Origin of the sequence: Pseudomonas helvetica (assembly GCF_039908645.1) — a bacterium.
Lineage (GTDB): Bacteria > Pseudomonadota > Gammaproteobacteria > Pseudomonadales > Pseudomonadaceae > Aquipseudomonas > Aquipseudomonas helvetica.
Window position 1 is genome coordinate 237,844 of sequence record NZ_CP150917.1, and the last position, 55,380, is coordinate 293,223.

Here is a 55,380-nt window from a genome sequence, read left to right on the forward strand (position 1 = left end):
AAGTGTTGCGGGCCGGCGTTGAAGCGGTGCCTGCGGCGCAACTGGAGTCGGGGCGCTCGATCGGTTTGTCGCACTGGCAATTGCTGCGTTACGTGATCCTGCCGCAAGCGGGGATCCTCAGCCTGCCATCGCTGTTCGCCAACTTCATTTTCCTGCTCAAGGAAACCACCGTGGTCTCGGCGGTGGCGGTGCCGGAGATTCTCTACACCACCAAGAGCTACATCGCGCTGTATTACAAAACCTACGAAATGCTCGCCGTGCTGACGCTGATCTGCGTGTTGCTGTTCTTGCCGTTGTCGCTGCTGCTCAGCCGCCTGGAAAGGAGGCTCCAGCATGGCCAGTTCGGGTCTTGAATTGCTTTGGGTGTCTTTGCCGCAGTTAGGCAAAGGCGCTGCGCAAACCTTGTCGATTTCGTTTTTGAGTATCGCCATCAGCACAGTGGGCGGGGTGCTCTACGGCGTGCTGTGCAGTCTGAATTCGAAGTGGTTGAACGCGTTGCTGCGAGTCTATCTGGAACTGTTCCGGGCAATCCCGGTGCTGGTCTGGCTGTATTTGCTGTTCTTCGGCCTGCCGATTTTTTTCGGCCTGAGCCTGCCGAGTTTCTGGTGTGCGGTGCTGGTGCTGTCGTTGTGGGGCGCCAGTGAAGTTGGCGAAGTGGTGCGCGGCGCCCTGCATTCCTTGCCCCGTGGCCAGCGTGAGGCGGGGCTGTCGATCGGGCTGTCCGGGCCGCAGCTGTTCGGTTACGTGTTGCTGCCCCAGGCACTGAAACGCATGACGCCACCGACCATCAACGTCTACACGCGGATCATCAAGACCAGCTCGCTGGCGGTGTTGATCGGCGTGGTCGACGTAATCAAGGTCGGCCAGCAGATCATCGAGCGTACCTACGAGTCGGTGCTGATCTACGGCGCGTTATTCCTGTTTTTCTTCTTTATCTGCTACCCGCTTTCGGCCGCTTCCCGCGTGCTGGAACGGCGCTGGACGCAAGCATGAATGCATTGATCGAATTCAAGGGTTTCAACAAGTTCTTCGGTGAGCATCAGGTCCTCAACGGGATCGACTTGAGCGTCAAAACCGGCGAGGTGATCGTCATTCTTGGCCCCAGCGGCTGCGGCAAAAGCACTTTGCTGCGTTGCCTAAACGGTCTGGAAGTTGCCCACAGCGGCGAGCTGCGTTTCGCCGGGCGCGAGTTACTGAACAAGACCACCGATTGGCGCGAAGTGCGCCAGCAGATCGGCATGGTGTTCCAGAGTTATCACCTGTTCCCGCACATGAGCGTGCTCGACAATCTCCTGCTCGGCCCGCTCAAGGTGCAAAAACGCCCAGCGCGTGAAGCTCGCGAACAAGCCTTGGCGCTGCTGGAACGGGTCGGTCTGGCGGACAAGCGCGAGGCATTCCCGCGCCAGCTTTCCGGTGGTCAGCAGCAACGCATCGCCATCATCCGCTCACTGTGCATGAACCCGCAGGTGATGCTGTTCGATGAAGTCACCGCGGCCCTTGATCCCGAGATGGTCAAGGAAGTGCTGGAAGTGATTCAGGGCCTGGCCCGCGACGGCATGACGCTGTTGATCGTGACCCACGAGATGGCTTTCGCCCGCGCGGTGGCGGACCGCATTGTGTTCATGGACGCCGGGCGCATCCTCGAACAAAACCCTCCCGAGATTTTCTTTACGAACCCGCAAACCGCACGAGCGCAGCAGTTCCTGGAGAAGTTCTCCTACGTCGAAGCACTGCCCAAAAAGACACTTGCAAAGGAACTGGAACCCTCATGAAAACTGCCAAGTCTTCACTGCTGCTACTCCCATTGTTCGGCCTCGCGCTGTTGGCCGGGTGCAATAAATCCGAAGCGCCTGCCAAACCTGCGGCCTCTACCGCCAGCGCGGCACCGGCGGCCAGCTACCTGGAGAAAATCAAGGCGCGGGACAAGCTGATCGTTGGTGTATTCACCGACAAACCGCCGTTCGGCTTCGTCGATGAAGCCGGACGCTACGTGGGGTTTGACACCGACATCGGCCGTCAATTTGCCAAGGACCTGCTGGGCGACGAGAACAAGGTCGAGTTCGTCGCGGTCGAGCCGGCGAGCCGGATTCCGTTCCTGCAAAGCGACAAGGTCGATCTGATCCTCGCCAACATGACCGTCACCCCGGAGCGTAAGGAAGCGGTGGAGTTCACCAACCCGAACCTCAAGGTTGCGGTTCAGGCGCTGGTGCCGCAGGCAAGTTCGGTCAAAAACCTCGATGACCTGGCGACCCGCACCACTATCGTGACCACTGGCACCACTGCCGATATATGGCTGACCAAGAACCACCCGGACTGGAAGCTGCTGAAGTTCGAGAAAAATTCCGAGTCCCTGCAAGCCTTGGCCAATGGTCGCGGCGATGCATATGCGCAAGACAACCTGGTGCTGTTCAGCTGGGCCAAACAGAACCCGGGCTACCGTGTGCTGACCGAAACCCTCGGTGCCGAGGCACCGATTGCGCCTGCGGTAAAGAAGGGCAACATCGAACTGCGTGACTGGGTCAACGCCGAGCTGGCGAAGCTGGGTGAAGACAAATACCTGCTCAAGCTTTACGACCAGTACGTGCGTAAAGAACTGAGCGATGACACCCACCCTGAAAGCGTGATTGTCGAAGGCGGGAAGTGGCAGGGCTGATTGTTTGAGCGTTCCCATGCTCTTGTGGCGAGGGAGCTTGCTCCCGCTCGGATGCGCAGCAGCCGCTTCTGACAAAACGCATTCTTAGGTTTAGGGCCGCTACGCGCCCCAGCGGGAGCAAGCTCCCTCGCCACAAGAGCATGGGAACGATCTGTGTAGGCTCAGTCCGGCCAGTTCCACGCAGGTTCGTCCAGCATCCCCTGGCCGACGATCCCCGTCTGGCCGAAATTTTTCTCCAGCACGATGGCGTTGCATTCGGGGGCTTGCTGCAATGCTGCGATCAAGCGGCTGGCGTGGGACACCACCCACACCTGGCACTGCTCCGAGGCGCGGATGATCAGTCGCGCCAATGCCGGCAGCAGGTCCGGGTGCAGGCTGGTTTCCGGTTCGTTGAGCACCATCAGCGTCGGCGGCCTTGGCGTCAGCAGGGCGGCGATCAGCAGCAAGTAACGCAAGGTCCCGTCCGACAGCTCGGCGGCGGATAGCGGTCGCAATAATCCTTCCTGATAAAACTCGATGGCAAACCGCGCGCCTTGCAGCGGCTGGATGTTCAGCCGGGCGCCGGGGAATGCATCGCTGATCGCCGCGTGCAGCGCCTCGGGATCACCGATTTCTATGATGGTTTGCAACGCTGCCGCCAGGTCGCGGCCATCGTGATGCAATACCGGCGTGCGCGTGCCCAGTTGTGGTTGACGAACCGGCGCCTCGGCGTCGCTGCGAAAGTGATCGTAAAAGCGCCAACGGCGAATGAACTCACGCAGCTGCAATACCTCGGGTGAGGCGTGCAGGCTGCCGACCTGATCGAACAGGCTGTCGAATGCCGGTGTGTGCTGGGCCAGCACCTCCCAATCGCGCTCGACCCGCGAGCGAATCACCGCCCCTGCACGATTCACCAGCAGACTCGCCGGGCGGTACAGCGGCCCCGACCAGATGCATTCACGCTTGATTTCCGGGTCCAGGGAAAATTCTGAGCGCGACGGTTCCGGCAGGCCCAGGGCGATTGCGTAACTGAAATCCTCACCGGCAAAGCCCAGGCGCAAGCGCTTGGGCGACCGGCGCACGCTGGCTTCGACCGCCACCTCACCGTTGCGCATGCGCCGGCTGATGTTTTCCGGGCCGGCCCAGAAGGTCGAATCCAGCCCACCCTCGCGCGCCAGTGCGTTGACCACGCCGCCCTGAGCGGTTTCGGCCAACAGCCGCAGAGCGCGGTAGAGGTTGGACTTGCCGCTGCCATTGGGCCCGGTGATGAGATTCAGGCGCCCGAGCGGGATCACCAATTTATTGATCGAGCGGTAATTGGCCACCGCGAGGGTTTTGAGCATCCGCGAGCTCCTGCTGTGTTGCCCGGCAGTGTGCCTTATTGTCGGCAGAACGATGATCCTCAAAAGTGTGCGGTTGTTGCTGTGCAACGCCGGTCCCGGACGGAAGTTCGTCGTTGGCCTGAGTTTCTTTGCCTTGCTGGCTGCGAGGCCTTCGGCAAGGCGCTGCACCCGCGCATAGACGAGCTGACGGCCGAGCTGCGCCGGAATTCCTTGTCGACCTGAATGGAGCGCGGGAACGATTATGCCTAAGAGGCTTTACGCCAGACACTCGCCAACCAAGGCTGCTGATCCCGCGGCAGCCCGGCCGGCCGGTAGTAATGCTCCAGCTCGACAAACCCCGCTTCAGTGAGCAGCTTTTGCCACGCCGCCAGATCGTGATACGCGCCAAAGCGCGGGCCATTCCAGCCTTCGCGGTTATCCCCGCGTGGATTCGAACTGAACAACACACCGCCCGGCTTCAACGTCCCGTGCAACTGTTTCAGCACCCGAGGCAACTCCTGAACCGGAACATGAAACAGCACCGCGTTGGCGAAGATCCCGTCGAAGCGTTCGGCCGGCAGATCGAGTTTCAAAAAGTCTTGCTGCCAGACCTCACAGCCGCTGTCCTCGCGGGCCATCTGGGCGAAACGTTCGGAGCCGTCGAGGCCAATGGCAATATGGCCCATGCGGGTGAAGGTTTGCAGGTCGCGGCCGGGGCCACAGCCGAAATCGAGCAGGGTGAACGGCGCCGAGCCCTGTATGTGCCGCAACAGCGCGTCGATGTTCTGGCTGACATCGTGGTCGCGTGTGCCTTCACGGAAACTCTCGGCCACCTGATCATAATGGCCCAGAGTGGTCGCGGTGATCTGTTTTAGGTCGTCGGGGGTGTGTTTCATGGCGGCTGCGCAGGCAAAGGGTGAGTTCGCCGAATATACCCCTTGAAGATGATCGTTCCCATGCCGATGATCGTTCAGCGCTTGTTCAATCCTCGAGCCAACCGATCCCCTCCCAACTGAATCACCGCCACCAGAATCACCAGCAACACAATCACCGTCAGCATGATCTGGCTATCAAAGCGCTGATACCCGTAGCGGTACGCAATGTCGCCCAGTCCACCAGCACCAATGGCGCCGGCCATGGCCGAGGAGTTGATCATCGTGACCAAAGTAATGGTGAAACCACCGACGATTCCCGGCAGCGCCTCGGGCAACAACACATGCCAGACGATATGCCAGCGTCGGCAACCCATGGCCTGGGCAGCCTCGATCAGGCCGTGGTCGACCTCGCGCAAGCTGACCTCGGCGATGCGCGCAAAGAATGGCGTGGCGGCGATGGTCAGCGGCACCACGGCGGCCCAGACACCGTAGGTGGTTCCGACGATCAAGCGGGTGAAGGGGATCAGCGCGACCATCAGAATCAGGAACGGGATCGAGCGGAACAGGTTGACGAAGGCCCCCAGCGCACGGTTCAGCGCAGGCGCTTCATAGATGCCGCCCTTGGAACTGGTGACCAGAATCACCGCCAGCGGAATACCCGCCAACAGCGCGATCAGCGATGACACGCCGACCATCAGAAACGTGTCGATAACGCCCTGCAGCAATCGATCAAACCACATAACCCAGCACCTCCACCTGTTGTGCCCAGTGACTGGCGCGCTGGTGCAACTCTTCGGCGCCCAAGGACGAACCGGTTACCGCCAATAACAATTGCCCTAGGGCGTGCCCCTGAATCCGTTCGACGCCGCCTTGCAGCAAGCGCACGCGACCGCCGAGCGCACTGAACAACGCCGCCAGATCAGGCTCATCAGTGCTGTTGCCGGTGAACTGCAAGCGCAGCACTACCGCCGATTCCGACGATTGCGCTTGCGCCTGCAAGCGGCTTTGCAGTTCTTCCGGCAAGCCATGTTGCAGAGGCGCCAGCAGGGTTTTGCTGACCTCGTGCTGCGGGTTGCCAAACACTTCCCAGACCGGTCCTTGCTCGACAATCCGCCCGTGTTCGAGCACCACCACCCGATCACAAATGTCGCGGATTACCGCCATTTCGTGGGTGATCAGAATGATCGTCAGCCCGAGACGCTGATTGATCTCGCGCAACAGGCCGAGGATCGATTGCGTGGTTTCCGGGTCGAGGGCCGAGGTGGCCTCATCGCAAAGCAGAATCTCCGGGTCGTGCACCAGCGCCCGGGCGATGCCGACACGCTGTTTTTGCCCACCCGAGAGCTGCGCCGGATAGGCCTGGTGTTTGCATTGCAGACCGACCAGTTCCAGCAGTTCACGGACCTTCTGTTCACGCTCGGCTTTCGGCACGCCGGCGACCTTGAGCGGCAGCTCGACGTTCTGCCACACGGTTTTCGCCGACATCAGGTTGAAGTGCTGGAAGATCATGCCGATCCGCCGCCGCAGCGCCACCAGACGGTCTTCATCGAACTCGCCGATGTCCACCTGATCGATCAGCACCCGACCGGTGCTCGGTTGTTCGAGGCGGTTGATGGTGCGGATCAGCGAGGACTTGCCGGCACCGCTGCGGCCGATGATGCCGAACACTTCACCGCGCTGGATCGCCAGGTCAATGCCGTGCAGCGCAGCGACCGGGCCTTGTTGGCCGTTGTAGGTTTTGCCCACGCTGATAAAGCGCACATGGGCACGGTTGAACTCAGGGTGCAGCTCGGTCTGTTCTGCACTGCTGGACGGCGGGATTTGCAGTCTAAGTTGGGCATTGGCGGCATTCATGGTCAGCCTTCCCAGCCAGCTTGGTAGAGCTTGCCGTGGGCTTTATCCAGCGCGGCGCGAACCACCGGCGAATGCTGGTAGATGTCGACGAACTTGATCAGGCGCGGGTCGGTTTTGCTTTTTGGCTGGATCACGAACTGGATCACGTATTCCTTGTGATCGAGGCCGTCGAACAGCAGCGCCGAGCCGGCATCGAAGGTCTTGGCCAGACGAATGTAGGCCGGGTAGCCCTGCACCAGATCGGCGTCGTCATACGCGCGCACCAGTTGCACGGCTTCAACCTGAAGGATTTTCAGCTTTTTCGGATTGGCGACGATGTCGTCTTCGGTCGCCTTGTAGCCCACACCCGGTTTGAGGCTGATCAACCCGGCCTTGGCCAGCAGTTGCAAGCCGCGACCGCTGTTGATCGGGTCGTTGGCGATGGCCACGCTAGCGCCCTCGGGAAGCTCGTCGAAGCTTTTGTATTTCTTCGAGTACAGGCCGACGTTGTTGATGATGCCCGGCGCAAACGGCACCAGATCAAACCCGGCAGCGGCCTTGGCGTTTTCCAGAAACGGAATGTGCTGGAAGTAGTTCACATCGATGTCGCCCGAGGCCAGGCTGACGTTCGGTGCAATCCAGTCGCTGAACTCCACCAGCTCGACCTTCAGGCCTTGTTTACCGGCCTCTTCGACCGCTGCTTCCAATGGGATGGCGAAGGCTGCGGTGGTGCCGATTTTCAGCGGTGTGTCGGTGGCGAAAGTCATGGAGCTGAAGAGGCCGAGGGCCAGGGCCAGTGCTTTGACTGGGAGGGTGAACAAGTTGTTTTTCATGGTGGGTTTCCAGTCAATTATTGAATGTGTGACTCATATTTGTGGCGAGGGAGCTTGCTCCCGCTGGGCCGCGCAGCGGTCCCAAAACCATTCAATGAGGCGTGCCTGTTAAAACTCGGCAGGAGGTTGCGCGACTGCTGCGCAGTCGAGCGGGAGCAAGCTCCCTCGCCACAACGGTTAGTGTCGGTAGGTGGATCCTGTGTGTTGCTCGGGCAAATGCGCCTCTGCGTGAAACAGCTTTTCGCGCAAGGTGCCTTCGTCATAAGCGGTCTTGTACGACCCGCGGCGTTGCAACTCGGGAATCACCAGGTCGATGAAATCGACGTAGCTTTCCGGGGTGACGATGCGGGTCAGGTTGAAGCCGTCCAGACCGGTTTCCGCGATCCAGGATTCCAGCTCATCGGCGACCTGTTCAGGCGAGCCGACCACGGTGATGTAGCGGCCGCCCAAGGCGTGTTGCTCCAGCAACTTGCGTCGGGTCCAGTCGTTGTTTTGCAGGTTTTTGGTGGCGGACTGGATGGCGTTGCTTTTCACGTACTGGATCGGTTCATCGAGTTCGTATTCGGAAAAGTCGATCCCGGTGGACGCCGAGAAATGCGCCACCCCGGCTTCGGCGCTGGCGTAGCTCAGGTATTCAGCGTGCTTGGCCCAGGCCAGCTCCTCGGTTGCACCGACGATTACGTTCAGCCCCATGAAGACCTTGATGTCCTCGGGGTTGCGCCCGGCAGCGGTGGCGCTGGCGCGGACCTTGTCCACCTGAACCTTGGTCGTGGCCTTGTTCTGGCCGCTGATGAACACGCACTCGGCGTGTTGCCCGGCGAACACCAGGCCGCGATCCGAACTGCCGGCCTGAAACAGCACCGGCGTGCGCTGCGGCGAGGGTTCGCAGAGGTGATAACCCTCGACCTGATAGAACTCGCCGTGGTGCTCGACCTTGTGCACTTTGCTCGGTTGGGCGTAGACCCGCTGCTCGCGGTCGTTGATCACCGCATCGCTTTCCCAACTGCCTTCCCAGAGTTTATACAGCACCTCAAGGTACTCATCGGCCTGGTCGTAACGTCGGTCATGTTCGATCTGTTCGTTCAGGCCCATGGCCTTGGCGGCGCTGTCGAGATAGCCGGTGACGATGTTCCAGCCGACCCGGCCACGGCTCAGGTGATCGAGGGTCGACAGGCGCCGGGCGAACAGGTACGGCGGCTCATACGTCAGGTTGGCGGTCAGGCCAAAGCCGAGGTTCCTGGTCACCGCGGCCATGGCCGACACCAGCAGCAGCGGGTCGTTGACCGGCAACTGGATCGACTCCTTGAGCGGCACATCGACCGAGTGCTGATAGACGTCATACACCCCGACGATGTCGGCGATGAACAGCCCGTCGAACAAGCCCCGCTCCAGCAACTGCGCGAGTTCGGTCCAGTACTCGACCGTCTTGTACTGGGTCGAGTTGTCCCGTGGATGAGTCCACAGGCCGTGGTTGATGTGCCCGATGCAGTTCATGTTGAAGGCATTGAGCAGGATCTTTTTTTTCTTTGTCAGAGGCGAGGGCATCAAATAGTCCCTCGCAGTGGCGGGTTTTCATCGTTGAGGTAGTAGTTGCCAATTGCGTGGTACTTCCAGCGCACCGGGTCGTGCAGGGTGTGCACGCGGGCGTTGCGCCAGTGACGATCCAACCCGTGCTCGGCGAGGGTGGCCTGGCTGCCGGACAGTTCGAACAGCGTGCTGCCGGCCGCCAGGGAGATTTCCGTGCTGATGGCGCGCGCTTCGGCCACGGCAATCGAGGCCGCCGCGATCGTTTCGGCGTTGGTGTCGGCCTGGGCGCGGTCGAGGAATTCTCCTGCACGCTCCAGCAGTGCTTCCGTCGCGTGCAGGCGAATGCTCAGGTGGCCAAAGCTTTTGATCGTCAGCGGGTCTTCGGTGGCGTTGTCATTGCCGGAGTCGATCCACGGGCGGGTTTTGCTTCGCACGAAATGCAGCGCGTCTTCATAGGCTGCGCGAGCAATGCCGGTGTCGATGGCCGCATGAAGAATCTGCGCCAGCGGGCCGACCGGGGTCGGACGTTCGAAGGCGCTTTGAAACGGGATCACGTCGTCTGCCGAGACGTAGACGTCTTCGAACACCACCGAGCCGCTGCCGGTGGTGCGCTGGCCGAAGCCGCTCCAGTCATCGATGACCGTCAGGCCCTGGCTGTCACGCGGGACGAAGGCCAGTTGCTGGACGCCGTTTTCATCGACCACCGTGGTCGGAATCCGTTGTGCGTAGATCGCCCCGGTGGAGTAGAACTTGCGGCCGTTGATGCGAAAACCGTTGCCATCGGGAGTCAGGCTGGTGACCCGGTGGAGAGCGGTTTTGGTCCCGAGTTCGGCCAGTGCATTGCCGAAGCGCTGACCGGCGAGGACTTCGGCGTACAGGCGTTTTTTCTGCTCGGATGTACCGTTTACGCGCAGCACTTCGAGGGCATAAAAGTGGTTCTGCGGGATCTGCCCCAGCGAACCGTCGGCCTGGGCGATCAGTGCGATGACTTTGGCCAGGGTGACGTTGGAAACCCCCGCACCGCCGTATTCCCTGGGCACGCTGATGCCCCACAGGCCGGAGCGCGAAAAGACTTCCAGTTCGGGGTAGGGCAGGCGTCGCTCACGGTCGCGCAGGGCGCTGTCGCGTTTGAAGTCTTCGGCCAGATCGCTGGCGACGACAAGGGCTTGCTCATCGCTGGTGATGACCGCGACGGGGTGAGAAAGAGTCATGTGTTTCTCCAGAGATCTGGTCAAAAGTGTTCTGGTCGTTCAGATCCAGGAATGCCGTGCGGGTAAAGTGCCGTTCAGGTGATAAGTGCCCACGGCGTGGTACTTCCAGCGCACCGGATCGTGCAGGGTGTGCACGCGGGCGTTGCGCCAGTGGCGATCGAGGTTGAACTCGGCGAGGGTGGCGCGGCTGCCGGCCAGCTCGAAGAGCTTTTCGCTGGCCAGCAGCGAGATTTCGGTGGTCAGCACCTTGGCCTCGGCGACGGCAATCGAGGCACGGGCTGCGGACTCGGCGGTGACCGGCGCGGCGCTGACTTGATCGAGCACGTTCCCGGCTTTGCGCAGTAGCGCTTCGGCAGCGTGCAGTTCGATTTTCAGTTTGCCGATGTCGGCAATCACGTAGAGGTCATCGCTGGCGCGTTCGACGTTGGCGTCGATCCACGGCCGTGCGCGTTCGCGAACGAAGCTGATGGCGTCATCGATGGCGCCGCGGGCAATGCCGGCGTCGATGGCGGCTTGAATCAGCTGTGACACGGCGCCCTGGATGTTCGGGCTGTCGTTGATCCGCCAGTTTTCCACCACCAGATCAGCATCGACCCGCACATTGTTCAGCAGCACGGTGCCACTGGCCGTGGTGCGCTGGCCGAAGCCCGACCAGTCGTCGACGATGCGCAGCCCCGGAGTGCCGCGACGGACGAAAGCGATGACTTGCTTGCCGTCGTCGTTGAGTGCCTTGACTGCGACCCAGTGCGCGAACAGCGCGCCCGTGGAGTAAAACTTCTGACCATTGATGACGTAGCCATCACCGTCGGCGGTGATGCGGGCCTTGAGCTCCAGGGTGTTTTTGGTGCCGCGTTCCGGGCCCGCGTTGCCGATTCGCCAACCGTCGAGCACGCTCTGGAACAGCTGCTTTTTCTGTCGTTCGTTGGCGGTGTGCTGGAGCAGGTTGAGAATCCCGAAGTGGTTCTGCGGGATTTGCCCGAGTGCCGGGTCGGCCGCGGAAATGATCGCGAAGACTTCAGCGATGGTGACGAATGAAACCTCGGGGCCGCCGAACGCTTTGCCGATGGCAATACTGCCCAGGCCACTGCGGGTGAACTGTTCGATTTCCGCCCAGGGCAACTTGCGCTGTTGATCGCGTCGCGCGGCTTGCAAGCGGGCGACCTGAGCAAGTTCACGGGCTGCTTCGAGGGCTTGTGCGTCGTTGCGCAAAACCTGCGCGGGCAACAACAGCGGGGGAATGTCCAGATCACTCTGAACGTTTGCATCTGCCAGATTAGACATCAGCGCCGCTCCTTGGCTGCACGCAATGCCCTGGCGATTTGCACCGGGGTGATTATGTTCCTGACCATACCTACCTCACATCTCATGGATAAGCCGCAGCGTGCGGCGAAATCAAAATCAAGAATGTCCGGTGGTCCGGTTCATATACCCTAATAGCGTATTAAAAATTAATGAACTAACTTTTAGGAATATGCATAGAAGGGTGTCATCAGCCCTGTGGTTGTTCGCATGGGCGGATGTAACGCAACCCTGTAGCAGCAGGCTGCGCCAGCTGCTACAGGGATCTCATCGGTCGCAGGGGGCAGGGGCCTTCAGCACTTCCTGGCCGGTACTTTCAGGTAGGTATTGGCGCAGCCGACTTTCAAGGTGCGTGCCGGCGCCCAGCGCGAGTTGTTACCGACGCGATCGAGGATGCAGTAGGTGACTTCCAGCCGGTTATCTTCACCGGCTTCAAGAATCACTGAGGGCGGCACCCAGACGTTGATCGGGTGGCCGACTTCGCCGGGTTTGATCTTGGGCAGGTCCATGCGCACATCGCCCCAGCGCAGGGTGATTTCATCATCAGCCGCCATGTTCAGATAAGGTTCGATGATCAGTGGCACGCCACGTTTGATCTGGTTCGGATTGACCCCGTGACGGCGAATCATCTCGGGAATACCCAATGGCTCCAGGTGCTGGTTTTCATCTGCGCACAGGGTGTGTGGCTGACCACCCGGGCAGTCGAGTTTGACCTGGACCTGTTTCACCGCGGACAGCGCCGGGCCTTGCCCGACTTGCATGAGCCGGTAGTGGATACGCGAGCTGCCGTTGCGGATAAAACTCTCGGGAATCCGCAGGTTGAGTGGCTGACCGACTTCTGCGCGGTTGAGCACCTTTGAGGCCACATAGCAGTTATCCCAGAACAGTTCGATCAGATCACCTTCGTCCATACCGGCATAAGGTGGTATTTCGATCAGCAGGTAAGCCGCGGAAGTGATGTTGATGGCAGAGCCGGGCGACTGCGTCAGGCCGGGAGCCGCCAGTTCAACTTTGTTCGACATACAAGTCATGTGTGTTCTCCTTGAAACATCGCAGCGAAGTCCATTTCGGAAGTGTCGAAGGCGTTAGGGTAGTAGGCGATTAACTATATTCAAGTACTGTGAAATGCCTGTTAGCGCCTAGATAAGGGAGTGGTCGACGGGGTGTCAATAGACGCAAGTTGAGAACGTGGGAATGCCAGGCTATTCAGATATTTCCTACCTCTAATTAGCGATCGATGGACATGCTGTTCGGCTTTTTCCTGGGTGCGCTCGATTTGTGAGCCAGTGTTTCCAGTGTTTTTCGGCATTGAATCAGTCTGAGTGTGTTGGAGGTTACGTGGCGGGAGGATGTTGCAGGAGGTATCTATATACCGCTTTCGACTGGGGTGATTAATTAATTACGGAAATCGGCGGGAGGCGGGTGAGACGAGTCAAGTGGTGTGATAAATGTCACTTCCTTCCGTGGAAGTTGACAGTGCTTACTCTATTTTTGATGGTGATTGTTAACTTCGGGAGTTGAGGAACTTGTTGAGGAATTGTCGGGTTCGTTCTTCTTTTGGATTGGCAAACAATGCCTTTGCTTCACCTTGTTCGACAATGACGCCCTTGTCGAAAAACACCACCCGGTTCGCCACATCACGAGCAAAACTCATTTCGTGGGTAACGATGACCATCGTGCGTTTTTCTTCGGCCAGACTGCGAATGGCCGCCAGCACTTCGCCGACCAGTTCCGGATCGAGCGCCGAGGTTGGTTCGTCGAAGAGAATCACTTCCGGCTCCATGGCCAGCGCCCGGGCGATTGCCACGCGCTGTTGCTGCCCACCGGACAGCCTGCGCGGATAGGCGTCTTCCTTGCCTGCCAGGCCGACCTTGGCCAGCAGTTTTCGACCCAGCGCCAATGCTTGGTCCTTTGGCATTTTCTTCACCACCAAAGGGCCTTCGATGACGTTTTCCAGGGCCGTGCGATGAGGGAACAGATTGAAGTTCTGAAACACGAAACCGACATGCTGGCGCAACCGGCGCACCAGGCTCTGCTGCTGGTTCAGCGGGCGGCTGCCATCGATCTCGATGTCGCCGACCTTGATCCGGCCGCTGGTGGGTTCTTCAAGAAAGTTCAGGCAACGCAGGAAGGTGGTCTTGCCCGAGCCGCTAGGGCCGATGATTGCCACCACCTCGCCTTCTTCAACCTTCAGATCGATGCCATTGAGCACCACTTGACCCTTGAACTGCTTTGTCAGTTTTTCCACGACAATCATGGGGTCAGGACTCCTGGTCGTGCCGATTGACCCGCTCTTCCAACTGGTTTTGCAGGTGCGAGAGCACCGTTGCAAGCACCCAGTAGATCAGTGCGGCGGCAAGATACATGGTAAAAATTTCGAAGGTACGGGCGGTGATCAGCTGTGCCTGACGGAACAGTTCCGGCACCTGAATGGTCGCCGCCAGCGCGGTGTCCTTGACCAGCGAAATGAAGCTGTTGCCCAGTGGCGGCAACGCCGTTCGCGCAGCTTGCGGCAGGATGGCCCGGCGCAGGGTTTGCGCGCGGGTCATGCCGATACTGGCAGCGGCTTCCCACTGGCCGCGTTCGATGGAACTGATCGCGGCACGGAGGATTTCGCAGGCGTAGGCAGCCATGTTCAGCGAGAAGCCGATCAAGGCCGCTGGCAGCGGATCAAGTTCGATACCCAATTGCGGCAAGCCGTAATAGATCACGAACAGTTGCACCAGCAACGGCGTGCCGCGAAAGAACGACACATAGATGCGGGCGATCCAGCTCACCAGCTTGAAGCGCGACAAGCGCATCAAGGCCAGGCTAAACCCCAGCAACAGACCAAAGAACATCCCGCCCAGGCTGAGGATGACCGTGAAATACGCGCCCTTGAGCAAAAAGGGCGCGGAGTCCAGTGCGAGTTGGAAAGCTTCTTCCATTATTGGGTGACGTCAGCGCTGAAGTATTTTTCCGAAAGCTTTTTCAGCGTACCGTCGGCACGCAGCTTGTCGATGGCCTTGTTCACCGCAGCCAGCAGCTCAGGCTCGCCTTTGCGCAGGGCAATGCCGGCTTCCTGACGGGAGAACGCTTCGCCAGCGGCGGTGGTGTCCTTGGCCTTCTTGGCGTATTCCAGCGCGGCGAGGCGGTCGATCAGAATGACGTCGGTGCGGCCAACGCGCAGGTCCTGGAACTTGGTCGGATCATCTTCGTAGGTGCGGACTTCAGCACCCGGCACATTGGCCTTTACCCACTGCTCATAGTTGGTGCCCAGGCCTACGCCGACTTTCTTGCCGGTCAGGTCGGCGGCGGTCTTGATGTTCAGCTCCGCAACCTTCTTCGTCAGCACCAGCGCCTGAATCCCGGAAACGGTGTAAGGCTCGGAGAAGTCATACTTCTTCTTGCGCTCTTCGGAGATGGTCACCTGGTTGATCACTGCGTCCAGGCGCTTGGACTCCAGCGCCGCGAGGATGCCGTCCCATTTGGTCGGTTGCAGTTTGACCTTCACGCCCAGCTCTTTGGCCAGGGCTTCGGAGAACTCCACTTCGAAGCCGGCCAGTTTGCCGTTGGCATCGACGAAACTGAACGGTGGATAAGTGCCTTCCAGGCCGACGTTGATCACGCCAGCTTCCTTGATTTTTTGCAGCTGCTCACCGGCCACTGCTTGCCCCAACAGGCCAGCACCGAGTACCAGGCCCAGCGAGCCCACCAGCAGATTTCGACGAAATGCGGAAAAATTCATGACAAGCCCCTGTGTTTTTTTATGAAGACGTTTTTTGGAGAAGCAGGCAAAACCGAGAATTGAACGGCTGCAACATCGTGCCCTAAAAGCAGCGTATGCGTCTCGCGGCAATTGCGCCTGCGGCGCGACTATATGACGAGGCTTTTAGATGTGAAAATAATATAAATTCAGCTTGTTATTCTTTATTGGAATATAAATGCTTCGTGTAATTCCTATGGTGAGGGAGCTTGCTCCCTCACCACAGAAGATCTTTTTCCGGCTGGCTCAAAACGCCGAGCTATAGGCAAACAACGCCGGCGCACCTCCGGTGTGCAGGAAGATGATCGGGCCGTCATTGAAGCGCTGCCGGCCGATACCGTCGAGCAAGCCGGCCATGGCCTTGCCGGTGTAGACCGGGTCGAGCAACAGCCCTTCCTGGCTGGCCAGCAACTTGACGGCAGCGAGGGTTCCAGCGTTCGGCTCGCCGTAACGCGGAGCGAAATACTCGTCCCACAATTGCACCTTGAAACTCGCCGGCAGGTTCACGCCCAGCAGTTCGGCAGTGCGCTCGGCCAGGCCCTGGACTTTCGGTCGCTGGTCTTCGTCGCTGCGCGAAACGGTGACGCCGATCACCGGCAAGTCCGGCAGTACTTCGCTCAGCGCCAACGCCAGACCGCTGTGAGTCCCGGCGCTGCCCGAAGCCAGCACCACGGCGGCGAACTCCAGGCCGCTGTCCTCGATTTGCCCGGCCAGCTCCAGTCCGGCTCGTACATAGCCCAGCGCGCCCAAGGCGTTGGAGCCGCCAATCGGCACCAGATAAGGTTTTTTGCCGTTACTGCGCAGACGCTCGGCCAGGGCTTGTAACTGTTGGTCGGCGTTATCGAGGTTCTCTACCAGCTCGACCTTGGCATCGAACAAGTCCAGCAGCAGGCGATTGCCGTTGCCCAGGTAATTACTGTCATCAGTGCCGATCGGATTCTCCAGCAAGGCGACGCAGCCCAGGCCCAGTTTGGCGGCAAGCGCTGCCGTCTGACGCACATGGTTGGACTGGATGGCGCCAGCGGTGATCAGCGTATCGGCACCTTGCGCGAGCGCGTCGGCGGCGAGGTATTCGAGTTTGCGCAGCTTGTTGCCGCCCATGGCCAACGGTGTCAGGTCGTCACGTTTGACGTAGACATCACGCCCTAGCCAGGTCGACAAGCGTTCGAGTTTTTCCAGCGCGGTAGCATTGGCAAGAAGGTCCAGACGATTAAAACGAGCCAGCTGTTGTTTGATCATGGGGCCGCACGGGTTGTGGGAGATGACTGGACTATAGGCAGGCCGATTTGCTCGGGCAACCGACAATGTCGCTTATGCCAAAAAGTGTTTAATACAGCACTATTCGTTCTTAATTCCGCTTTGAGCGCATACCGTAAAGTGAACTCCGTTCAGGCGGCCTTACTGTCCGGCCGCCGCACGTGAGGAGTTTTACCGTGAGCCAGCGTTCCAGCCATTGGCAATTACAGACCATCGTCAGCCAACTGCGCACTGCCCGCGACCAGTGGCGTGCGCAGAACGGTCGTATCAGCGGCGAGCAGGGCGGGCGTGAGCTGCCATCGCGTGCGGCGATGGCGGAGATTCTCGAAGCATTGTGCGGTGCGCTGTTCCCGATGCGCCTGGGCCCGGTGGATCTGCGTGAAGAGAGCGAAGACTTTTACGTCGGGCATACGCTGGATGTGGCGCTGAACGCGCTGCTGGCTCAGGCGCGGTTGGAGCTGCGCTATGTCGCGCGACAAAGCGCCCGGGTCGATACCGAAGTCGAGGCGCGGGCGATCAGCCTGATCCAGGATTTCGCCCTGGCCTTGCCAGGTCTGCGCAGCCTGTTGGATTCCGATGTACTGGCGGCGTATCACGGTGACCCGGCAGCACGCAGTGTCGATGAAGTGCTGCTGTGCTATCCGGGGATTCTGGCGGTGATTCACCATCGTCTGGCCCACCATTTGTACCGCGCCGGGCTGCCATTGCTGGCGCGGATCAGCGCGGAAATCGCGCACTCGGCCACCGGCATCGACATTCACCCGGGCGCGCAGATCGGCCGTAGCTTCTTCATCGACCACGGCACGGGCGTGGTGATCGGCGAAACCGCGATCATCGGCGAGCGGGTACGCATTTACCAGGCCGTGACCCTCGGCGCCAAACGCTTCCCGGCTGATGAAGACGGCCAGTTGCAGAAGGGCCATCCGCGCCATCCGATCGTTGAAGACGACGTGGTGATCTATGCCGGCGCGACCATCCTCGGACGGATCACCATCGGCAAGGGCTCGACCATCGGCGGTAACGTCTGGCTGACTCGCAGCGTACCGGCCGGATGCAATTTGACCCAGGCGAACTTGCAGCATGATGACGGGACGCAGAAGTAAGCCCTGAGGCTGATGATAGTTCCAGCCATTCCCTCCTTGAGCTGGCGTGAAGGCACTCATTTTTGTGGCGAGGGAGCTTGCTCCCGTCGGCCGGTCCGCGTTCGGGCGAAGCAGTCGTCAGCTTCTATGTTTTTAGGGCCGCTGCGCGTCCCAGCGGGAGCAAGCTCCCTCGCCACAGACGTACCGCCGAACCTCGCGATTAGTCCTCACAGCCTATCCATGTTTAACTTGAACGTTCATTCAAGTTAAACCGGTGGTTCGCTGCCCGCTCACAACAGGAGGCTAGCCTTTGCTGAGTCCGTTATTGACAGCCACGTTTTACCCCCTCGAGGTGCACGCTTCATGAGTGCATCGTTCACCCCTCCAAGCGGCCAGATCCGCATGAATCCGCCGGTGTTCTACTTCGCGGCGACCTTCATTTTACTGTTCGGCCTAGTGGTCATCGCCTTCCCGCAAGAGTCCGGCGCCTGGTTGCTGGCGGCGCAAAACTGGGCGGCCAACACGGTCGGCTGGTACTACATGCTGGCGATGACCCTGTATCTGGTCTTCGTGGTGGTCACCGCCTTGTCCGGCTACGGCAAGATCAAGCTCGGTGCCGACCACGACGAGCCCGAATTCAGTTACCTGTCCTGGGCCGGCATGTTGTTCGCCGCCGGGATCAGCATCACGCTGTTTTTCTTCTGCGTCTCTGAACCGCTGACGCACATGCTGCAACCGCCGCAGGGCGAGGCCGGCACGGCCGATGCGGCACGCCAGGCGATGCAGGTGCTGTTTCTGCATTGGGGCCTCCACGGCTGGGGCGTGTTCGCGTTTGTCGGCATGGCGCTGGCCTATTTCGCCTATCGGCATAACCTGCCGCTGGCCCTGCGCTCGGCGCTTTATCCGCTGATCGGCAAACGCATCAACGGCCCGATCGGTTACGCGGTGGATGGCTTCGGCATCATCGCCACGGTGTTCGGTCTGGGCGCTGACATGGGTTTCGGCGTGTTGCACCTCAACTCCGGCCTCGACTACTTGTTCGGCATTGCCCACACCCAGTGGATTCAGGTCGGCCTGATCACGCTGATGATGGGCGCGGCGATCATCGTTGCCGTCGCCGGCGTCGATAAAGGCGTGCGGGTGATGTCCGACATCAACATGCTGCTGGCCTGTGCGCTGTTGCTGTTCGTGTTGTTCGCCGGCCCTACCCAGCACCTGCTCAATACTCTGATCCAGAACCTCGGCGATTACCTCGGCGCCTTGCCGATGAAGAGTTTCGACCTTTATGCCTATGACAAACCCAGCGACTGGCTGGGCGGCTGGACGGTGTTCTACTGGGCCTGGTGGATCGCGTGGTCGCCGTTCGTGGGCCTGTTCATCGCACGTATTTCCCGTGGCCGGACCATCCGTGAATTCGTCTTCGGTGTGCTGTTGATTCCGCTCGGCTTCACCCTGGCGTGGATGTCGATCTTCGGTAACAGCGCCATCGACCAGGTACTCAACCACGGCATGAGTGCCCTTGGCCTGTCGGCCATCGAGAACCCGTCGATGACCCTCTACTTGCTGCTGGAAACCTACCCATGGAGTAAAACGGTGATCGCCGTTACGGTGTTCATCAGCTTCGTGTTCTTCGTCACCTCGGCCGACTCCGGCACCGTGGTGCTCTCGACGCTGTCGGCCAAGGGCGGTAACGCCGATGAAGACGGGCCGAAATGGTTGCGGGTGTTCTGGGGCGCGATGACCGCGCTGGTCACCAGTGCATTATTGTTTGCCGGCAGCATCGATTCGTTGAAGTCAGCGGTGGTACTGACCTCGTTGCCGTTCTCGCTGATTCTGTTGCTGATGATGTGGGGGCTGCACAAGGCGTTCTACCTCGAATCGCAGAAGCAGATCGCCCAGCTGCATTCCTTGGCTCCAGTCTCGGCATCGTCACGGCGCGGTAAGGGTGGCTGGCGTCAGCGTCTGAGTCAGGCTGTGCACTTTCCGTCGCGTGACGAGGTGTACCGTTTTCTCGATACGACGGTGCGTCCGGCGATTGAAGAAGTGACGGCGGTGTTCGCTGAAAAAGGCTTGAACGTAGTCACCCAACCGGACCCGGCCAACGACAGTGTCAGCCTGGAAATTGGTCACGGTGAGCAGCATCCGTTCATCTACCAGGCGCAAATGCGCGGTTACTTCACACCGTCCTTCGCCCGTGGCGGGATGGGCTCCAAAGAGCTCAACAACCGTCGCTACTACCGGGCTGAAGTGCACCTGAGCGAAGGCAGTCAGGATTACGATCTGGTGGGCTACACCAAGGAGCAAATCATCAACGACATCCTCGATCAGTACGAGCGACACATGCAGTTCCTGCATCTGGTGCGCTGATCGAGGCCGGTGGTGCTCAGGCGATGTTCAAGGTCATGAACAACACCAGAGCGGCCACCGGTACGCTGAACACCATGAAGCCCACCATCAATTCGGAGATTAGCGGTTGCCCGGCGGTGATCATGCCGATAGCGCCGTTGATCACCGTCAGCGCCAGCCACAGGACGACGAAACTGTAGGTCAGGGTCTGGCGGCTGAAGCCGAGCTTTTCACCGATGAACAGCATCAGCGCCAGCAAGACCAGGCCGAAGGTGATGATGATCGTGGTGTGCATGAAGTGTGCTCCTGAGTCGGTATTTGTCATACCGAGCATAGGCGGCGTTCAGCAGAATGGCGCTTAAACCAACCCACTGGCGGGCACCTCCAATGCCGGTGTCGATGTTCTGCCCGCACAACCGACACATGTCGCCACGAGTTCGGGTGTTTGCGATGGGCTAATATTTAACCGAGTGTGTATGGTGTGTATTGGGGTGTCCCTTTGCCGGGTAAAGTCGCAGCAGATGCTGACGACAAAGGGAACAATCAACAGCATTTTGAAACAGGCGGGCTTGAAATGAGCCTGGAGAATATCGATCAACGCCCCGATGGGGGCGGATTGGAAGGGCCTATCCCCATGAAATTCCCAGTCGTACTGCACAAGGATGCCGGCTCAGATTACGGCGTGATCATCCCCGACGTTGCGGGTTGTTTCTCAGCAGGTGGAACGGTGGCGCAGGCGCTCGAAAACGTTAAAGAAGCGCTGGCGTTGCATTACGAAGGACTGGTCGCTGATGGCGATCCATTGCCGCAGGTGCGCGAGATCGACGAGCACTTCGAAAACCCGGATTACGCGGGAGGTGTTTGGGCAGTGGTCGAGTTTGATGTGACGCCGTATTTCGGCAAGTCCGTGCGTTTCAATGCAACGTTGCCAGAGCAGTTGCTGGAGCGCATTGATCAGACGGTCAGACGCGATCAACGGTACAACTCAAGATCCGGGTTTCTGGCAGCAGCGGCCCTGCGCGAACTGTCGGCGTAAGGACAAAATCAAGAACTGTATGAAACGTTTCAGCATTTAGTCGAACTCCCCGTTTTGAATGCGTTGCCTGAGCGTATGCTGGGCAACGCTGACGACTTCGTCGCTCATAACAAGAGAGGGCTCGATGACTTACACCGCTGCTGCTGATCGTTACGACTCCATTCCTTACCGCCGCGTCGGTCGCAGCGGGCTGGTGCTGCCGGCACTGTCGCTGGGCTTGTGGCACAACTTCGGCGACAGCACGCCGATCGATACCCAGCGATCCTTGCTGCGTACTGCCTTCGACCTGGGTATCAATCACTTCGACCTGGCCAACAACTACGGCCCGCCGTACGGCAGTGCCGAGATCAATTTCGGCCGTTTGCTGCGCGAAGACTTCAAGTCTTACCGCGACGAGTTGATCATCTCCAGCAAGGCCGGTTGGGACATGTGGCCTGGCCCTTACGGCCAGGGCGGTGGCTCGCGCAAATACGTGCTGGCCAGCCTCGACCAGAGCCTGCAACGCTTGGGCGTCGACTATGTGGATATTTTCTACTCCCACCGCTTCGACCCGGACACTCCGCTGGAAGAAACCGCTAGTGCGCTGGCCACCGCCGTGCAGCAGGGCAAGGCGCTGTACATCGGTATCTCGTCGTATTCCGGGGCGAAAACCCGCGAAATGGCTGCACTGCTGAAAGAGTGGAAGGTCCCGCTGTTGATCCACCAGCCGGCCTATAACCTGCTCAACCGTTGGGTGGAAAAGGATCTGCTGGACGCCACCGATGAACTCGGCGCGGGTGTGATTGCCTTCACGCCGTTGGCTCAGGGGTTGTTGACCGACAAGTACCTCAACGGCGTACCCAAAGATGCACGGGTCAATCGTCCGGGCGGTGACTCGTTGCAAGCCTCGCACCTGTCCGATGCCAACATCGCCCTGGTGCGCGCCCTCAACGAAATCGCCAAGCGCCGTGGCCAAAGCCTGGCGCAAATGGCCCTGGCCTGGACACTGCGCGACCCGCGTGTGACCTCAGCGCTGATAGGTGCGAGCCGACCAGAGCAGATTATCGAGAACGTCGGGGCGTTGAAAAACTTGAGCTTCAGCGTTGAGGAACTGGCAGAGATTGACCGGTTTGCCCAGGAGGGCGGGATCAATTTGTGGGAGAAGCCTTCGACGGCGGAATAACCCCGTAATGATCATTCCCACGCCCCACGTGGGAATGATCATCTCAGCGGAAAAACGGCACATCCCCCAACACTGTCGCCCGGTGCATCACTCGCCGTGCCGGTCGGTAATCGTCCACCGCGAAATGCTGGGTCACGCGGTTATCCCAGAACGCCACGTCGTTTTCCTGCCAGCGCCAGCGAATGGTAAATTCCGGCCGGGTAGCATGGGCGAACAGCAGCTTCAGAATCGCTTCGCTTTCGGTTTCCGAGAGCTCATTGATCTTCGTCGTGAAGCCTTCATTGACGAACAACGACTTGCGCCCGCTCACCGGGTGCGTGCGGATCACCGGATGCGACAGCGGTGGATTTTTCTTGCGGGCGGCCTCCCACTGAACCAAGGCTTCAGGCGTGGTGCCAAAGCGCTCCAGCGGGAAGGATTTGACGAAATCGTGGGTCGCGGTCAGGCCTTGCAGCAGGTTTTGCAGAGGCGTCGACAGGGTTTCGTACGCCGCAATACCGCTGGCCCACAAGGTGTCGCCCCCAAACTCCGGCAACAGCTTGGCGCTGAGCACCGCGCCAAGGGCCGGGGTCGGCAGGAAGGTCACGTCGGTGTGCCACACGGCGTTGTCACGCACATCGGTATGAGCGGTGTCGAGGATCAACACTTCTGGCTGTTCCGGTACATTCGGGTAGATCGGGTGAATATGCAGGTCGCCGAAGTTCGTCGCGAAGCGTGCCTGCTGTTGCGGGTTGATCGGCTGCTCGCGGAAGAACAGCACTTGGTGCTTGAGCAGTGCCTGCTCGATCGCATCGCGCTGTTCGAGGTTCAGCGGCTGGGAGATATCGACGCCGCTGATCTGCGCGCCGAGGGCGGTGCTGAGTGGGGTGACGGTCAGGCTGCTCATGGCTTTCTCTTCAATTCGGGCGCCGAACTGTCGGCGTAGTCAGTGCTTAAAAAACGTCTCAATGCGCCTGGCCATGCCACGGCACCAGTTTGCGTTGCAGCGCTCGCAGGCCCATTTCCATGGCGAAGGCGATCAGCGCGATCACCAGAATCCCCAGCACCACCACATCGGTGACCAGAAATTGCGCGGCCGACTGCACCATGAAGCCCAGGCCGCTGGTGGCGGCGATCAACTCGGCAGCCACCAGCGTCGACCAACCCACGCCCAAGCCAATACGCACGCCGGTCAGAATGTCCGGCAACGCGCTCGGCAAAATCACATGGCGAATCAGCTGGGCCCGGGTCGCGCCTAACGACTGCGCCGCGCGCAACTTGGCCGGGTCGACGGTGCGCACACCGGTCGCGGTGGCGATGGCGATCGGGGCGAAGATCGCCAGATAGATCAGCAACACCTTGGACAGCTCACCAATGCCGCACCAGATCACGATCAACGGCAGATAGGCCAACGGTGGTATCGGCCGGTAGAACTCGATCAGCGGGTCGAGAACGCCGCGTGCGATGCGGTTGTGACCAATGGCGATACCGACCGGCACGGCGGTCAGGACTGCAAAGCCCAGGCCCAGACCAATCCGGCTGAGGCTTGCGCCCAGATGTTGCCAGAGGGTCGAGTCCATATAGCCCGTGGTCGCCAGCAACCAGCCTTTTTGCAGGACAGCCGCCGGCGGTGGCAGGAACAACGGCTCGATCAGACCACTGGCGGTAACAGCCCACCAAACCGCGAGCAAAGCGATCAGCGTCAGTACGCTGATCCAGCGTGTGCCGAGGCTGCGACGCAGCGGAATCAGCGTCGATGGGCTGGTGGGGCTGGCCGTCGTGGCCGGGATTTCATAACTGCTCATGCGCGCTCCTGCCGCTGGGCGGCGCTGCGTTGGGAGAACACACGGGCGAGTACGTGTTCGCGGGTTTCGATAAAGCGTGGGTCGGATTTGATCGCACGAGCCGATTCGCCAGCGGCGTAACGCTGACCGAAATCCAGCTGCAGGCGCTCGACGATTTGCCCAGGGTTGGGCGCCAACAGAATCAGATCCGTGGCCAGGAATACTGCTTCTTCAATGTCATGGGTAATCAGGAACACCGGTTTGGCGGTGCGTCGCCAGACTTGCAGCAACAGTTCCTGCATCTGTTCGCGGGTGAACGCGTCGAGGGCGCCGAAGGGTTCGTCCATCAGCAGCACGCGTGGGTCGGCAGCGAGTGCGCGGGCCAGGCCGACACGTTGTTTCTGACCACCTGAGAGCTGCCAGATGCGGCGCGCATCAAAGCCTGCGAGGTCGACCAGCGCGAGCATTTCCCGGGCGCGGACTTCGCGTTTATCACGCGGCACGCCGGCCAGTTCCAGACCGAAACCGACGTTGGCCAACACGTCCTGCCAGGGCAGCAGCGCGTCGTCCTGGAACACCACGCCACGCTCGGCGCTCGGACCTTTGACCGGCACGCCGTCAAGGGTGATGCGTCCGGCGCTGGGTTCGACAAACCCGGCAATCAGGTTCAACAGCGAGGTCTTGCCGCTGCCGGACGGGCCGAGGGCGACCAGCAATTGCTGGGGCCCAAGGCTTAAGGAAATATCCGCCAGCACCGGTTCCGGGTTACCAGGGTACTGTGCGCTGATGCGCTCCAGCTGAAGCAAGGCCATCGCGGTCAACTCCCGATCAATTAGTGATGTACTTGGCGCTGACGTAAGGGGCGTAGTCCGGCAGCACAGCCTCGACCTTGCCTTGTTCCTTGAGGAACGCCGCGGTGTCGGTGATGGCCTTGGTGGTCGGCGCGCCGAGGGTGATCACCTGATCAGCCGCCAGCGGGTAGACGTTGCCTTGCAGCAGCAACGGAATGTCGCTGGCCTTGGCACCGGAGAGTTTCACCAGTTTGTCGACATTGCCCTTATCCGCCAGCCAGGCTTGCGGGTCTTTGCGGTAGCGGGCGTAGGCGTCGAGGGTGACTTTGGCGAAGGCACTGACGATTTCCGGATGCTTCTCGGCGAAATCCTTGCGCACGATCCACGCATCGAAGGTCGGCGCGCCGAACTTGGCCAGTTCGCCGGAAGTGATCAGCACGTTGCCGTTTTCCTTGGCAACACCCAGCGCCGGGTCCCACACGTAGGTCGCGTCGATGTCGCCGCGTTTCCACGCGGCAATGATTGCCGGCGGCGCGAGGTTGAGGATCTGGACTTTCGACGGGTCGATGTTCCAGTGCTTGAGCGCGGCCAGCAGGCTGTAGTGACCGGTGGAAACGAATGGCACGGCGATTTTCTTGCCGATCAGGTCCTGCGGGGTCTTGATCCCGGAACCGTCACGGGCCACCAGTGCTTCGGCGGCGCCGATCTGAGTGGCGATGAGGAAGGTTTCGACCGGAACCTTGCGGGTGATTGCAGCCGTCAGCGGGCTGGAGCCGAGGTAGCCGATCTGCACGTCGCCCGAGGCGATGGCAGCGATGATGTCGGCACCGTTGTCGAACTTACGCCAGTCGATTTTGGCGTGGGTGGCGGTTTCGTAACTGCCGTCAGCCTGGGCGACTTTGGCTGGGTCGACGGTGGTCTGGTAGGCGACGGTGACATCAGCCGCTTGGGCGAAAAAGCTCGCTGCAGCCAGGGAAGCGGCCGCCAGGAGGCGTAGGGGGAAGTGCAGTTTCATCATGAAAGTCCTCATCAGGCGGCCGGGGTTTCGGCGAGTGATGAGACTAAATGATCTAAGAATTCGAAAATAAATAACTTTTTCGAATGAGCTTATGAGCGGAAAAACCTGACAGCGAGCTGTGTACAGCATTGTGGCGAGGGAGCTTGCTCCCGCTCGTCTGCGAAGCAGACGCAAAATCAGCGACGGGTTTTATCAGGTAAAACACCATCGCTGGAATTGGGAGTCCTTCGGACTCCAGCGGGAGCAAGCTCCCTCGCCACAGAGGTGTATATCTAGTTACTGATCGCCAGAATGCTCGCCTGGTACGACCCGACAAACACGTCGAAATCGCCGACTTCGTTCTGCTCAAGCTCAGTTTGCTGGGCCAGCGACGAGCGCGCCAGCTCTTCAAAGCGCGCCTGCTCTTCGGCAGGCAGCGGCTCGCTGCGGAAGAACTCGGCGTGGGCCTGACTCTGGCGCAGGGAGAACTGGGCGAAGCTTTCCTTGTGCTCGGTCATCGCTGCCAGTACTTGCGCGGAAGGGGTCAGGGAAGGGTTCTGGATTTTCGCCAGTTGTGCGTCGAGGGCTTTGCTGTGGGCGTCGCCGCCGTGGCTCTGATCGAGCAGCGCGGCCAGCGGGGCGATTTTTTCCAGCAGCTCCAAGGCCCACTCTTTCATGTCCACCGACTGACCATCGCGTTGCAATTGCAGGCCCGGACGACGACCTTCCTTGACCACGCTGAGGAAGTTCGAGGTGGCGTTGCCGCAGGTGGTGGCGGTCAGCAGCGGGCTGTCGTTCAGCGCGCAATACAGCAGGAATGCGTCGAGGAAACGTGCCTCTGGCAAGTCGATACCCATCGGCATGAACGGGTTGATGTCCAACAGGCGCACTTCAACGTACTGAATGCCACGGGCCATCAGCGCCTGGATCGGCCGCTCGCCGGTGTAGGTCACGCGTTTCGGGCGGATGTTGGAGTAGTACTCGTTTTCGATCTGCAGGATGTTGGTGTTGAGCTGAACCCACTCACCGTCCTGGTGCGTGCCGATTTCGACGTACGGCGGGTACGGCGTGGCCACTGCTTTGCGCAGGCTGTCGGTGTAGCTGTTCAGGTCGTTGTAGCACGGTGTCAGTCCGGCTTGCGCGTTGCTCTGGTAACCCAGGTCGCTCATGCGCAGGCTGGTGGCGTACGGCAGGTACAGGGTTTCGGCGTCAAATTGCTCCAGCTGATGGGAGCGACCGCGCAGGAAGCCGGCGTCCAGCGCTGGCGAAGAGCCGAACAGGTACATCAGCAGCCAGCTGTAGCGGCGGAAGTTGCGGATCAGCGCGATATAGGCCGCCGACTGATAGTCGCGGTCGGTGCCGACAAAGCCTTCAGCCTCTTTGAGCAGCGGCCAGAGCTTTTCCGGCAGGGAAAAGTTGTAGTGAATCCCGGCGATGCATTGCATGGTCTTGCCGTAACGCAGGGCCAGGCCTTTGCGGTAGACGTACTTGAGCTGACCGATGTTGGAGGTGCCGTAGTAGGCGATCGGGATATCTTCCTCGGCCGGCAGCGGGCACGGCATCGACGGACTCCACAGGTACTCGTTGCCGAGCTTGCTGTAGGCAAAACGGTGAATCTTGTCCAGGCTCGCCAGCGTGTCCGCAGGGTCCGGCAGTGCAGGCGTGATGAACTCCAGCAGCGACTCGGAATAGTCGGTGGTGATCTGTTCGTTGGTCAGCGCGGAACCCAGGCTTTCAGGGTGCGGCGTTTGCGCCAGGCGACCTTCGCCCGTCACGCGCAGGCATTCACGTTCGATGCCGTGAAGACACTGTTCGAGCAGAGAGAGGTTAGCGCGCTCGCCGAGCAGAGCCAGGCGGCGGTTGAGAAGTTCGCTCAAGTTGGATTCCTTCACGCGTCAGTCGCCCCAATATGGGGGTGGGCAGGACGGTCTACAAGGGTGAAGTTAAAACTGGCGTTTTCGCCTCATTATCGAGCTGCAATGACCCACTCGCAAAGGCCAATACTCCATCCCTGAAACTGGCTATCGCGCACGAAGAAACGTCGGCGCAGCTTTCGCAGCGCCGAAATTAACTCAAATTGATGATGCGCATCTACAGGACAGCGAACGTGCCTTGTGCTTTTGCGACCAGTTTGTCGCCTTGCATCACATCGGCTTCGACCACGAGCGTGCGCCGGCCCGGGTGAATCACCTGCGCCGTGCACATCACCTCGCCTTCAGCCACGGCGCGGATGTAGTTGATCTTGCACTCGATGGTTGCGCTCTGCTGGTCAAAACCATGGGAACTGGAACAAGCCAGCCCCATGGCAATGTCCACCAGACTGAACAACGCCCCGCCGTGCAGCTTGCCGCCGCGATTACGCAGCTGCGGCTCAAGCGCCAGGGCGACTTGCGCCACCCCGACCTCAAGACTGTGCAAGCGGCAACCCAGCAGCTTGAAAAAAGCGCTTTCGGTCAACCCCGCAGGGATTTCCATCAGCGTTTCTTCAGCTGCTTGGCATTGGCGAACAGCGACGCCATGGCATTGTTGCCTGGAGCGGCTGCCGTGGTTTCTTTACGCGGTGCAGGGTTCGAAGACTGACGCGGCGCTGAACCTGGACGCGCGCCACGAGCGCCGTCGATCTTCTCACCCGGGGTGTCGCTCATGCGCATCGACAGACCCACACGTTTACGCGGGATGTCGACTTCCATGACCTTGACCTTGACCACGTCACCGGCTTTCACCGCTTCACGCGGATCCTTGATGAATTTCTCCGAAAGCGCGGAGATATGTACCAAACCGTCCTGATGCACGCCGATATCGACGAAGGCACCGAAGTTGGTCACGTTGGTCACCACGCCTTCGAGGATCATCCCCAGCTGCAAGTCCTTGAGGTCTTCGACGCCTTCCTGGAACTCGGCAGTCTTGAACTCTGGACGCGGGTCACGGCCCGGCTTTTCCAGTTCTTGCAGGATGTCGGTGACCGTTGGCAGACCGAAGGTTTCGTCGGTGTACTTCTTCGGATCGAGACGCTTGAGGAAAGCGGCGTCGCCGATCAGCGAACGGATATCGCGGTCGGTTTCAGCGGCGATGCGTTGCACCAGCGGGTAGGCTTCCGGGTGAACCGCGGAGGAGTCCAGCGGGTTATCACCGTTCATCACGCGCAGGAAGCCGGCGGCCTGTTCGAAGGTCTTTTCGCCGAGACGGGCGACTTTCTTCAAGGCAGCGCGGGTTTTGAACGCACCGTTTTCATCACGGTGGGTCACGATGTTCTGCGCCAGGGTCGCGTTGAGGCCGGAAATGCGGGCCAGCAGCGCAACGGAGGCGGTGTTCACGTCGACGCCAACGGCGTTCACGCAGTCCTCGACCACCGCGTCCAGGCCACGCGCCAGTTTCAACTGCGACACGTCGTGCTGGTACTGGCCGACACCGATGGATTTCGGATCGATTTTCACCAGCTCGGCCAGCGGGTCTTGCAAGCGACGGGCAATCGACACCGCGCCACGGATCGACACGTCGAGGTCCGGGAATTCCTTGGAGGCCAGTTCCGAGGCCGAGTACACCGAAGCGCCGGCTTCGGAGACCATGACCTTGGTCATTTTCATCGCTGGGTATTTTTTGATCAGGTCCGCGGCGAGCTTGTCGGTTTCACGGCTGGCAGTGCCGTTGCCGATGGCAATCAGGTCCACCGAGTGCTTGGCGCACAGGGCGGCGAGCACGGCGATGGTCTGGTCCCACTTGTTGTGCGGCACGTGCGGGTAAACCGTGGCGTGATCCAGCAGCTTGCCGGTGGCGTCGACCACCGCCACCTTGCAACCGGTGCGCAGGCCCGGGTCCAGGCCCAGCGTGGCACGTGGGCCGGCGGGAGCGGCCAGCAGCAAGTCGTGCAGGTTGTGCGCGAACACGTTGATCGCCTCGGTCTCGGCGCCGTCGCGCAGCTCGCCGAGCAGGTCGGTTTCCAGGTGGGTGTAGAGCTTGACCTTCCAGGTCCAGCGCACCACTTCACCGAGCCATTTGTCGGCTGGGCGGTTCTGGTTGGCGATGCCGAATTGCTGACCGATCATGCCCTCGCACGGGTGCATGGTGCCCGGCAGCTCGTCACCGACTTTCAGTGCGGAGCTGAGAATGCCTTCGTTGCGGCCACGGAAAATCGCCAGGGCGCGGTGCGATGGCATGCTTTTCAGCGGTTCGTCGTGTTCGAAATAGTCGCGGAACTTGGCGCCTTCTTCTTCCTTGCCGGCGATCACGCGGGCACTGAGCGTGGCTTCCTGCTTCAGGTAATTGCGCAACTTGTCGAGCAGGTTGGCGTCTTCGGCGAAGCGTTCCATGAGGATGTACTTGGCGCCTTCGAGGGCCGCCTTCACATCCGCCACGCCTTTTTCGGCGTTGACGAAGCGTGCGGCTTCGGTGTCTGGCGTCAGGTTCGGGTCGTTGAACAGGCCGTCGGCCAGTTCGCCAAGGCCGGCTTCCAGGGCGATCTGGCCCTTGGTGCGGCGTTTTTGCTTGTACGGCAGGTACAAGTCTTCGAGGCGGGTCTTGGTGTCGGCGAGTTTGATATCGCGCTCGAGTTGCGGGGTCAGCTTGCCTTGCTCTTCGATGCTGGCAAGGATGCTGATGCGCCGTTCGTCGAGTTCTCGCAGGTAGCGCAGACGCTCTTCCAGATGACGCAATTGCGTGTCATCGAGGCTGCCGGTCACTTCTTTCCGGTAGCGGGCGATGAAGGGCACCGTGGCGCCTTCATCGAGTAGCGCGACGGCCGCTTCGACCTGTTGTGGGCGTACACCGAGTTCCTCGGCGATGCGGCTGTTGATGCTGTCCATAAAACCACCTGACAAATTGTGAAAGCAGGCTCGCGGGCGCAGGGAATAAGGCCCGGCGAGTCTGGTTGAGCGGCCTGGCGAGCGCCGCTACCTGGATCAAAAGGCATCCCATTGACCCGTGGAATCGAACAATTACTGCCGGGCGATGAAAAATAAAAAGCCGCCACCGGCAGTAACGATCAGACGTTGCCCGACACAAAAGGCCGCGCATTATAACCGCCGTTCTGCCCGATGGGGGCATCGCAGGCTGTAGGCATAAAGGCCATGTCGCTGGCGGTAGAGGAAAAATCTGCTAACAATGCACACGGTGCGTATAACGGCAGCTACGCCATAATGCGCACCGAGATCAAAGGAGCATCCAATGAGCAGCACTGCACAAACTGCTGAAGGCGAAAAAATTCTTATCGTTGACGACGATCCGGGGCTCAGCAGCCTGCTGGAACGTTTTTTCGTCAGCAAGGGCTATCGTGCCCGCGCCGTACCGAACACCGAACAGATGGATCGTTTGCTGGCGCGTGAAGTGTTCAACCTGGTCGTCCTCGACCTGATGTTGCCCGGCGAAGACGGCCTGACTGCGTGCCGTCGTTTGCGTGGCGCAAACAATCAGATTCCGATCATCATGCTGACCGCCAAGGGCGATGAGCTGAGCCGTATCAAGGGCCTGGAACTGGGTGCCGACGATTACCTGGCCAAGCCGTTCAACCCGGACGAGCTGATGGCGCGTGTCAAAGCGGTCCTGCGTCGCCAGTCGGCTCCCGTACCGGGCGCACCGGGCAGCGAAGACGAAAGCGTGACCTTCGGTGATTACGAATTGTCGCTGGCGACTCGCGAACTCAAGCGCGGCGACGAAGTACACATGCTCACTACCGGTGAATTCGCGGTGCTCAAGGCGTTGGTGATGAATGCGCGTCAACCACTGACCCGCGACAAGCTGATGAATCTGGCCCGTGGCCGCGAATGGGATGCCCTTGAGCGTTCCATCGACGTCCAGATCTCCCGCCTGCGCCGGATGATCGAGCCTGATCCATCGAAACCACGCTACATTCAAACGGTCTGGGGCGTGGGTTACGTGTTCGTTCCGGACGGCACCGCGACCAAGTGATCGGTGATTTGTAGGAGCGGGTCAGCCGGGTAACGTGTCACCCGGTTGATTCGCGATCCGCAACTCTGCGAGCTTCGCTCGCTCCTGCAAAGTATGTAGCGGTTGTCTATGAAAACCCCCGTGTGGTTCCCCCAAAGTTTCTTCTCTCGCACCCTCTGGCTGGTGCTGATCGTCGTGCTGTTTTCCAAGGCGCTGACCCTGGTTTATCTGTTGATGAACGAGGACGTGCTGGTGGATCGCCAATACAGTCACGGTGTCGCGCTGACCTTGCGTGCCTACTGGGCTGCGGACGAAGAAAACCGGGCAAAGATTGCCGATGCCGCGACACTGATTCGTGTGGTGGGCGCCGGTGTTCCCGAGGGTGAACAGCATTGGCCCTATAGCGAAATCTACCAACGACAGATGCAGGCCGAACTGGGTGCCGACACCGAAGTGCGATTGCGCATGCACGCACCGCCGGCGCTTTGGGTTCGGGCCCCGAGCCTGGGTGACGGCTGGTTGAAAGTGCCGCTGTACCCGCATCCGTTGCGTGGCCAGAAAATCTGGAACGTACTCGGCTGGTTTCTCGCCATCGGCTTGTTATCCACCGCTTCGGCGTGGATTTTCGTCAGCCAGCTCAACCAACCGCTCAAGCGGCTGGTCGATGCCGCCCGGCAACTGGGCCAGGGGCGTAGCGTGCGCCTGCCGATCAGCGACACACCGAGCGAAATGACCGAGGTCTATCGGGCGTTCAACCAGATGGCGGAAGACGTTGAACAGGCCGGCCGCGAACGTGAATTGATGCTCGCCGGGGTATCACACGACCTGCGCACACCGTTGACCCGCTTGCGTCTGTCGTTGGAGCTGATGGGTAATCACAGCGACCTGAGCGACGACATGGTGCGTGACATCGAAGACATGGACGCGATTCTCGACCAGTTCCTGGCATTCATTCGCGATGGTCGGGACGAGTCGGTCGAGGAAGTCGACCTGAGTGATCTGGTGCGCGAAGTAGCGGCGCCTTACAACCAGAACGAGGAGCGGGTGCGCTTGCGTCTGGAGCCGATCCAGCCATTCCCGTTGCGCCGGGTCTCGATGAAACGTCTCTTGAACAACCTGATCGGCAACGCCTTGCATCACGCTGGCAGCGGCGTTGAGGTGGCGGCGTATGTTTCGGGCGACGTCAGCGCACCTTACGTGGTGCTGAGCGTCATGGACCGTGGCGCCGGGATCGATCCGTCAGAGCTGGAAGCGATCTTCAACCCGTTCACCCGTGGCGACCGCGCGCGGGGCGGCAAGGGCACCGGGCTAGGGCTGGCCATCGTCAAGCGGATTGCGTCGATGCATGGCGGCAACGTTGAACTGCGCAACCGCTCCGGTGGCGGCCTGGAAGCGCGAGTGCGGTTGCCGCTTGGGCTGATGTTGCCGAGGGATGCTGTCTAACGGCAGGTCGCGATCCTTGTGGCGAGGGAGCTTGCTCCCGCTCGGTTGTGCAGCAACCGCAAAACCAGCGATTGTGTTTAACCTGATCCAGCACAACCGCTGCATTTGGGAGTCCTTCGGCCTCCAGCGGGAGCAAGCTCCCTCGCCACCATGGGACTGGCCGAGCGCTAGCCTTTTCCTTTGGTCCGCGTCATATTCGGCCCGCCGTTCTTCTCGATGTGCTGAATGATGATCCCCGCCACGTCTTTGCTGGTGGTGGTTTCGATCCCTTCCAGCCCTGGCGACGAGTTCACTTCCATCACCAGCGGCCCATGGTTGGAACGCAGGATATCCACACCCGCCACGCTCAAACCCATGACCTTGGCCGCACGCAGCGCGGTCATGCGCTCTTCGGGGGTGATCTTGATCAGGCTGGCGCTACCGCCACGGTGCAGGTTGGAACGGAACTCGCCGGGCTTGGCCTGACGCTTCATCGCGGCGATCACCTTGTCGCCGACCACGAAGCAGCGAATGTCCGCGCCGCCGGCTTCCTTGATGTATTCCTGAACCATGATGTTCTGCTTGAGGCCCATGAACGCCTCGATCACCGACTCCGCCGCCGTCGCCGTTTCACACATCACCACGCCGATGCCCTGAGTGCCTTCCAGCACCTTGATCACCAACGGTGCGCCGTTGACCATTTCGATCAGGTCGGGAATGTCGTCCGGCGAGTGAGCAAAACCGGTGACCGGCAAACCGATACCGCGACGAGAAAGCAATTGCAGCGAGCGCAGTTTGTCCCGCGAGCGGGCGATGGCCACCGACTCGTTGAGCGGGAACACGCCCATCATTTCGAACTGGCGCAACACCGCGCAGCCGTAAAAAGTTACCGAGGCGCCGATCCGCGGGATCACAGCGTCAAAGCCTTCCAGCGGCTTGCCGCGGTAGTGGATCTGCGGCTTATGACTGGCGATGTTCATATAGGCGCGCAGGGTATCGATCACCACCATCTCATGGCCGCGTTCGGTGCCGGCTTCAACCAAACGACGAGTGGAATACAGACGCGGGTTCCGCGACAGCACAGCGATCTTCATGCAACACCTGTGGAAGAGGTAGTGGACACCGGGAACACCGGCTTGTCTTGAACGTATTTAATGCCTGGATTGACCACCAATTGGCCGTCGATCAGGGCTTTGGAACCGAGCAGCAGGCGATAACGCATGGACTTGCGGCAGGCGAGGGTGAACTCCACTCGCCAAACCCGATCGCCGAGCGCCAGGGTGGTACTGATCACGTAACGCACCTGTGCTTGGCCGTTGGAGCTTTTAATGGTCTTCATCGTCACCAACGGCGCTTCGCAGCGGCGGTGACGCAACTGCACCACCGTGCCCAGGTGCGCGTTGAAACGCACCCACGTTTCCCCGTCGCGCTCGAACGGCTCGATTTCGGTGGCATGCAGGCTGGAGGTGCTGGCGCCGGTGTCGATCTTCGCCCGCAGGCCCGCAACTCCCAAATCAGGGAGCGCCACCCACTCGCGCAGACCCACAACGGTCAAATGGTCAAATGTCTTCAAATGTGCTCAACCGGTGAGGAACCGTTCGCACCGCAAAGCGGCCGAATTTGCGGTATTCACGCAGAATAAAGGTTAAAAGGCGACAGATATCTACGGCCCGGATTTTCGGCTGCCGAGCAAGGCCCGATAGCGTCGCGCATTGTATGCTGAACCGGCGAAATTCATGGCACGACAGAAACGGTAGTACAGTTCAGAAATATTTCAGAATGAGGAAAACCCATGGCACAAAAAAACGAAGAGGACGACAAAGTCCGTCTCGATAAGTGGTTGTGGGCGGCGCGCTTCTACAAAACCCGTGCGTTGGCCAAATCAGCGATCGAAAGCGGCAAGGTGCATTGCCGGGGGGAGCGCTGCAAGCCGGGCAAGGAACCGAGGATTGGTGACGAGTTTCAGATTCGCGCAGGTTTCGATGAGCGTACCGTGGTGGTCCAGGCACTCTCGATCGTCCGCCGTGGCGCCCCTGAGGCCCAGACGTTGTACGTTGAGACCGAAGCCAGTATCGCCAAACGCGAAAACGCCGCAGCCCAGCGCAAGGCCGGCGCCCTGGGCGTCAGCACCGACGGCAAACCGAGCAAGAAACAGCGCCGGGACCTGTTCAAGTTTCATGGCAGCAACGCTGGCGAGTAATCGCGCTTTTGTGGCGAGGGAGCTTGCTCCCGCTGGCCGGTCCGCGTTCGGGCGAAGCAGCCGTAAACCCAGCTTCCGGGTAGTACCTGACCTCACCGCGTTGGCCGGGTCTGGGAGTCCTTCGGCCTCCAGCGGGAGCAAGCTCCCTCGCCACAGGCTAACGGGGCTAAACTAGCGAGCATCGTTACGTCGCGGTTCGAGCTTGCTTGGAACAAACCCGGATTGTTCATAAAATGCCTGCCATGGCCAATATTAATGCACCGAAACGGTGCGCAAGGCGCGGCTTTCAGCCCTTGTCATCCTTTAGTCTTCACTTCAGATACCCAGACCTATGACTGATCTACCGGATACCGACTTCACCCAACGCTTCATCTTCGATGACAGCGACACCCGCGGCGAGCTGGTGGCGTTGGAGCGTAGCTATGCCGAAGTCCTCGCCAAACATCCCTATCCGGAGCCGGTCGCGCAACTGCTTGGCGAACTGATGGCGGCTGCGGCGCTGCTGGTCGGCACCTTGAAGTTCGATGGCTTGCTGATCCTGCAGGCGCGTTCCGAAGGCCCGGTGTCGCTGTTGATGATCGAGTGCTCCAGCGAGCGTGAAATCCGTGGTCTGGCCCGTTACGACGTAGACCTGATCGCCGCTGACGCGACTCTGGCCGACATGATGCCCGACGGCGTGCTGGCGCTCACCGTCGACCCGACCCAGGGCCAGCGTTACCAGGGCATCGTCGACCTCGACGGCGCGACCCTGGCCGACTGCTTCACCAACTATTTCGTCATGTCGCAGCAAGTCGGCACGCGCTTCTGGCTGCACGCCGATGGCCGTCGCGCCCGTGGTCTGCTGCTGCAACAGCTGCCGGCCGACCGCCTGAAAGACGAAGAAGAACGTGCCGCCAGCTGGCAGCACATCACCGCGCTGGGCAGCACCCTGACCGCCGATGAATTGCTGAGCCTGGACAACGAAACCATCTTGCATCGTCTCTACCACGAAGAGCAGGTGCGCCTGTTTGATGTGCAGAAACTACGCTTCCATTGCAGTTGCTCGCGTGAGCGTTCTGCAAACGCGCTGTCCAGCCTGGGTCAGGAAGATGCTCAGGCACTGGTCGTCGAGCACGGTGGCCACATCGAAATCGACTGCCAGTTCTGCAACCAGCGCTACCTGTTCGATGCGGCCGATATCACCCAATTGTTCGCCGGAGCGGGTGTCGATACGCCGTCAGATACCCGTCACTAAAACGCTTCAGCGCAGGTAAATTCACTGGTAAACGCCGGAATAACGCCGTCCTGACGGGAGGGCCCTACTATTTTTGGGCTTTTCTGGCATAATCCGGCCCACTTTTTTAGCGGTAGTAGTGCGCGACTTTCTACTACAAAACGTTTGGAGCACTCGGCCACTGGCCGACGGGGAACCTCATGACGCAAGCCAATAATGCTGTGTACACCGATCTGAGTGTTGATGATCTGGTTAAAGAAGCCCTGAGTCGCGGTGAGGGCGAGCTTGCCGATACCGGCGCGCTGGTCGTTCGCACCGGTCACCGTACCGGTCGTTCGCCAGTCGACCGTTTCATTGTTGAAGAGCCGACCACTCAGGCCGCCATCGCCTGGGGCCCGATCAACCGCAAGTTCCCGGCCGACAAGTTCGATGCCCTGTGGGCTCGTGTTGAGGCGTTCAACAACGCGCAAGAGCATTTCGTTTCCCACGTGCACGTAGGTTCGGCTGAAGAGCATTACCTGGCCGTGAAAATGACCACCCAGACTGCCTGGCAGAATCTGTTCGGTCGTTGCCTGTTCATCAACCCGGCGAAGTACAACCCGGCTGGTCGTGAAGAGTGGCAAGTTCTGAACGTCGCCAACTTCGAGTGCGTGCCAGAGCGTGACGGCACCAACTCCGACGGCTGCGTGATCATCAACTTCGCGCAGAAGAAAGTGCTGCTCGCCGGCATGCGTTACGCCGGTGAAATGAAGAAAGCCATGTTCTCGGTGCAGAACTTCCTGCTGCCGGCCGCCGACGTGCTGCCAATGCACTGCGCCGCCAACATCGGCGAAGAGGGCGACGTGACCCTGTTCTTCGGTCTGTCCGGCACCGGCAAGACCACCCTGTCCGCCGACGAAAGCCGTTACCTGATCGGTGACGACGAACACGGCTGGGGCGAGGGCGTGGTGTTCAACATCGAAGGCGGTTGCTATGCCAAGTGCATCGACCTGTCCGAGAAGAACGAGCCGGTCATCTGGAAAGCCATCAAGCACGGCGCCGTCCTGGAAAACGTCGTGATCGACGACGCCAAGCACGCCGACTACACCGATGTCAGCCTGACCCAGAACAGCCGCGCCGCCTACCCGCTGGAGCACGTTGCCAAGCGTTCCGAGAAGAACCTGGGCGGCGAGCCAAACGCAGTGATCTTCCTGACCTGCGACCTGACCGGCGTGCTGCCGCCAGTGTCGATCCTCAATGAAGAACAAGCGGCCTACCACTTCCTGTCTGGCTACACCGCGCTGGTGGGCTCGACCGAAATGGGTTCGGGCAGCGGCATCAAGTCGACCTTCTCCACCTGCTTCGGCGCACCGTTCTTCCCGCGTCCGGCTGGCGAATACGCAGAACTGCTGATCAAGCGCATCCGCGGCTTCGGCTCCAAAGTCTACCTGGTCAACACCGGCTGGACCGGCGGCGGCTACGGCGTCGGCAAGCGCTTCAACATCCCGACCACCCGCGCGGTGATCGCAGCGATCCAGAGCGGCGCGCTGATCGGTGCAGCCACCGAACACCTCGACACCATCAACCTCGACGTGCCATTGGCTGTGCCAGGCGTTGAAACCGGCCTGTTGAACCCACGCAACACCTGGGCTGACAAGGCTGCTTACGATGAGGCTGCCAAGGCGCTGGCCGGTCTGTTCATCGAGAACTTCAAGAAGTTTGAAGTGAGCGACGCGATCAAGGCTGCTGGGCCGAAGTTGTAAGTATCGGTAGTGGTTTGAGGTAAGAGAAAGCCGCCCTTAGGGGCGGCTTTTTTGCGGGCGCAATTCAGGCCAGCGGAGGTAGAACTACCAATATTCCAGCTGAAAAGGCACTAAACGGCCAGAATAATGGCACTTATGTGTTCGGCTTGCCTTCCAGTTCCTGCGTTTCCCAGCGTTGCGCCCTGATGGCCTGGTAGAGCATGCCAATGGTCAGCGGGACTTTGTCGCCGCGTCCCTTGGCCCGTCGTTTGAGAAACACGTCAAAGCCTTCGGGCTGAAAGTAGCGATAGGCGTCGTAGTCGACGAAGTCGATAGCGAACTGTTCTTCCAGAGCTTCCATCAGGTGTCGTGCATCCGAGCCGTCGCAGCCGAGGTCGAAATTGATCGCGGTACTGAGGCTGATTGTTTTTCGTTCGGGCAGGCCGAGTTCTTCGTGCAGCAGCTGCATGAGTAACTGCATGGCGTTGTCGTCGGGGAAGTTGGGGGCGAGGTTCATTGCGGGGCGTCCGGTTGGGCTTAGGCGGATCTTATTGGTCGTCAGGCTTGGGGGGAAGGGCGAATGGTGGCGGTTCTTCTTGTCGGAACTTTGCGAGTACTTCTTCTCGTGTAGGGAGTGGTTTGTCGAGGTCCGCCGGGAGGTGTCGAATCCTGCGAGACGCAGACTGGCCAGGTAGTTGGATCGGCGGACCTTTTCGTAATGCGCTTGTTTTTGTTTGAAGGTTAATTGGCTCATGACGGCAGTCTCGGGGCTGCTGTTTCTTTCATTTATGTCTGAAAACAAGCGGTGCGTTCATCGCTGGCAAGCCAGGCTCCTACAGGAACGTGGCGTGCCAGCGCGTGTGGTGTGTCAGGCCGGCGCTTTCCAGTTCAGCATGCGTTGTTGGGCGACCTGGAGCAGGTCGCGGCCGTCCTGAGTCAGCAGGTAGAGGGCGTGGGTGATGTGCGGAATGTCTTTGACGTCGCCGTGTTTGAAGCATTGGCAGTGCAAGGTTTCGAGTAGATCACTGGAGGCGCGGATGCGTTGTAGCGCGGCTTCGAGGATGTCTTGCGGGTCGGCCTCTGTGTCGATGATCAGGGGCGAGGTATCAGTGAGGTTGGTTTGAAGTGGACGGTAACGGTCTACAAACGGATTTAATGTGGTCATTGAGGAGCGCCTCTATTTAACGGAAATGTGTGCCTCTCGTCCGGGTGACCAAACCCGGTCGCTGATTTTGCAGCGACGCTAACGACTATAGGTGTGGTGTGCCGGCTGGCGATAGCCGACAAGGAGCACGAGGTTGTAGGACGGGGACGAAGATTGGTAAGGCCGTGTCTATCGGTCTGTCCGCCGACGTAGGACGTCTCGTTTTTTTAGCTCGCCATCCGCTGCCGAGCCACCTCAAGCAACTCACTCCCATCCTGAGTCAGCAGATACAGCGCATTGACGATATTCGGAATGTCTTTCACATCTGCTTGCTTGAAGCACAGGCAATAAAGCGTTTCGAGCAGGTCGCTGGAGGCGCGGATGCGTTGTCGGGCGGCGTCCAGGATGGCGTGGGGGTTGGCTTCGGTGTCGATGACCAGCACCGGGGTTTCGCTGTAGCTGGTTTTGAGTGGGCGATAGCGGTTGTTAGACGGATCGAGTGGGTTCATTGAACGTGTCCTGTAGGAAGTCACGACGTCGCTCCTGCAGGCCGACACACGGGGTTTAGCCGCGCCGCAAACTATAGAACCCGATCCCGAAGTCTCGCAAGACAGCCCGAATGGACAGGTTTTGTAGGGGGTTTACTTGCTCTTAAGGCTGGGGACTACACATAGCCCGAGGTTTTTTACAGCGATTCCCTTAGAGGTCAATTTTCCTACGCGATTGTCAGGCGAAACGCGGCAAATTTCGGTATGGTGCGCGCCAGAATCCGTAGGGCGTTTCTAGACGTCTGTTTAAACACTTAAAGGGAATTAGGTATGCGATTGCATCGTATGGCTTCGATTTTGTCGCTGTGGGCCGCTTTTGGCTCGGCGCAGGCTGAACAACTGCCGATCGAGGTGTTGAGTGCGGTGGTCAAGGATCAGAAGATCGCCGACGCTGAAGTGCTGTTGCAACGCAACGGCGCGCAGAACGTGGTGGGGCGTACCAATGCTCAGGGCCAGGTCAGCCTGACCGCCGATTTTGCCGATGACGCCAGCAACCTGCTGATCATCAAGAAGCCGGGTTACTCCAACCTGGTGGTCAAGTGCCCGTGCAAGGGCATGACCTATGCCGTCAGCCCGGTGATGACCAACCTCGACGGCCTGCGAGTGGTGCTGACCTGGGGCGCAACCCCGCGGGACCTCGACTCGCATATGATCTTCCCCGGCAACAACATCTACTTCGGCAGCAAGCAGGGCACCGACGCTCATCTGGATGTCGATGACACCACCAGCTATGGCCCGGAAACCATCACCCTGGAGAAAAAGCACTACGGTGAGAGCTACGTTTACGCCGTGCATGACTTCAGTAACGGCGGTAATCCAAGCTCGCGTGCGCTCTCCGACAGCCAGGCCAAAGTGTTCGTGTACATGGGCCAATCGCTGGTACGCACTTACTACGTGCCGCAAAACCGCAGTGGCAATCTGTGGACCGTATTCCGCATGACCGGCAGCGGCGATTTCCAGGACATCAATAACTTCACGGGCTCGCAGGTCGATGCCAAGAACGTATTGAACGAAGTCTCGCCGTTGCTCGATGACAGCATGGCCGTCACTGCCGTGGCGGTCAGTGCTTCGGCACTGTCGGATGCGAAAAGCCTGAACCAGAAAGGCGAAGCGGCCTACCACGCCGGCGACCTGCCGCAGGCGATCGACTTCTATCGTCAGGCTATCGAACTGAACAACGGTTTCGGTCAGGCCTACAGCAACCTGGGTCTGGCGTATCAGAAGGCCGGCAACACTGCCGAGTCGATCTGGGCCAACCGCAAGGCTATCGCTCTGGCCAGCGGCAATTCGGCTGCCACTGTTCGCGCCAGTTCCTACTACAACATCGCCCGTATCTATGAAGCGGCGAATCAGTTCCCCGACGCATTGCGTCATTACCAGTTGGCCAAGCAGCAAAAAGCCAACCCGGTGTATGACAAGGCGATCGAGCGCGTGCAAAACCGCTGATCGGTTTGCGTTGAGTTGACCCCACAACGCGCCGCTATCGGCGCGTTGTGCATTTAAGGAGCTGGGTATGCGGTTGCGGGCTTTTACTTTTTTACTGCTCGGTTGCCTGTGGGCAAACACTGCGCAGGCGGTGGGTGCGGCGGTATTCGCGACGATTGATCGTGGCGGCTGGCCAGGTTCGCTGGCCACTGAGGCGGGTTTTGATACGGCCTCGCGCGCCGAGATGCTGATGTTCGGCAAGGCGTTGCTGGCCAGCGAAGCACTGGACGAAAACGCCCTCAAGCAGCGTTTGGGTGTGAAGCAAGTCGAGTTCAAATCCGTGGAGCAGGTGCGCCAGCGTTTCTGGGACCGGCTATTGAGCAACTACCGCAGCGCCAGCCAGAACTGCGAGGCCGAGCTGTTTTGTCCACAGGTGCGTGGTCTCGACGATTTGCGTCAGCAGGCGGCTAGCTTCACCGGCGAGGTCGTCCCGGCCTATGCCGCATGGGCTTCGGTCAGCCGGGTATTTCACGAGCAGTATTTGAACGAGCAACTGCGTCTGGCCGCGTTGTTCCCGAGGATCAGCAGCGAGATCGAGCGCTTCGACAGCGCCGAACTGACCGGCGATGAGCTGGCCGACCGACAGTTTCTGCTGACGTTCGACGATGGCCCGAGTGGCATCGACAAGCACACCGATACCGTGGCCAATGTGCTGCGGGCCAACGATTTGCACGGCGTGTTCTTTGTGCTCGGCGAGCCCTTTCAGGCACGCTTGCGTCAATCTTCGCCAGACAAAATGCGCGAGTTGTACCGAGGCCAGTGCGTTGCCCTGCATGGCTGGGAGCACAAATCCCACAGCGCCTGGAGCGAGTGGCAATCGTCGATCAACCGTTCGGTGACGCTGGTACGCGGTACGGTTCCGGATGACTATCAGTCGTTGTTTCGCCCACCGTATGGCCAGCGTCGCAGCGATAGCGCCGGGTTCTTCAAGGCTCAGGGGCTGAAAGTGATGCTTTGGGGCATCGACTCCCAGGACTGGAGCAAACAGATCAACGCAGACGCCGCGACCCAACGTGTGCAGACCCTGATGCTGCTATGGCGCCGCGGGATCATCCTGTTCCATGACATCCACGACAAGGCACCGAAGGCCGTTCCCGCGTTGATTGCGGCGAATCAGCGCAACGGTGTGAAGTGGGTCGACTGTCGGGCCCAAATGTAGGCTCGACTCATTCGTTTACGATCGTTCCACGTCCGGCGCGGAACGATCGATGCTCTTGCGACACGCCCTCCCTGTATCATTCCGTATCTCTTTAGCGCCCGACCTTTTCTCGACTCGCTGCTTTGGCCGGCTAGGCTTTCGGCATGGCAGCAGTCAACGGAGTGACAGCTTATGCACAACACCCTCGAACAGGTCTTTGGTTATCCACAGTTCCGGCCCGGCCAGGAGGCGGCGGTCAGTGCAGTGTTGGCCGGGCGCTCGGCGGCGGCGATTTTTCCGACCGGGTCTGGCAAATCCTTGTGCTATCAGTTGCCGGCCTTGTTGCTGCCGCACCTGACACTGGTGGTGTCGCCGTTGCTGGCGTTGATGCAGGACCAATTGGCGTTCTTGCAGCGTCACGGCATTGCCGCGGCGAGTATCGATTCGGCGCAGAGCCGCGATGACGCCAACGAGGTGATGGCGCGGGCGCGTTCCGGCGAATTGAAGATCCTGATGATTTCCGTGGAGCGCTTGAAGAACGAGCGCTTTCGCAACTTTTTGCAGCAGGTGCCGATCTCGTTGCTGGTGGTGGACGAGGCGCACTGTATCTCCGAGTGGGGCCACAACTTCAGGCCCGACTATTTGAAACTGCCGGACTACCAGCGCCAGTTCAACATCCCGCAAGCCTTGCTACTGACCGCCACTGCCACGCCCAAGGTGATCGCCGACATGCAGGCGAAATTCGCTATCGCGGCGAACGATGTGGTGACCACCGGTTTCTATCGGCCCAACCTGAATTTGCTGGTTGAACCGGTGCGTGGCCAGGACAAGCGCCGGCGTCTGGTGGAGTGGATGAGCCAGCGTGCCGGGCAGCCGAGCATCGTCTACGTGACCTTGCAGAAAACCGCCGAACAGATTGCCCAGCACCTGAGCCAAAACGGTCTTCAGGCCGAGGCCTATCACGCCGGTTTGCCCCACGAACAACGGGAAGCCATTCAGCGTCGGTTCATGGGCGGGCAGTCCAATTGCATCGTCGCCACCATCGCGTTCGGGATGGGTATCGACAAGAGCGATATCCGCAACGTGGTGCATTTTGACCTGCCGAAATCCATCGAAAACTACAGTCAGGAAATTGGCCGTGCCGGGCGTGACGGGCAGCCTTCCGACTGTCTGGTGCTGGCCAACCGCGACAGCCTCAACGTGTTGGAAAACTTCGTGTACGGCGACACGCCGGAGCTGGACGGCATCCGCTGTGTGCTCGACGAACTGCAAGCGGCCGCGCCAGATGGGCAGTGGGAGTTTTTACTGGGACCGCTGGCTGACCAGAGCAATATCCGCCAATTGCCGCTCAAGACCTTGCTGGTGCAACTTGAACTCAAAGGCTTGATCGCCCCGCGTTACGCCTACTTTGCCGAATACCGTTTCAAGTTCCTGCTGGAGCCTGAAGCCTTGTTGGCACGTTTTGAAGGCGAGCGACGGGACTTTGTCGCGGCGATCATCCAGACCTCCAGCCGTGCGCGAACCTGGGCCACGGTAAATTTCGAGGCGCTGTACCAGCAGCATCTGGCCGAGCGCAACCGGGTAGTCAAGGCGCTGGATTACTTCCAGGAGAAGGGCTGGGTCGAGCTGGAAAGCAAGCAGATGACCGAGGTCTACAGCCTGCTGTTGACGGACTTCGATGCTCAGGTATTGAGCGCCGAGTTGCATAGCTATTTCACGCAACATGAACGTGCCGAAATTGCCCGGATTCACGCGATGCTCGATCTGTTCGCCACCGAGCACTGCCTGGGTTATCGATTGGCGCAGTACTTCGGCGACGACAATGCGCCGCAGCAGTGCGGGCATTGCTCGGTGTGTCATGGGCAGGTTGCCCGCCTGCCGGAACCGCCTGAGCTGCCGGCGCTTGTGGATAAAAACTTCGAGTCGCTGTGTGGCGACTTTATCCACAGGCATGAGGCGTACAACGGAGATCTACCGGGTGCGGAACGGCTGACGCGATTCTTGTGCGGTATCAGCGTGCCGTTGTTTACCAAGCTCAAGGCGCGAGCGATTCCGGGGTTTGCAGCGCTGGAGGATTATCCATATGCCGAGGTACGCGAGTGGGCCGAAGCGAATCTGACTGACTGAACTGTCACTCATGTAGGAGCGGGCCGGGCGGTTTTCGCCTTAGACTGGCTGTTCAATTCCAGGAACCGACACTGATGTCCAACCCGATACCCCAGCGCTCCGACTACCGCTACTTCCAGCCGATCATCACCCGCTGGCACGACAACGATGTCTATGGCCATGTGAATAACGTGACCTATTACAGTTTCTTCGACACGGCGGTGAATACTTATCTGATCGAAGTCGGTGGTCTGGATATTCACGGCGGTGAAGTGGTGGGGTTTGTGGTGAGTTCGGCGTGCGATTACTTCGCCTCGATCGCTTTTCCCGAGCGCATTGAAATCGGTTTGCGGGTGGGCAAGTTGGGCAGCAGTTCGGTGCAATACGAATTGGCGGTGTTCAAGGCCGGGGAAGCGGACGCCTGTGCGGCAGGACGCTTTGTGCATGTATTTGTGGATCGGGCCTCGAATCAGCCGGTGGCGATTCCTGCCGGGTTACGCAGGGCGTTGGAGCGGTTGCTGGTGTGAAACGAAAAATCGCAGCCCGAGGGCTGCGATTTTTTGGAGTCCGTTGCGTGACACTACTCGAGTATCAGTCGCGATAGTACCGGTGGTGATGCTTGCGATGGCCGTAAGCATGGCCACGGCCAGGGTGGTCATCATCGTCGCGGTAGTAACGGCGGCCACCACGGTCACGACCGCCACGGTCTTCGTCATAGCTGCTGTTGCCCATATGGTTACCCAGCGCACCACCCACGCCACCGCCGGCGGCTGCGCCGATCAGGCTGCCTGTGGTGCCGCCCATGCTGCGGCCGACCACGTTACCGCCGGCTGCGCCGAGCGCACCACCGATGGCAGCTTCGCCACGGCTGTGTCTGTTGGCACCTACCGCACTACCGCCGGCGCCGCCCAGGGCTGCACCAATGGTCGAGCCGGTGCTGCCACCCAGCGATTGACCAACCACTGAGCCAAGTACCCCGCCCAATGCGCCGCCAACACCTGCCTCGGCGGTGCCACCGGCAGATGCGGCGCCACTGATCAGGCCAAGGGACAACAAGAGAATCGAGGAGAACTTCATGAGAGGAGCCTCAAAGGGATGACGGCGCGATCCTGAGGCTGTGTCGCGATGGTTACAATAGAAATCCGACGAGTAACACGACTTGTGCACAATTTGCTAAGTTATTGTTTTATAGACGGAACTTAATGGATTTTCGCGGGTCTTTAGCTACTTGCGACAGGCCGCTTTGATACAAAAGCGGCCTTTTTTGTGGGCGTTTGGAAAGTGTTCTGACACCGGGTCAGTGAGGTGAACATAGTCCTGTGGCGAGGGAACTTGCTCCCTCGCCACAGAGGTTTGACTTTGTCTCAGGCAGACTTCGCCATGATCAACCCGGTTTCGCTTGCTGCTTCCAAACGGATCGCCACGAACTTGGAGGTCGGTGTGTGGCTGCCATCACCGATGCTTTCCAGCGGCACCAACGGGTTCACTTCCGGGTAGTAGGCGGCGGCTTGTCCGGCGGGAATATCGAACGCCAGCAAGGTGAAGCCTTTGACGCGGCGCTCACGGCCGTCATCCCAGATCGATACGATATCGGCTTTCTGCCCCGGTTTGAAACCCAGGCGGATGATGTCGGCTTCGTTGACGAACAGCACGTCACGCTGGCCTTTGACCCCACGATAACGGTCGTCGAGACCGTAAATGGTGGTGTTGTACTGATCGTGAGAGCGCATTGATTGCATGATCAGGTCTGGTAACTGCCCGGTGGCGCGGGTGCGCTCGTGCACCAGATCAGCTGGCAGGATGTTCGGGCGGAAATTGGCGCGGCCCGACGGCGTGTGCCAGCGCCGGGCACGTGCGCTGTTGCCGAGATAAAAGCCGCCCGGGTTCTCGATTTTCTGGTTGAAGTCCTTGAAGCCCGGAATAGTGTCGGCAATCAGTTCGCGGATACGGCGGTAATCGGCCACCAGCCAATTCCAGTCGACAGGCGTGGCGCCCAAGGTTGCGGCAGCGATGCCGGCGATGATCGACGGCTCCGAGCGCATCTGTTTCGACAACGGCTGCAGTTGGCCGTTGGAGGCGTGAACCATGCTGAACGAATCTTCAACGGTCACCGCTTGCGCCCCTTCGGTTTGCAAGTCGATGTCGGTGCGCCCGAGGCACGGCAGGATCAGCGCCTCTTTACCGTGCGCCAGATGGCTGCGGTTGAGCTTGGTGCTGATTTGCACGGTGAGGTCGCAATTGCTCAGGGCCTGGAAGGTCCGTGGGCTGTCCGGCGTGGCTTGGGCAAAGTTGCCGCCCAGACCGATGAAGACTTTCGAGCGACCGTCGAGCATCGCGTGGATGGCCTCGACCACGTTGTGACCGTTTTCACGCGGCACCTTGAACTGGAAGCGGCGCTCCAGCGCATCGAGGAAAAACGCCGGTGGGCGTTCGTTGATGCCCATGGTCCGGTCGCCTTGCACGTTGCTGTGCCCGCGCACCGGGCACAGGCCCGCGCCCGGCCGACCGATGTTGCCGCGCAGCAGCATCAGGTTGGCGATTTCCTGGATGGTCGGTACCGAGTGCCGGTGCTGGGTAATGCCCATGGCCCAGCACATGATCACGTTCTTGCCTTTGGCGTACATGCGCGCCGCTTGCTCGATCTCCTCCAGAGTCAGCCCGGACTGCTCGACGATCTGCTCCCATGAGGTGTCGTCGATTTCGCCCAGGTAGTCGAGCACGCTGACGGTGTGTTCGTTGAGGAAGTCGTGGTCGAACACCGATGGCGCGTCAGTTTGCTGCGCCTCGCGTTCCCATTGCAGCAGGAACTTGGCCATGCCGCGCAGCAGCGCCATGTCGCCGCCCAACGCTGGGCGGAAGTACGCGGTGTTGGTCGGCTTGTCACCGTTGGTGAGCATTTCGATCGGGTGCTGTGGGTGCTGGAAACGCTCCAGGCCACGCTCTTTGAGCGGGTTGATGCACACCACCTGAGCGCCGCGCTTCACTGCTTCGCGCAGAGGTTCGAGCATCCGTGGATGGTTGGTGCCGGGGTTCTGGCCCCAAACGAAAATCGCGTCCGCGTGTTCGAAGTCGTCGAAGGTCACGCTGCCTTTGCCGACACCAACACTCTGCGCCATGGCCACACCGCTGGCCTCGTGGCACATGTTCGAGCAGTCAGGGAAGTTGTTGGTGCCGAAAGCGCGGACGAACAGCTGATAGAGATACGCCGCTTCGTTGCTGGCGCGGCCCGACGTGTAGAACTCGGCCTGATTCGGACTCGGCAGGTTCTGCAGGTGTTTACCGATCAGCGCGAAGGCTGCTTCCCAGCTGATGGGAGTGTAGCGGTCGGTTTCGGCGTTGTAGCTCATCGGCTCGGTCAACCGGCCCTGGTATTCGAGCCAGTAGTCACTTTGTTCCAGCAGCGAGCTGACGCTGTGCTTGGCGAAGAACGCGGCATCGACCCGGCGCTTGGTGGCTTCCCAGTTGACCGCCTTGGCGCCGTTCTCGCAGAACATCACCATGCCCTTTTCCGGAGAATCGCCCCAGGCACAACCGGGGCAGTCGAAGCCGCCGTTCTGGTTGGTCTTGAGCATTATGCGGAGGTTTTTCAGCGCGTTATCACTGGTCAACCAGGCCTGGGCGACGCTGATCAGCGCGCCCCAGCCACCGGCTGGGCCTTTGTAGGGTTTGTAGCGGGGGACGGGTTTCTGGTCGGCTTGACGATGTTGACTCACGCTTGGTTCTCCGTCGCAGGGCTGTAGACCCGCGGCGCACTTTTTTGCGGCAGGTGGATAAGATTGAGGTTGTGCCGGCGTGCCCATTGCACGGCCAGGCCGGTGGGCGACGACAGGCTGACCAGGGTCTGGATGCCGGCGCGCAGCACTTTCTGGATCAGTTCGAGGCTGCAACGGCTGGTGACTATCACCAGTCCACCTGCCATCGGGATGTTCTGGCGGATCAGCGCGCCAATCAGCTTGTCGAGCGCGTTGTGCCGGCCGATGTCTTCACGGCCCAGTAGCAACTCGCCCTGGTTGTTCATGAACACAGCGGCGTGCACTGCGCCGCTGTATTGGCCCAATGGCTGGAATTCACCGATGCGCTGGCGCAGGCCTTCAAGCCATTGTGCGGGCGGTAAGGGGGCACCGGGCAATACGTTGAGTTGCGGCAAGGCTTGCTCTACCGCTTCGACGCCACAGAGTCCACAACCGCTGGTACCGGCCAGTTGCCGGCGCTGCTGCTTGAGGTTCCAGAACGCGCGGCTGGAAATACTGACCTGCGCGTACTGCGCCGAACCGGACCCGCTGAGTTGCAGGTCATAGAGGTCGGACACGTCACTGATGATCCCGCTACCCAGGCTGAAACCGACGATGAAGTCTTCCAGGTCACTCGGTGTCACCAGCATCACCGCCTGGCTGATGCCGTTGTAGGCGATTGCCAACGCCACTTCCTCAGCGAGCGCGGTGCTGGCTGATTCGCTATGGTCGAGGTTGCAATACTGATAGTTCTGACTGGCGGCTGGCGTGGGCATTTCGACGGCGGGCGCCCCGCAAACCGGACGCTTGGCTTTCATGGGGCAATACCGGCGGTTTATCCAGCCTTAAGCCTAGGCGCGTCAATGTGTCACGTCTAATCGCTATTACTGATCTACCGATAGATGGCGTCGATCAAGAGTTCGTAAGTGATTTCTGATAGTACGCGAAACACGCTTCAGCCAATGCCGAGCGCGGTGTACCGCGGCGCATGATCAGCCCCAGCCGGCCAAGGGTTTGCGCATTTTCAATCGGTTGCAGGCGCAAATGCTCGGTCAGTGTTTCGAGCCCGCCTTCCAGTGGCATCACTGCGCAACACAGGCCACCGTGCACAGCTTGCAACAATTGATGGACCGCGTCGGTCTGTAACAACGGCTGCGGGCTGAGACCACGGCTGTGGAAGTTGTGGTCGATGGACTGGCGAAAGTGCATGCCGCTGGTGAGCATGCCCAAGGGCAGCTCGATCAGAGCCTCCCAGCTCAAGGGCTTTTCACCGAAGCTGAAAAAGCGCTGGTCGTAGAGCAGGCCCATGCGGGTTTCGCTGAAGGCCAATGAATCGAAGCGCTCGCTGTCGAGGCGCTCGAGATAGGACACGCCGAGGTCCAGGCGATTGTTCGCCAAGTGTTCGAGGATTTGCTCCGAGCTCAAGGCCGAGAGTTCGAAACGCAGGTTCGGGTGTTCGGCGTGCAGTTTCTGCATCAGTGGCAGCGGATCAAAACTCGACAGCGGCACGACGCCCAGGCGCAAGGTGCCGACCAGGTTGCCGCGACAGGCTGCGGCCTCGGCCTGCAAGCCGTCACAGGCGGCCAGCACGGTGCGCGCCCAGGCCAGCACCCGCTCGCCCGGTGCGGTGAAACCTTCGAAGCGCTGGCCACGATTGACCAACGGCAGATCGAGTTCTTCTTCAAGGCTGCGCAAGCGCATCGACAGAGTAGGCTGAGTGATGTGGCAGCGCGCTGCGGCTTGGCCGAAGTGTCGGGTTTCGTCGAGGGCGATGAGGAATTTCAGCTGTTTGATGTCCATCGTCGCTCCGTGGCGCAGGCAAAGGGCGCGATTCTAGCGCTTGTGCCGAAGTTGAGTCATTGGTCGGGCACTGTGGATTTCTAGACCGTGTGATGGCCATCGCGAGCAAGCTTTGCTCCTACAGACGATTACGCGATCACACGATTACGCGATCACACGGTCCGTAGGAGCAAGGCTTGCCCGCGATGCAGGCGACTCGATCTCAGAGGCCTGCAAGGAGATCCCGATAATCCCCGACGGCTGCAAATTCCGCAGTGTCTTTCGGTTCTTTTCGGCTGTCCGGCTGGCTCACGGCCAACAGATGCGCCACGCCAAATTCCCGGGCGCTGCGCAGGATCGGTAATGTGTCGTCGATGAACAGGCTGCGGCGTGGGTCGAAGTCGATGTCTGCGTGCAAGGCGTCCCAGAATTGCGGGTTTTCCTTGGCGAAACCGTAATCGTGGGAGCTGATCAACCGCTCGAAGTAGGGCGCCAGTTCGACTTTTTCCAGCTTCAGCGACAATGAGTCACGGTGGGCGTTGGTGATCAGGATCACGCGCTTTCCGGCCTGCTTGATCGCTGCCAGAAAGGTATCGGCGTCCGGTCGCAATGCGATCAGATGGGCGGTCTCGAGTTTCAACTCGCGCACCGGCAGCTTCAGCTCAGCGCTCCAGAAGTCCAGGCAATACCACTGCAGCTGACCGGCGTTGCGCTCGAACAACGGCTGCAATTCCAGCTCGGCCATGGCCCGACTGACACCATGCAGCTCGGCATAACGCTTGGGCAGGTGTTCCATCCAGAAATGGTTGTCGTAGTGCAGGTCCAGCAGCGTGCCGTCCATATCCAGCAGAACGGTATCAATGTCGCGCCAGGGCAGTGATGGCATTGAAAACTTCTCCAGCGGTAAAAAGATATCCGACATAAACAATCAAGAAAGCCGCGTTATAGTACCGCGTTCACGCCAAGGAGCCGCCATGCGCCAGAAACCCGAAGTATTAGCCCGCGAGATCGTCGCCACCACCCGCTTGTTCTGCGTTGAAGAGGTGCAGTTGCGCTTTTCCAATGGCGTCGAGCGCACCTATGAGCGATTGGTCGGCAAGGGCGCGGGGTATGGCGCAGTAATGATCGTGGCGATGCTCGATTCCGACCACGCGGTGCTGGTTGAAGAATACTGCGGCGGAACCGATGCCTATGAACTGTCGTTGCCCAAGGGCTTGATCGAACCTGGCGAGGATGTGTTGGCAGCGGCCGAGCGTGAGCTCAAGGAAGAGGCCGGTTTTGGCGCCCGGCAACTGGAGCATCTGACCGAGCTGTCGCTGTCGCCCGGTTATATGAGCCAGAAAATTCAGGTGGTGTTGGCGACTGATTTGTACGAAGAAAGCCTTGAAGGCGATGAGCCAGAGCCGATGCGTGTGGACCGGGTCAATCTGCGAGAGCTCGCGGCGCTGGCGCAGAACCCGCAGTTCACCGAAGGCCGCGCCTTGGCGGCGTTGTACCTGGCCCGTGATTTATTGACCCAGCGTGGAGTGTTTCAACCGTGAGTGATTTCCCCCAGGTTCATCCTTTGCTGGCCCCCGTGGTCGAGTTGGCGTTGAAGGCCGGCGAAGTCATCCTGCCGTTCTGGCGCACAGGCACGGACGTGACCACCAAGGCTGACGATTCTCCGGTCACCGCCGCCGATCTCGCCGCTCATCATCTGATTCTGGCCGGGCTGACAGCACTTGATCCGAGCATCCCGGTGCTCTCGGAAGAAGACGCCAACATTGCGCAATCGGTGCGCGCCGGTTGGCAGCGCTGGTGGTTGGTCGACCCGTTGGATGGCACCAAGGAGTTCATTTCCGGCAGTGAAGAGTTCACTGTCAACATCGCGCTGATCGAACAGGGACGTGTGGTGTTTGGCGTAGTGTCGATGCCGACCAATGGCCGCTGCTACTTCGGTGGCGCCGGACTTGGGGCCTGGCGTGCCGACAAGGATGCTGCGCCGCTGCCGATACAGGTCCGTGACGTACTGCCTGCTGGCGAAGCGTTCACCGTGGTCGCCAGTCGTCGACATTCAAGCCCTGAGCAGGAGCGCTTGCTCGCTGGCTTGAGTGCCAGTCTGGGTGAGCTGCAACTGGCCAATATCGGCAGTTCGCTGAAGTTTTGCCTGCTGGCCGAAGGCGCGGCGGATTGTTACCCGCGTTTGGCACCAACCTCCCAGTGGGATACGGCTGCCGCACAAGGCGTGCTCGAAGGTGCGGGTGGCGAGGTGCTGGAGTTGAGCGGTGAGCCGTTCAGCTATCCGGCGCGAGAGTCGTTGCGCAATGCGTTTTTCCTGGCGCTGCCGGCCAAAGCCGCGTGGCGCGAGAAGCTGCTGGAACTGGCTCGCTCCTGAGCACACCGCAGCCTTGTGGCGAGGGGGCTTGCCCCCGTTCGGCTGCGCAGCAGTCGCAATACAGTCAATGGGGTTTAACGGATACCGTTCGGTGTCTGGGCTCGGGGTCGCTTCGCGCCCCAACGGGGGCAAGCCCCCTCACCACAAGTTTTGCGTAAACTTTGGCTGACCTCCTGCAAAGGGACTACCGATGCAGCACATACTGCCCGGTAAACGTCACCGCATCCTCATCGCTATCGACGTTGACGACCCGTGTATGCAACGCCAACCGCGCCCGGCCGTAGCGTTGGTACATCGCCAAAAACTTCCTCCACACTGCCGCACTTGGCGCCGTGCAAATGGCAATGGCATCGCCAGTGACCGGCAGCGGATAGCTGATCTGACCTTCCTGAATCACGATGTGCCCGCCCTCGACGCCTTCTTCGCGCAGGCGCAAATGCAGCCAGCCCCAACCCGCCAACACCGCGCCACAGTACAAACTACCGCCAAACATGGTGCTCTTGTGATTGACGTTGGCCGCCAGCGGCAAGTGCAGGCGTAATTGCCGGTCGTGCCAGTCGAGTACCTTGAGGCCCATATCCCGGGTGAGGGGAATGTCGCGATGGAGGACGGATTCAAGGTGACGGCTGTCGCGGTTCATGCACGGGCCTCGCAGTGTGGGACGCTTGGGTGAAGGTTAGTCGGCATGGCTCAATCGAGCTCGTCGGCATTGCTGTTGGTGCCAGCGCCATCGGCGAAGTTCAAGCCGTGTTTGCGCAGTTTGTCATGCAGGGTTTTGCGTGGAATACCCAGCGCTTCGGCGACACTGCGCAGTGAGCTGTGAGTGCGCGCCAGTTCGGCGGCGATCAGGTTCTTTTCAAAGCTTTCCACCTGCTCGCTCAGATTGCCGCCGAGCACTGCACTGTGCGGCGCAGCACTGCCATCCGGAACGCTGTTGTCCAGCGCCAGTTCCAGACCCAGGGCGAATCGCTCGGCGGCGTTTTGCAGTTCGCGGACGTTGCCGGGCCAGGAATGGCGCAACAGCAGGGCTCGTTGTCCGGGTTGCAGTTCGTGGGGTGGCAAGCCATGGCGCTCGCTGGCTTCGTTGGCGAAATGCTGGAACAGCATCAGCGCGTCTTCGCCCCGTTCGCGCAGCGGTGGAATGCGCAGTGGTGCGACGTTCAGGCGGTAGTACAAGTCCGCGCGAAAACGCCCTTGATCGGCCGATTGGCGCAGGTCTTCCTTGGTCGCGGCGATGATCCGGATGTCCAGCGGGATCAGCTGATTGCCCCCCAAACGCTCGACCACCCGCTCTTGCAGCAGGCGCAGCAATTTCACCTGCACATCCAGGCTCATGCTTTCGATTTCATCGAGGAACAGCGTGCCGCCGTTGGCGAATTCGAATTTGCCGATACGGCGTTTTTGCGCGCCAGTGAAGGCGCCGGGTTCGTGGCCGAAGAGTTCGCTTTCGACCACCGATTCGGCCAGTGCTCCGGCATTGATTGCCACAAACGGGCCATTGCGGCGATTCGACAGGTCGTGCAGGGCACGGGCCACGACCTCCTTGCCGGCACCGGTTTCACCGAGGATCAGCACGTCGGCCTTGGTCGGTGCCAATGCGCCGATCTGTTCGCGCAGGCGCAGCATCGGCGCCGATTGCCCGACCAGTCGGGTGCTCAGCTCGTTGCGATCGCTCAAGGCCAACCGCAGACTGCGGTTGTCCAGCACCAATTGCCGCAGGGCCAGGGCGCGGCGCACGCTGTCGAGCAATGCGTCACTGGCGAACGGTTTTTCGAGGAAGTCATAAGCGCCGGCACGCATCGCCTGCACCGCGAGCGGTACATCGCCGTGGCCGGTGATCAGCAACACCGGCAGTTCCGGGTCCTGGGCGTGCAATTCATTCAACAGTTCGAGACCGTCCATGCCCGGCATGCGAATGTCACTGACCACCACGCCCGGCCAGTCGCGCTCAAGGCGCGAAGCGAGGCCCTTGGCTTCGGCCAACGGGAGGATTTTCAGACCGGCGAGATCCAGCGTCTGGCTCAGGGCCTGGCGCAGATGCGGATCGTCGTCGATCAGCACCACCTGGATACGGTTGTCTATGAGGTTACTCATTCACTGCGGTCCTCGGACGGTTGCAGACTTACACCGGGTGCGCCCGCGCGCAGCCGCAGGGTGATCAGGGCGCCGCCTTCCTTGTGGTTGGCGAACGACAGTTCACCGCCGAAGGCGCGCATCAACGTGTCGCAAATGGCCAACCCCAGTCCAAGGCCCTGAGTGCGGGTCTTGGTGGTGTAGAACGGTTCACCTGCGCGACCGAGGGCCTCCATGCAGAACCCCGGGCCGTTATCGCGAATGTACAGGTTGACGCCGTCGGCGGTGGATTCGGCACTCAACCAGAGTTTACGGGGCGGGCCTTTTTCGGTCAGGGCGTCGAGGGCGTTGGCCAACAGGTTACCGAGTACCTGGCGCAGACGGGTTTCGCCGGCCTCGACCCACAGCGTGGCAGCCGGCAGGTCACGGATCAGTTCGACTTCCATTGCCCGCCTGCGCTTGGCCAGCAACGCCAGTGCATCATCCAGCGCCGGTTGCAGCGCAACGCTTTCCGGGGCGTGACGGTCGCGACGGGCGAAGGCACGCAGGTGAGCGATGATCGAGGCCATGCGCCCGGTCAGCTCGCTGATCAGTTTCAGGTTGCCGCGGGCATCGTCGGTGCGTTGATGGTCAAGCAGCACTTCGGCGTTTTCCGCGTAGCTGCGAATCGCCGCCAGCGGTTGATTGAGCTCGTGACTGATGCTTGCCGACATGGTGCCCAGCGCCGAGAGTTTGCCGGCCTGGACCAGATCGTCCTGGGCGCGCACCAGCTCTTGTTGCGCCTGTTCGCGCTCCAGCACTTCCTGCTTGAGACGGCGGTTGAGCCCTTCGAGGTCGCTGGTTCTTTCGGCGACG

The 55,380-nt window shown here is 60.2% G+C and carries 53 protein-coding genes and 1 pseudogene (2 of these 54 cut by a window edge); 19 read left to right on the top strand and 35 right to left on the bottom strand.

Annotated features, from left to right (window positions below; translation table 11 throughout):
• The 4 genes in view from AABM55_RS01005 to AABM55_RS01020 are tightly spaced (each overlapping or abutting the next) and all read left to right on the top strand, a layout consistent with a single transcriptional unit that may run on beyond the window.
• Positions 1-353: the 3' portion of an amino acid ABC transporter permease gene (locus AABM55_RS01005; protein WP_347928580.1), read on the top strand. 313 nt of this gene lie to the left of the window's left edge; only the last 353 of its 666 coding nucleotides appear in the window; its start codon lies beyond the left edge, outside the window; the stop codon is at positions 351-353.
• Positions 334-993, top strand: a complete 660-nt coding sequence (locus tag AABM55_RS01010; RefSeq protein WP_054595069.1) for an amino acid ABC transporter permease — start codon at positions 334-336, stop codon at positions 991-993. The genes AABM55_RS01005 and AABM55_RS01010 overlap by 20 nt, the downstream gene beginning before the upstream one ends.
• Positions 990-1,772: an amino acid ABC transporter ATP-binding protein gene (locus AABM55_RS01015; protein WP_347928581.1), complete on the top strand. Its 783-nt coding sequence runs from the start codon at positions 990-992 to the stop codon at positions 1,770-1,772. The genes AABM55_RS01010 and AABM55_RS01015 overlap by 4 nt, the downstream gene beginning before the upstream one ends.
• Positions 1,769-2,653: a transporter substrate-binding domain-containing protein gene (locus tag AABM55_RS01020; RefSeq protein WP_347928582.1), complete on the top strand. Its 885-nt coding sequence runs from the start codon at positions 1,769-1,771 to the stop codon at positions 2,651-2,653. Before AABM55_RS01015 ends, AABM55_RS01020 begins: the two co-directional genes overlap by 4 nt.
• Positions 2,654-2,814: 161 nt before the next feature.
• Here the strand turns inward: AABM55_RS01020 and AABM55_RS01025 are convergent, their stop codons facing one another.
• The 13 genes from AABM55_RS01025 to AABM55_RS01085 all read right to left on the bottom strand — a co-directional run bounded on the left by AABM55_RS01025 (position 2,815) and on the right by AABM55_RS01085 (position 16,516).
• The gene (locus tag AABM55_RS01025; RefSeq protein WP_347928583.1) at positions 2,815-3,975 is read right to left on the bottom strand and encodes an AAA family ATPase; all 1,161 of its coding nucleotides are present in this window, start codon (positions 3,973-3,975) and stop codon (positions 2,815-2,817) included.
• A gap of 245 nt (positions 3,976-4,220) precedes the next feature.
• Positions 4,221-4,850, bottom strand: coding sequence for a bifunctional 2-polyprenyl-6-hydroxyphenol methylase/3-demethylubiquinol 3-O-methyltransferase UbiG (locus AABM55_RS01030; protein WP_054595073.1), 630 nt, complete (start codon positions 4,848-4,850; stop codon positions 4,221-4,223).
• 74 nt (positions 4,851-4,924) lie between these two features.
• Positions 4,925-5,569 carry a methionine ABC transporter permease gene (locus AABM55_RS01035; protein WP_054595074.1) on the bottom strand — a complete coding sequence of 215 codons (645 nt, stop codon included), beginning with the start codon at positions 5,567-5,569 and terminating at the stop codon, positions 4,925-4,927.
• Entirely contained in the window at positions 5,559-6,683 is a 1,125-nt protein-coding gene (locus tag AABM55_RS01040) for an ATP-binding cassette domain-containing protein (protein ID WP_347928584.1), read from the bottom strand. Before AABM55_RS01040 ends, AABM55_RS01035 begins: the two co-directional genes overlap by 11 nt.
• Before the next feature lie 2 nt (positions 6,684-6,685).
• Positions 6,686-7,495 carry a MetQ/NlpA family ABC transporter substrate-binding protein gene (locus tag AABM55_RS01045; RefSeq protein ID WP_347928585.1) on the bottom strand — a complete coding sequence of 270 codons (810 nt, stop codon included), beginning with the start codon at positions 7,493-7,495 and terminating at the stop codon, positions 6,686-6,688.
• A gap of 177 nt (positions 7,496-7,672) precedes the next feature.
• Positions 7,673-9,040, bottom strand: coding sequence for an LLM class flavin-dependent oxidoreductase (locus tag AABM55_RS01050; protein WP_347928586.1), 1,368 nt, complete (start codon positions 9,038-9,040; stop codon positions 7,673-7,675).
• Complete coding sequence (locus AABM55_RS01055) at positions 9,040-10,233, bottom strand: SfnB family sulfur acquisition oxidoreductase (RefSeq protein ID WP_347928587.1); 1,194 nt, start codon at positions 10,231-10,233, stop codon at positions 9,040-9,042. The genes AABM55_RS01050 and AABM55_RS01055 overlap by 1 nt, the downstream gene beginning before the upstream one ends.
• A 39-nt stretch (positions 10,234-10,272) precedes the next feature.
• Positions 10,273-11,514: an SfnB family sulfur acquisition oxidoreductase gene (locus tag AABM55_RS01060; RefSeq protein ID WP_347928588.1), complete on the bottom strand. Its 1,242-nt coding sequence runs from the start codon at positions 11,512-11,514 to the stop codon at positions 10,273-10,275.
• A 311-nt stretch (positions 11,515-11,825) separates the two neighbouring features.
• Positions 11,826-12,563, bottom strand: a complete 738-nt coding sequence (locus AABM55_RS01065; protein ID WP_347928589.1) for a hypothetical protein — start codon at positions 12,561-12,563, stop codon at positions 11,826-11,828.
• Positions 12,564-13,036: 473 nt separating this feature from the next.
• Positions 13,037-13,789, bottom strand: a complete 753-nt coding sequence (gene tcyN, locus AABM55_RS01070) for an L-cystine ABC transporter ATP-binding protein TcyN (RefSeq protein ID WP_054595081.1) — start codon at positions 13,787-13,789, stop codon at positions 13,037-13,039.
• Positions 13,790-13,793: 4 nt separating this feature from the next.
• Entirely contained in the window at positions 13,794-14,459 is a 666-nt protein-coding gene (gene tcyL, locus AABM55_RS01075) for a cystine ABC transporter permease (protein WP_054595082.1), read from the bottom strand.
• Positions 14,459-15,259, bottom strand: coding sequence for a cystine ABC transporter substrate-binding protein (gene tcyJ / locus AABM55_RS01080; RefSeq protein ID WP_054595083.1), 801 nt, complete (start codon positions 15,257-15,259; stop codon positions 14,459-14,461). The genes tcyL and tcyJ overlap by 1 nt, the downstream gene beginning before the upstream one ends.
• Positions 15,260-15,523: 264 nt before the next feature.
• Positions 15,524-16,516 (bottom strand): D-cysteine desulfhydrase, encoded by a 993-nt coding sequence (locus AABM55_RS01085; RefSeq protein WP_054595084.1) that lies wholly within the window; start codon positions 16,514-16,516, stop codon positions 15,524-15,526.
• 194 nt (positions 16,517-16,710) lie between these two features.
• Here AABM55_RS01085 and epsC point away from each other — a divergent pair, with 194 nt between their 5' ends.
• On the top strand, positions 16,711-17,637 hold the full coding sequence (gene epsC / locus AABM55_RS01090) for a serine O-acetyltransferase EpsC (protein ID WP_019691211.1): 927 nt from the start codon (positions 16,711-16,713) through the stop codon (positions 17,635-17,637).
• Positions 17,638-18,018: 381 nt separating this feature from the next.
• Positions 18,019-19,983: a choline transporter BetT gene (gene betT / locus AABM55_RS01095; protein ID WP_162491283.1), complete on the top strand. Its 1,965-nt coding sequence runs from the start codon at positions 18,019-18,021 to the stop codon at positions 19,981-19,983.
• Positions 19,984-19,999: 16 nt separating this feature from the next.
• Here betT and AABM55_RS01100 read toward each other — a convergent pair whose 3' ends face one another.
• The gene (locus tag AABM55_RS01100) at positions 20,000-20,257 is read right to left on the bottom strand and encodes a hypothetical protein (protein WP_054595087.1); all 258 of its coding nucleotides are present in this window, start codon (positions 20,255-20,257) and stop codon (positions 20,000-20,002) included.
• A 339-nt stretch (positions 20,258-20,596) separates the two neighbouring features.
• On the opposite strand from AABM55_RS01100, the gene AABM55_RS01105 reads away from it, so the two are divergent.
• Positions 20,597-20,998, top strand: a complete 402-nt coding sequence (locus AABM55_RS01105; protein ID WP_347929986.1) for a type II toxin-antitoxin system HicB family antitoxin — start codon at positions 20,597-20,599, stop codon at positions 20,996-20,998.
• A gap of 124 nt (positions 20,999-21,122) precedes the next feature.
• Entirely contained in the window at positions 21,123-22,160 is a 1,038-nt protein-coding gene (mgrA, locus tag AABM55_RS01110) for an L-glyceraldehyde 3-phosphate reductase (protein ID WP_347928590.1), read from the top strand.
• Positions 22,161-22,203: 43 nt separating this feature from the next.
• Here mgrA and tauD read toward each other — a convergent pair whose 3' ends face one another.
• The 7 genes from tauD to AABM55_RS01145 form a co-directional block, all read right to left on the bottom strand.
• A complete protein-coding gene (tauD, locus tag AABM55_RS01115; protein ID WP_347928591.1) occupies positions 22,204-23,046 on the bottom strand; it encodes a taurine dioxygenase in 843 nt (280 codons plus the stop codon).
• Positions 23,047-23,104: 58 nt separating this feature from the next.
• The gene (gene tauC, locus AABM55_RS01120) at positions 23,105-23,944 is read right to left on the bottom strand and encodes a taurine ABC transporter permease TauC (protein WP_347928592.1); all 840 of its coding nucleotides are present in this window, start codon (positions 23,942-23,944) and stop codon (positions 23,105-23,107) included.
• Complete coding sequence (gene tauB, locus AABM55_RS01125) at positions 23,941-24,735, bottom strand: taurine ABC transporter ATP-binding subunit (protein ID WP_347928593.1); 795 nt, start codon at positions 24,733-24,735, stop codon at positions 23,941-23,943. The genes tauC and tauB overlap by 4 nt, the downstream gene beginning before the upstream one ends.
• A 16-nt stretch (positions 24,736-24,751) precedes the next feature.
• Positions 24,752-25,729, bottom strand: coding sequence for a taurine ABC transporter substrate-binding protein (tauA, locus tag AABM55_RS01130; protein WP_054598215.1), 978 nt, complete (start codon positions 25,727-25,729; stop codon positions 24,752-24,754).
• Positions 25,730-26,004: 275 nt separating this feature from the next.
• Entirely contained in the window at positions 26,005-27,588 is a 1,584-nt protein-coding gene (gshA, locus tag AABM55_RS01135) for a glutamate--cysteine ligase (protein WP_054595092.1), read from the bottom strand.
• Positions 27,589-27,802: 214 nt separating this feature from the next.
• A complete protein-coding gene (locus AABM55_RS01140) occupies positions 27,803-28,186 on the bottom strand; it encodes a PaaI family thioesterase (RefSeq protein ID WP_347928594.1) in 384 nt (127 codons plus the stop codon).
• A complete protein-coding gene (locus AABM55_RS01145) occupies positions 28,186-30,510 on the bottom strand; it encodes a Tex family protein (RefSeq protein ID WP_347928595.1) in 2,325 nt (774 codons plus the stop codon). The genes AABM55_RS01140 and AABM55_RS01145 overlap by 1 nt, the downstream gene beginning before the upstream one ends.
• Positions 30,511-30,871: 361 nt before the next feature.
• Here AABM55_RS01145 and ompR point away from each other — a divergent pair, with 361 nt between their 5' ends.
• Together ompR and AABM55_RS01155 are read left to right on the top strand one after the other, a co-directional pair.
• Positions 30,872-31,612 (top strand): two-component system response regulator OmpR, encoded by a 741-nt coding sequence (ompR, locus tag AABM55_RS01150; RefSeq protein ID WP_054595095.1) that lies wholly within the window; start codon positions 30,872-30,874, stop codon positions 31,610-31,612.
• A gap of 108 nt (positions 31,613-31,720) precedes the next feature.
• On the top strand, positions 31,721-33,034 hold the full coding sequence (locus AABM55_RS01155; RefSeq protein ID WP_054595096.1) for an ATP-binding protein: 1,314 nt from the start codon (positions 31,721-31,723) through the stop codon (positions 33,032-33,034).
• A 167-nt stretch (positions 33,035-33,201) separates the two neighbouring features.
• Here the strand turns inward: AABM55_RS01155 and rimK are convergent, their stop codons facing one another.
• Together rimK and AABM55_RS01165 are read right to left on the bottom strand one after the other, a co-directional pair.
• Positions 33,202-34,107, bottom strand: coding sequence for a 30S ribosomal protein S6--L-glutamate ligase (gene rimK, locus AABM55_RS01160; RefSeq protein ID WP_054595097.1), 906 nt, complete (start codon positions 34,105-34,107; stop codon positions 33,202-33,204).
• A complete protein-coding gene (locus tag AABM55_RS01165; RefSeq protein WP_054595098.1) occupies positions 34,104-34,586 on the bottom strand; it encodes an ATP-dependent zinc protease in 483 nt (160 codons plus the stop codon). Before AABM55_RS01165 ends, rimK begins: the two co-directional genes overlap by 4 nt.
• Positions 34,587-34,805: 219 nt before the next feature.
• Between AABM55_RS01165 and AABM55_RS01170 the strand changes: the two genes are divergently transcribed.
• The 3 genes from AABM55_RS01170 (at position 34,806) to AABM55_RS01180 (ending at position 38,168) form a co-directional block, all read left to right on the top strand.
• The gene (locus AABM55_RS01170; RefSeq protein WP_347928596.1) at positions 34,806-35,213 is read left to right on the top strand and encodes a S4 domain-containing protein; all 408 of its coding nucleotides are present in this window, start codon (positions 34,806-34,808) and stop codon (positions 35,211-35,213) included.
• 331 nt (positions 35,214-35,544) lie between these two features.
• The gene (hslO, locus tag AABM55_RS01175) at positions 35,545-36,447 is read left to right on the top strand and encodes an Hsp33 family molecular chaperone HslO (protein ID WP_347928597.1); all 903 of its coding nucleotides are present in this window, start codon (positions 35,545-35,547) and stop codon (positions 36,445-36,447) included.
• Between the two features lie 179 nt (positions 36,448-36,626).
• On the top strand, positions 36,627-38,168 hold the full coding sequence (locus AABM55_RS01180) for a phosphoenolpyruvate carboxykinase (RefSeq protein ID WP_347928598.1): 1,542 nt from the start codon (positions 36,627-36,629) through the stop codon (positions 38,166-38,168).
• 133 nt (positions 38,169-38,301) lie between these two features.
• On the opposite strand, the gene AABM55_RS01185 is transcribed toward AABM55_RS01180, so the two are convergent.
• The 4 genes and pseudogenes from AABM55_RS01185 to AABM55_RS01200 form a co-directional block, all read right to left on the bottom strand.
• Complete coding sequence (locus AABM55_RS01185) at positions 38,302-38,664, bottom strand: DUF1493 family protein (RefSeq protein ID WP_347928599.1); 363 nt, start codon at positions 38,662-38,664, stop codon at positions 38,302-38,304.
• A gap of 31 nt (positions 38,665-38,695) precedes the next feature.
• A pseudogene (locus tag AABM55_RS01190) lies at positions 38,696-38,901 on the bottom strand (YhfG family protein).
• 114 nt (positions 38,902-39,015) lie between these two features.
• Positions 39,016-39,312, bottom strand: a complete 297-nt coding sequence (locus tag AABM55_RS01195) for a hypothetical protein (RefSeq protein ID WP_054595104.1) — start codon at positions 39,310-39,312, stop codon at positions 39,016-39,018.
• Between the two features lie 206 nt (positions 39,313-39,518).
• Positions 39,519-39,800 (bottom strand): hypothetical protein, encoded by a 282-nt coding sequence (locus AABM55_RS01200; RefSeq protein ID WP_347928600.1) that lies wholly within the window; start codon positions 39,798-39,800, stop codon positions 39,519-39,521.
• A gap of 309 nt (positions 39,801-40,109) precedes the next feature.
• Here AABM55_RS01200 and AABM55_RS01205 point away from each other — a divergent pair, with 309 nt between their 5' ends.
• The 4 genes from AABM55_RS01205 (at position 40,110) to AABM55_RS01220 (ending at position 45,095) form a co-directional block, all read left to right on the top strand.
• A complete protein-coding gene (locus AABM55_RS01205; protein ID WP_347928601.1) occupies positions 40,110-41,285 on the top strand; it encodes a tetratricopeptide repeat protein in 1,176 nt (391 codons plus the stop codon).
• 67 nt (positions 41,286-41,352) lie between these two features.
• Positions 41,353-42,483, top strand: coding sequence for a polysaccharide deacetylase family protein (locus tag AABM55_RS01210; protein WP_347928602.1), 1,131 nt, complete (start codon positions 41,353-41,355; stop codon positions 42,481-42,483).
• A 171-nt stretch (positions 42,484-42,654) separates the two neighbouring features.
• Entirely contained in the window at positions 42,655-44,589 is a 1,935-nt protein-coding gene (locus AABM55_RS01215; RefSeq protein ID WP_347928603.1) for an ATP-dependent DNA helicase RecQ, read from the top strand.
• A gap of 74 nt (positions 44,590-44,663) precedes the next feature.
• A complete protein-coding gene (locus tag AABM55_RS01220) occupies positions 44,664-45,095 on the top strand; it encodes a thioesterase family protein (protein WP_347928604.1) in 432 nt (143 codons plus the stop codon).
• A 64-nt stretch (positions 45,096-45,159) separates the two neighbouring features.
• Here the strand turns inward: AABM55_RS01220 and AABM55_RS01225 are convergent, their stop codons facing one another.
• The 5 genes from AABM55_RS01225 to yrfG form a co-directional block, all read right to left on the bottom strand.
• A complete protein-coding gene (locus AABM55_RS01225; protein ID WP_347928605.1) occupies positions 45,160-45,645 on the bottom strand; it encodes a glycine zipper domain-containing protein in 486 nt (161 codons plus the stop codon).
• 287 nt (positions 45,646-45,932) lie between these two features.
• Positions 45,933-48,281, bottom strand: coding sequence for an FdhF/YdeP family oxidoreductase (locus AABM55_RS01230; protein ID WP_347928606.1), 2,349 nt, complete (start codon positions 48,279-48,281; stop codon positions 45,933-45,935).
• Positions 48,278-49,117, bottom strand: coding sequence for a formate dehydrogenase accessory sulfurtransferase FdhD (fdhD, locus tag AABM55_RS01235; RefSeq protein ID WP_054595112.1), 840 nt, complete (start codon positions 49,115-49,117; stop codon positions 48,278-48,280). Before fdhD ends, AABM55_RS01230 begins: the two co-directional genes overlap by 4 nt.
• A 94-nt stretch (positions 49,118-49,211) precedes the next feature.
• Complete coding sequence (locus AABM55_RS01240; RefSeq protein WP_347928607.1) at positions 49,212-50,099, bottom strand: LysR family transcriptional regulator; 888 nt, start codon at positions 50,097-50,099, stop codon at positions 49,212-49,214.
• 202 nt (positions 50,100-50,301) lie between these two features.
• Positions 50,302-50,964, bottom strand: coding sequence for a GMP/IMP nucleotidase (gene yrfG / locus AABM55_RS01245; RefSeq protein ID WP_347928608.1), 663 nt, complete (start codon positions 50,962-50,964; stop codon positions 50,302-50,304).
• An 88-nt stretch (positions 50,965-51,052) separates the two neighbouring features.
• Here yrfG and nudE point away from each other — a divergent pair, with 88 nt between their 5' ends.
• Both nudE and cysQ read left to right on the top strand, forming a co-directional pair.
• The gene (nudE, locus tag AABM55_RS01250) at positions 51,053-51,619 is read left to right on the top strand and encodes an ADP compounds hydrolase NudE (RefSeq protein ID WP_054595115.1); all 567 of its coding nucleotides are present in this window, start codon (positions 51,053-51,055) and stop codon (positions 51,617-51,619) included.
• Positions 51,616-52,452 (top strand): 3'(2'),5'-bisphosphate nucleotidase CysQ, encoded by an 837-nt coding sequence (cysQ, locus tag AABM55_RS01255; RefSeq protein ID WP_347928609.1) that lies wholly within the window; start codon positions 51,616-51,618, stop codon positions 52,450-52,452. Before nudE ends, cysQ begins: the two co-directional genes overlap by 4 nt.
• Positions 52,453-52,636: 184 nt before the next feature.
• Here the strand turns inward: cysQ and AABM55_RS01260 are convergent, their stop codons facing one another.
• The 3 genes in view from AABM55_RS01260 to AABM55_RS01270 are tightly spaced (at most 50 nt apart) and all read right to left on the bottom strand, a layout consistent with a single transcriptional unit that may run on beyond the window.
• Positions 52,637-53,092: a YiiD C-terminal domain-containing protein gene (locus AABM55_RS01260; protein ID WP_103318221.1), complete on the bottom strand. Its 456-nt coding sequence runs from the start codon at positions 53,090-53,092 to the stop codon at positions 52,637-52,639.
• A 50-nt stretch (positions 53,093-53,142) separates the two neighbouring features.
• Entirely contained in the window at positions 53,143-54,546 is a 1,404-nt protein-coding gene (locus tag AABM55_RS01265) for a sigma-54 dependent transcriptional regulator (RefSeq protein WP_347928610.1), read from the bottom strand.
• A protein-coding gene (locus AABM55_RS01270; protein WP_054595119.1) for an ATP-binding protein crosses the window boundary here: on the bottom strand, positions 54,543-55,380 show its 3' end. The gene runs 971 nt beyond the window's last position; 838 of the gene's 1,809 nt are visible here — the last part of the coding sequence; the start codon falls outside the window, past its right edge; the stop codon is at positions 54,543-54,545. Before AABM55_RS01270 ends, AABM55_RS01265 begins: the two co-directional genes overlap by 4 nt.

What these genes read in the sequence shown, in the direction of transcription:
- AABM55_RS01010 (WP_054595069.1), top strand. Translation starts at nt 334, where the DNA reads ATGGCCAGTTCGGGTCTTGAATTGCTTTGGGTGTCTTTGCCGCAGTTA.
- AABM55_RS01015 (WP_347928581.1), top strand. Translation starts at nt 990, where the DNA reads ATGAATGCATTGATCGAATTCAAGGGTTTCAACAAGTTCTTCGGTGAG.
- AABM55_RS01020 (WP_347928582.1), top strand. Translation starts at nt 1,769, where the DNA reads ATGAAAACTGCCAAGTCTTCACTGCTGCTACTCCCATTGTTCGGCCTC.
- AABM55_RS01025 (WP_347928583.1), bottom strand. Translation starts at nt 3,975, where the DNA reads ATGCTCAAAACCCTCGCGGTGGCCAATTACCGCTCGATCAATAAATTG.
- AABM55_RS01030 (WP_054595073.1), bottom strand. Translation starts at nt 4,850, where the DNA reads ATGAAACACACCCCCGACGACCTAAAACAGATCACCGCGACCACTCTG.
- AABM55_RS01035 (WP_054595074.1), bottom strand. Translation starts at nt 5,569, where the DNA reads ATGTGGTTTGATCGATTGCTGCAGGGCGTTATCGACACGTTTCTGATG.
- AABM55_RS01040 (WP_347928584.1), bottom strand. Translation starts at nt 6,683, where the DNA reads ATGAATGCCGCCAATGCCCAACTTAGACTGCAAATCCCGCCGTCCAGC.
- AABM55_RS01045 (WP_347928585.1), bottom strand. Translation starts at nt 7,495, where the DNA reads ATGAAAAACAACTTGTTCACCCTCCCAGTCAAAGCACTGGCCCTGGCC.
- AABM55_RS01050 (WP_347928586.1), bottom strand. Translation starts at nt 9,040, where the DNA reads ATGCCCTCGCCTCTGACAAAGAAAAAAAAGATCCTGCTCAATGCCTTC.
- AABM55_RS01055 (WP_347928587.1), bottom strand. Translation starts at nt 10,233, where the DNA reads ATGACTCTTTCTCACCCCGTCGCGGTCATCACCAGCGATGAGCAAGCC.
- AABM55_RS01060 (WP_347928588.1), bottom strand. Translation starts at nt 11,514, where the DNA reads ATGTCTAATCTGGCAGATGCAAACGTTCAGAGTGATCTGGACATTCCC.
- AABM55_RS01065 (WP_347928589.1), bottom strand. Translation starts at nt 12,563, where the DNA reads ATGACTTGTATGTCGAACAAAGTTGAACTGGCGGCTCCCGGCCTGACG.
- tcyN (WP_054595081.1), bottom strand. Translation starts at nt 13,789, where the DNA reads ATGATTGTCGTGGAAAAACTGACAAAGCAGTTCAAGGGTCAAGTGGTG.
- tcyL (WP_054595082.1), bottom strand. Translation starts at nt 14,459, where the DNA reads ATGGAAGAAGCTTTCCAACTCGCACTGGACTCCGCGCCCTTTTTGCTC.
- tcyJ (WP_054595083.1), bottom strand. Translation starts at nt 15,259, where the DNA reads ATGAATTTTTCCGCATTTCGTCGAAATCTGCTGGTGGGCTCGCTGGGC.
- AABM55_RS01085 (WP_054595084.1), bottom strand. Translation starts at nt 16,516, where the DNA reads ATGATCAAACAACAGCTGGCTCGTTTTAATCGTCTGGACCTTCTTGCC.
- betT (WP_162491283.1), top strand. Translation starts at nt 18,019, where the DNA reads ATGAATCCGCCGGTGTTCTACTTCGCGGCGACCTTCATTTTACTGTTC.
- AABM55_RS01100 (WP_054595087.1), bottom strand. Translation starts at nt 20,257, where the DNA reads ATGCACACCACGATCATCATCACCTTCGGCCTGGTCTTGCTGGCGCTG.
- AABM55_RS01105 (WP_347929986.1), top strand. Translation starts at nt 20,597, where the DNA reads ATGAAATTCCCAGTCGTACTGCACAAGGATGCCGGCTCAGATTACGGC.
- mgrA (WP_347928590.1), top strand. Translation starts at nt 21,123, where the DNA reads ATGACTTACACCGCTGCTGCTGATCGTTACGACTCCATTCCTTACCGC.
- tauD (WP_347928591.1), bottom strand. Translation starts at nt 23,046, where the DNA reads ATGAGCAGCCTGACCGTCACCCCACTCAGCACCGCCCTCGGCGCGCAG.
- tauC (WP_347928592.1), bottom strand. Translation starts at nt 23,944, where the DNA reads ATGAGCAGTTATGAAATCCCGGCCACGACGGCCAGCCCCACCAGCCCA.
- tauB (WP_347928593.1), bottom strand. Translation starts at nt 24,735, where the DNA reads ATGGCCTTGCTTCAGCTGGAGCGCATCAGCGCACAGTACCCTGGTAAC.
- tauA (WP_054598215.1), bottom strand. Translation starts at nt 25,729, where the DNA reads ATGAAACTGCACTTCCCCCTACGCCTCCTGGCGGCCGCTTCCCTGGCT.
- AABM55_RS01140 (WP_347928594.1), bottom strand. Translation starts at nt 28,186, where the DNA reads ATGGAAATCCCTGCGGGGTTGACCGAAAGCGCTTTTTTCAAGCTGCTG.
- AABM55_RS01145 (WP_347928595.1), bottom strand. Translation starts at nt 30,510, where the DNA reads ATGGACAGCATCAACAGCCGCATCGCCGAGGAACTCGGTGTACGCCCA.
- ompR (WP_054595095.1), top strand. Translation starts at nt 30,872, where the DNA reads ATGAGCAGCACTGCACAAACTGCTGAAGGCGAAAAAATTCTTATCGTT.
- AABM55_RS01155 (WP_054595096.1), top strand. Translation starts at nt 31,721, where the DNA reads ATGAAAACCCCCGTGTGGTTCCCCCAAAGTTTCTTCTCTCGCACCCTC.
- rimK (WP_054595097.1), bottom strand. Translation starts at nt 34,107, where the DNA reads ATGAAGATCGCTGTGCTGTCGCGGAACCCGCGTCTGTATTCCACTCGT.
- AABM55_RS01170 (WP_347928596.1), top strand. Translation starts at nt 34,806, where the DNA reads ATGGCACAAAAAAACGAAGAGGACGACAAAGTCCGTCTCGATAAGTGG.
- hslO (WP_347928597.1), top strand. Translation starts at nt 35,545, where the DNA reads ATGACTGATCTACCGGATACCGACTTCACCCAACGCTTCATCTTCGAT.
- AABM55_RS01180 (WP_347928598.1), top strand. Translation starts at nt 36,627, where the DNA reads ATGACGCAAGCCAATAATGCTGTGTACACCGATCTGAGTGTTGATGAT.
- AABM55_RS01185 (WP_347928599.1), bottom strand. Translation starts at nt 38,664, where the DNA reads ATGAACCTCGCCCCCAACTTCCCCGACGACAACGCCATGCAGTTACTC.
- AABM55_RS01195 (WP_054595104.1), bottom strand. Translation starts at nt 39,312, where the DNA reads ATGACCACATTAAATCCGTTTGTAGACCGTTACCGTCCACTTCAAACC.
- AABM55_RS01200 (WP_347928600.1), bottom strand. Translation starts at nt 39,800, where the DNA reads ATGAACCCACTCGATCCGTCTAACAACCGCTATCGCCCACTCAAAACC.
- AABM55_RS01205 (WP_347928601.1), top strand. Translation starts at nt 40,110, where the DNA reads ATGCGATTGCATCGTATGGCTTCGATTTTGTCGCTGTGGGCCGCTTTT.
- AABM55_RS01210 (WP_347928602.1), top strand. Translation starts at nt 41,353, where the DNA reads ATGCGGTTGCGGGCTTTTACTTTTTTACTGCTCGGTTGCCTGTGGGCA.
- AABM55_RS01215 (WP_347928603.1), top strand. Translation starts at nt 42,655, where the DNA reads ATGCACAACACCCTCGAACAGGTCTTTGGTTATCCACAGTTCCGGCCC.
- AABM55_RS01220 (WP_347928604.1), top strand. Translation starts at nt 44,664, where the DNA reads ATGTCCAACCCGATACCCCAGCGCTCCGACTACCGCTACTTCCAGCCG.
- AABM55_RS01225 (WP_347928605.1), bottom strand. Translation starts at nt 45,645, where the DNA reads ATGAAGTTCTCCTCGATTCTCTTGTTGTCCCTTGGCCTGATCAGTGGC.
- fdhD (WP_054595112.1), bottom strand. Translation starts at nt 49,117, where the DNA reads ATGAAAGCCAAGCGTCCGGTTTGCGGGGCGCCCGCCGTCGAAATGCCC.
- AABM55_RS01240 (WP_347928607.1), bottom strand. Translation starts at nt 50,099, where the DNA reads ATGGACATCAAACAGCTGAAATTCCTCATCGCCCTCGACGAAACCCGA.
- yrfG (WP_347928608.1), bottom strand. Translation starts at nt 50,964, where the DNA reads ATGCCATCACTGCCCTGGCGCGACATTGATACCGTTCTGCTGGATATG.
- nudE (WP_054595115.1), top strand. Translation starts at nt 51,053, where the DNA reads ATGCGCCAGAAACCCGAAGTATTAGCCCGCGAGATCGTCGCCACCACC.
- AABM55_RS01260 (WP_103318221.1), bottom strand. Translation starts at nt 53,092, where the DNA reads ATGAACCGCGACAGCCGTCACCTTGAATCCGTCCTCCATCGCGACATT.
- AABM55_RS01265 (WP_347928610.1), bottom strand. Translation starts at nt 54,546, where the DNA reads ATGAGTAACCTCATAGACAACCGTATCCAGGTGGTGCTGATCGACGAC.